Source organism: Streptomyces sp. CNH189 (assembly GCF_000527195.1).
This window is the reverse complement of record NZ_AZUS01000004.1, coordinates 1-57,671: the sequence shown is the minus strand read 5'-3', so window position 1 is coordinate 57,671 and position 57,671 is coordinate 1. Positions and strand designations below refer to the sequence as shown.

General features: G+C 71.3%; 39 protein-coding genes and 1 tRNA gene (1 of these 40 running past the window's edge). 24 read left to right on the top strand and 16 right to left on the bottom strand.

Annotated elements, in window-relative coordinates:
* From B100_RS0107330 to B100_RS0107300, 7 genes are all read left to right on the top strand, one after another.
* Positions 1–304: the end of an SCO3242 family prenyltransferase gene (locus B100_RS0107330; RefSeq protein ID WP_024883789.1), read on the top strand. 755 nt of this gene lie to the left of the window's left edge; the window shows 304 of its 1,059 coding nt (coding positions 756–1,059); its start codon lies beyond the left edge, outside the window; it ends in the stop codon at positions 302–304.
* Positions 301–1,248, top strand: a complete 948-nt coding sequence (locus B100_RS0107325) for a sugar phosphate isomerase/epimerase family protein (protein ID WP_024883788.1) — start codon at positions 301–303, stop codon at positions 1,246–1,248. Before B100_RS0107330 ends, B100_RS0107325 begins: the two co-directional genes overlap by 4 nt.
* On the top strand, positions 1,245–1,982 hold the full coding sequence (locus B100_RS0107320) for an EboA domain-containing protein (protein WP_024883787.1): 738 nt from the start codon (positions 1,245–1,247) through the stop codon (positions 1,980–1,982). The genes B100_RS0107325 and B100_RS0107320 overlap by 4 nt, the downstream gene beginning before the upstream one ends.
* Positions 1,982–2,872, top strand: a complete 891-nt coding sequence (locus B100_RS0107315) for a TatD family hydrolase (protein ID WP_024883786.1) — start codon at positions 1,982–1,984, stop codon at positions 2,870–2,872. The genes B100_RS0107320 and B100_RS0107315 overlap by 1 nt, the downstream gene beginning before the upstream one ends.
* 3 nt (positions 2,873–2,875) lie before the next feature.
* A complete protein-coding gene (gene eboE / locus B100_RS0107310; RefSeq protein WP_024883785.1) occupies positions 2,876–4,045 on the top strand; it encodes a metabolite traffic protein EboE in 1,170 nt (389 codons plus the stop codon).
* Positions 4,042–5,421: an alkaline phosphatase family protein gene (locus tag B100_RS0107305; protein ID WP_024883784.1), complete on the top strand. Its 1,380-nt coding sequence runs from the start codon at positions 4,042–4,044 to the stop codon at positions 5,419–5,421. The genes eboE and B100_RS0107305 overlap by 4 nt, the downstream gene beginning before the upstream one ends.
* Before the next feature lie 114 nt (positions 5,422–5,535).
* Positions 5,536–6,750, top strand: a complete 1,215-nt coding sequence (locus tag B100_RS0107300; RefSeq protein ID WP_024883783.1) for a sugar phosphate isomerase/epimerase family protein — start codon at positions 5,536–5,538, stop codon at positions 6,748–6,750.
* An 81-nt stretch (positions 6,751–6,831) separates the two neighbouring features.
* Here the strand turns inward: B100_RS0107300 and B100_RS0107295 are convergent, their stop codons facing one another.
* The 4 genes from B100_RS0107295 to B100_RS0107280 form a co-directional block, all read right to left on the bottom strand.
* The gene (locus B100_RS0107295) at positions 6,832–8,211 is read right to left on the bottom strand and encodes an OFA family MFS transporter (RefSeq protein ID WP_024883782.1); all 1,380 of its coding nucleotides are present in this window, start codon (positions 8,209–8,211) and stop codon (positions 6,832–6,834) included.
* Between the two features lie 123 nt (positions 8,212–8,334).
* A complete protein-coding gene (locus B100_RS0107290; RefSeq protein WP_024883781.1) occupies positions 8,335–10,479 on the bottom strand; it encodes an acetate--CoA ligase family protein in 2,145 nt (714 codons plus the stop codon).
* A 4-nt stretch (positions 10,480–10,483) separates the two neighbouring features.
* The gene (frc, locus tag B100_RS0107285; RefSeq protein ID WP_024883780.1) at positions 10,484–11,716 is read right to left on the bottom strand and encodes a formyl-CoA transferase; all 1,233 of its coding nucleotides are present in this window, start codon (positions 11,714–11,716) and stop codon (positions 10,484–10,486) included.
* An 11-nt stretch (positions 11,717–11,727) separates the two neighbouring features.
* Positions 11,728–13,410 carry a thiamine pyrophosphate-binding protein gene (locus tag B100_RS0107280; protein ID WP_024883779.1) on the bottom strand — a complete coding sequence of 561 codons (1,683 nt, stop codon included), beginning with the start codon at positions 13,408–13,410 and terminating at the stop codon, positions 11,728–11,730.
* Positions 13,411–13,601: 191 nt separating this feature from the next.
* Here B100_RS0107280 and sucC point away from each other — a divergent pair, with 191 nt between their 5' ends.
* The 4 genes from sucC (at position 13,602) to B100_RS0107260 (ending at position 17,492) form a co-directional block, all read left to right on the top strand.
* Positions 13,602–14,732, top strand: coding sequence for an ADP-forming succinate--CoA ligase subunit beta (gene sucC / locus B100_RS0107275; RefSeq protein ID WP_024883778.1), 1,131 nt, complete (start codon positions 13,602–13,604; stop codon positions 14,730–14,732).
* Between the two features lie 14 nt (positions 14,733–14,746).
* Complete coding sequence (gene sucD / locus B100_RS0107270; RefSeq protein ID WP_024883777.1) at positions 14,747–15,631, top strand: succinate--CoA ligase subunit alpha; 885 nt, start codon at positions 14,747–14,749, stop codon at positions 15,629–15,631.
* A 97-nt stretch (positions 15,632–15,728) separates the two neighbouring features.
* The gene (locus B100_RS0107265; protein ID WP_024883776.1) at positions 15,729–17,270 is read left to right on the top strand and encodes an aldehyde dehydrogenase family protein; all 1,542 of its coding nucleotides are present in this window, start codon (positions 15,729–15,731) and stop codon (positions 17,268–17,270) included.
* Positions 17,271–17,407: 137 nt separating this feature from the next.
* Positions 17,408–17,492 (top strand) — tRNA-Leu (locus B100_RS0107260).
* A gap of 161 nt (positions 17,493–17,653) precedes the next feature.
* On the opposite strand, the gene B100_RS0107255 is transcribed toward B100_RS0107260, so the two are convergent.
* A complete protein-coding gene (locus tag B100_RS0107255) occupies positions 17,654–19,855 on the bottom strand; it encodes a trypsin-like serine protease (RefSeq protein ID WP_024883775.1) in 2,202 nt (733 codons plus the stop codon).
* Positions 19,856–19,935: 80 nt separating this feature from the next.
* Positions 19,936–20,460, bottom strand: coding sequence for a hypothetical protein (locus B100_RS33745; protein ID WP_024883774.1), 525 nt, complete (start codon positions 20,458–20,460; stop codon positions 19,936–19,938).
* Positions 20,461–20,882: 422 nt separating this feature from the next.
* On the opposite strand from B100_RS33745, the gene B100_RS0107245 reads away from it, so the two are divergent.
* The 4 genes from B100_RS0107245 (at position 20,883) to B100_RS0107230 (ending at position 28,213) form a co-directional block, all read left to right on the top strand.
* Positions 20,883–24,266 carry an ALF repeat-containing protein gene (locus tag B100_RS0107245; RefSeq protein ID WP_024883773.1) on the top strand — a complete coding sequence of 1,128 codons (3,384 nt, stop codon included), beginning with the start codon at positions 20,883–20,885 and terminating at the stop codon, positions 24,264–24,266.
* A gap of 69 nt (positions 24,267–24,335) precedes the next feature.
* Positions 24,336–26,288 (top strand): DNA/RNA non-specific endonuclease, encoded by a 1,953-nt coding sequence (locus B100_RS0107240; RefSeq protein ID WP_024883772.1) that lies wholly within the window; start codon positions 24,336–24,338, stop codon positions 26,286–26,288.
* Positions 26,289–26,325: 37 nt separating this feature from the next.
* Entirely contained in the window at positions 26,326–27,369 is a 1,044-nt protein-coding gene (locus tag B100_RS0107235) for a hypothetical protein (protein WP_024883771.1), read from the top strand.
* 220 nt (positions 27,370–27,589) lie between these two features.
* The gene (locus B100_RS0107230) at positions 27,590–28,213 is read left to right on the top strand and encodes a DUF6461 domain-containing protein (protein WP_037722509.1); all 624 of its coding nucleotides are present in this window, start codon (positions 27,590–27,592) and stop codon (positions 28,211–28,213) included.
* Between the two features lie 31 nt (positions 28,214–28,244).
* On the opposite strand, the gene B100_RS0107225 is transcribed toward B100_RS0107230, so the two are convergent.
* Both B100_RS0107225 and B100_RS0107220 read right to left on the bottom strand, forming a co-directional pair.
* A complete protein-coding gene (locus B100_RS0107225; RefSeq protein WP_024883769.1) occupies positions 28,245–29,615 on the bottom strand; it encodes an SMI1/KNR4 family protein in 1,371 nt (456 codons plus the stop codon).
* A gap of 33 nt (positions 29,616–29,648) precedes the next feature.
* A complete protein-coding gene (locus B100_RS0107220) occupies positions 29,649–30,755 on the bottom strand; it encodes a vWA domain-containing protein (protein WP_078540753.1) in 1,107 nt (368 codons plus the stop codon).
* A 340-nt stretch (positions 30,756–31,095) separates the two neighbouring features.
* On the opposite strand from B100_RS0107220, the gene B100_RS0107215 reads away from it, so the two are divergent.
* Positions 31,096–32,367, top strand: a complete 1,272-nt coding sequence (locus B100_RS0107215) for a PQQ-binding-like beta-propeller repeat protein (protein WP_024883767.1) — start codon at positions 31,096–31,098, stop codon at positions 32,365–32,367.
* A 326-nt stretch (positions 32,368–32,693) separates the two neighbouring features.
* The gene (locus B100_RS0107210) at positions 32,694–33,047 is read left to right on the top strand and encodes a hypothetical protein (RefSeq protein ID WP_024883766.1); all 354 of its coding nucleotides are present in this window, start codon (positions 32,694–32,696) and stop codon (positions 33,045–33,047) included.
* Between the two features lie 177 nt (positions 33,048–33,224).
* Here B100_RS0107210 and B100_RS0107205 read toward each other — a convergent pair whose 3' ends face one another.
* Complete coding sequence (locus B100_RS0107205) at positions 33,225–34,637, bottom strand: MFS transporter (protein ID WP_024883765.1); 1,413 nt, start codon at positions 34,635–34,637, stop codon at positions 33,225–33,227.
* Positions 34,638–35,055: 418 nt separating this feature from the next.
* Here B100_RS0107205 and fusA point away from each other — a divergent pair, with 418 nt between their 5' ends.
* The 5 genes from fusA to B100_RS0107180 all read left to right on the top strand — a co-directional run bounded on the left by fusA (position 35,056) and on the right by B100_RS0107180 (position 41,856).
* Positions 35,056–37,104 (top strand): elongation factor G, encoded by a 2,049-nt coding sequence (gene fusA, locus B100_RS0107200; RefSeq protein ID WP_024883764.1) that lies wholly within the window; start codon positions 35,056–35,058, stop codon positions 37,102–37,104.
* Positions 37,105–37,299: 195 nt separating this feature from the next.
* Positions 37,300–38,616 (top strand): ABC transporter substrate-binding protein, encoded by a 1,317-nt coding sequence (locus B100_RS0107195; protein ID WP_024883763.1) that lies wholly within the window; start codon positions 37,300–37,302, stop codon positions 38,614–38,616.
* 14 nt (positions 38,617–38,630) lie between these two features.
* On the top strand, positions 38,631–39,620 hold the full coding sequence (locus tag B100_RS0107190) for a carbohydrate ABC transporter permease (protein WP_024883762.1): 990 nt from the start codon (positions 38,631–38,633) through the stop codon (positions 39,618–39,620).
* Positions 39,621–39,637: 17 nt separating this feature from the next.
* Complete coding sequence (locus tag B100_RS0107185) at positions 39,638–40,477, top strand: carbohydrate ABC transporter permease (RefSeq protein ID WP_024883761.1); 840 nt, start codon at positions 39,638–39,640, stop codon at positions 40,475–40,477.
* A gap of 20 nt (positions 40,478–40,497) precedes the next feature.
* Positions 40,498–41,856, top strand: a complete 1,359-nt coding sequence (locus B100_RS0107180; RefSeq protein ID WP_024883760.1) for a GH1 family beta-glucosidase — start codon at positions 40,498–40,500, stop codon at positions 41,854–41,856.
* 95 nt (positions 41,857–41,951) lie between these two features.
* On the opposite strand, the gene B100_RS0107175 is transcribed toward B100_RS0107180, so the two are convergent.
* The 5 genes from B100_RS0107175 to B100_RS0107155 all read right to left on the bottom strand — a co-directional run bounded on the left by B100_RS0107175 (position 41,952) and on the right by B100_RS0107155 (position 49,517).
* The gene (locus tag B100_RS0107175) at positions 41,952–44,876 is read right to left on the bottom strand and encodes a DUF5682 family protein (RefSeq protein ID WP_024883759.1); all 2,925 of its coding nucleotides are present in this window, start codon (positions 44,874–44,876) and stop codon (positions 41,952–41,954) included.
* Entirely contained in the window at positions 44,873–45,997 is a 1,125-nt protein-coding gene (locus B100_RS0107170) for an ATP-binding protein (protein ID WP_024883758.1), read from the bottom strand. Before B100_RS0107170 ends, B100_RS0107175 begins: the two co-directional genes overlap by 4 nt.
* Positions 45,998–46,090: 93 nt before the next feature.
* Positions 46,091–47,611, bottom strand: coding sequence for a VWA domain-containing protein (locus B100_RS0107165; protein ID WP_024883757.1), 1,521 nt, complete (start codon positions 47,609–47,611; stop codon positions 46,091–46,093).
* On the bottom strand, positions 47,608–48,999 hold the full coding sequence (locus tag B100_RS0107160; RefSeq protein WP_037722507.1) for a hypothetical protein: 1,392 nt from the start codon (positions 48,997–48,999) through the stop codon (positions 47,608–47,610). The genes B100_RS0107165 and B100_RS0107160 overlap by 4 nt, the downstream gene beginning before the upstream one ends.
* A complete protein-coding gene (locus B100_RS0107155; protein ID WP_199785219.1) occupies positions 48,999–49,517 on the bottom strand; it encodes a hypothetical protein in 519 nt (172 codons plus the stop codon). The genes B100_RS0107160 and B100_RS0107155 overlap by 1 nt, the downstream gene beginning before the upstream one ends.
* Positions 49,518–49,846: 329 nt before the next feature.
* Here B100_RS0107155 and B100_RS0107150 point away from each other — a divergent pair, with 329 nt between their 5' ends.
* Both B100_RS0107150 and B100_RS0107145 read left to right on the top strand, forming a co-directional pair.
* Positions 49,847–51,466 (top strand): phosphodiester glycosidase family protein, encoded by a 1,620-nt coding sequence (locus B100_RS0107150; RefSeq protein WP_024883754.1) that lies wholly within the window; start codon positions 49,847–49,849, stop codon positions 51,464–51,466.
* Positions 51,467–51,741: 275 nt separating this feature from the next.
* Complete coding sequence (locus tag B100_RS0107145; protein WP_024883753.1) at positions 51,742–52,776, top strand: alpha/beta hydrolase; 1,035 nt, start codon at positions 51,742–51,744, stop codon at positions 52,774–52,776.
* Positions 52,777–52,998: 222 nt separating this feature from the next.
* Here the strand turns inward: B100_RS0107145 and B100_RS0107140 are convergent, their stop codons facing one another.
* A complete protein-coding gene (locus B100_RS0107140) occupies positions 52,999–53,598 on the bottom strand; it encodes a hypothetical protein (protein ID WP_024883752.1) in 600 nt (199 codons plus the stop codon).
* A 47-nt stretch (positions 53,599–53,645) separates the two neighbouring features.
* The coding region (locus tag B100_RS0107135; protein ID WP_024883751.1) for a DUF6531 domain-containing protein at positions 53,646–57,671 on the bottom strand (4,026 nt) is incomplete at its 5' end.

Genomic DNA, 57,671 nt, shown 5'->3' with positions numbered 1-57,671 from the left:
CCCCGGCCTGCCGGGTTCCACCCCGGGCGGAGCCCGGCCCACACCCGCCGGCGCCGCCACCGCCGCGCTGGCCGCCGCGTACGCCGCCACGGCCGCGCGGCCGTACTTCCACGCCGCGCTCAACCCCTCACCCCCGCTCACCCAGCGCGCCGTCGGAGGCGGCATCCGCGCCACCGTCCCGCTGCAGGCCGCGCTCGCCGCCCGGTCCGGCGCGCCCGTCACGTCCCTGATGATCGCCGCCCTGGCCCCGGCGGGCCGGGCGTTCGCCCGCAGGCGCGCCATGAGGAGGGTGAGCATCACATGACCCCGCACGAGCCCCCGGCGCTGCCGCTGCGCTTCGGGTACGGCACCAACGGCCTCGCCGACCTCCGCCTCGACGACGCCCTCGCCCTGCTGGCCGACCTCGGCTATGAGGGCGTGGGACTGACCCTCGACCACATGCACCTCGACCCGCTCGCCCCGGACCTCGCCGCCCGCACCCGGCAGGTCGCCCGTCGGCTGGACGAGCTGGGGCTCGGCGTCACCGTGGAGACCGGCGCCCGCTACGTCCTCGACCCCCGGCGCAAACACGGCCCGTCCCTGCTCGACCCCGACCCCGACGACCGGGCGCGCCGCGTCGACCTGCTGCTGCGTGCCGTGCGGGTGGCGGCCGACCTCGGGGCGCACGCCGTGCACTGCTTCAGCGGCACCGTCCCCGACGGCACCGACGAGGACACCGCCTGGAAACGCCTCGCCGAGTCCTTCGCCCCGGTGCTGGACGCAGCGTCCGCCGCCGGCGTCCCGCTCGCCGTCGAACCGGAACCCGGCCACCTCCTCGCCACCCTCGCCGACTTCCACCAGCTGCGCCGCACCCTCGGCGACCCCGAGCCGCTCGGCCTCACCCTGGACATCGGCCACTGCCAGTGCCTCGAACCCCTCGCACCCGCCGACTGCGTCCGCGAGGCAGCCCCCTGGCTGCGCCACGTGCAGATCGAGGACATGCGGCGCGGCATCCACGAACACCTGCCGTTCGGGGACGGCGAGATCGACTTCCCGCCTGTCCTCGCGGCCCTCGCCGCCACCGGGTACCAGGGCCTGACGGTCGTCGAACTGCCGCGCCACTCCCACGCCGGCCCCCGCTTCGCCGCCCACTCCCTGCCGTACCTCCGCCGCGCCGCCCGGCTCGCGGCACGGACCTCCACCGGTCCCTCCACCGTCCCCTCCCACGGCGATCCCTCCGCCACCCCCGAAGGGAGCACCACCCCATGACCCGCCCGCACGCGACCCCGGCCGGCCCGGAGGCAGACACCACCGGCAGACCGGCCAGCCCCGGTGACGGCACCACCCCCGCCCTCACCCCGCCCGCCGACCTGCGCCGCCACCTCGCGGCACGGCTCGACGGCGCCGCCCGCGCGTGGTTCGACCAGGCCCTGGACGAGGCCACCGCCCACCCCGGCACCCACGGACCGATCTCGGTGTGGGAACTGCGCCTCGCCGAGGCGGGCCGCCGCTGCGGCCCCGAGCACGCCGAGGCCGCCCGCGTCCTCATCCTGCACGCGGCCCGCGCCGACGCCGACGCCCTGACCCGGGTCTACTTCCAGGGCACCGCCGACGAACGCCGCGCCGTCCTGCACGCCCTGCCCCACCTGGTGCCCGGGCCGGAGGCACTCCCGCTCGTCGAGGACGCCCTGCGCACCAACGACACCCGGCTGGTCGCCGCCGCCCTCGGCCCCTACGGCGCCCGCCACCTCGACGCCCACGCCTGGCGGCACGCCGTACTGAAGTGCCTGTTCACCGGCGTCGGCGTGGACCTGGTCTCCGACCTCGCCGGGCGCGCCCGGGGCGACGGTGAACTCGCCCGCATGCTCGGCGACTACGCCGCCGAGCGCACCGCCGCCGGCCGCACCGTCCCGGAGGACCTGCACCGCGTCCTCACCCTGACCGAAGCCGCCCCGACGCGGGGCGCGGACGGCCCGGACGTCCCCCACGGCAAGGAGTCCTGATGCGCATCTTCGACCCCCACATCCACATGACGTCGCGCACCACCGACGACTACGAGGCCATGTACGCCGCGGGCGTCCGCGCCGTCGTCGAACCCTCCTTCTGGCTCGGCCAGCCCCGCACCTCCCCGGCCTCCTTCTTCGACTACTTCGACTCCCTCCTCGGCTGGGAACCCTTCCGCGCCGCCCAGTACGGCATCGCCCACCACTGCACCCTCGCCCTCAACCCCAAGGAGGCGGGCGACCCGCGCTGCGCCCCCGTCCTGGACGCGCTGCCCCGCTATCTGGTCAAGGACAACGTCGTGGCCGTCGGTGAGATCGGCTACGACTCCATGACCCCCGCCGAGGACACCGCCCTCGCCGCCCAGCTGCAGATGGCCGCCGACCACGGCCTGCCCGCGCTGGTGCACACCCCGCACCGCGACAAGCTCGCCGGGCTGCGCCGCACCCTCGACGTGGTCCGAGAGTCCGCGCTGCCGGTGGAGCGGGTGCTGATCGACCACCTCAACGAGACCACCGTCAAGGAGGCCAAGGACAGCGGCGCCTGGCTCGGCTTCTCCGTCTATCCCGACACCAAGATGGACGAGGAGCGGATGGTCGCCATCCTGCGCGCCCACGGCCCCGAGCAGGTGCTGGTGAACTCCGCCGCCGACTGGGGGAGGAGCGACCCGCTGAAGACCCGCAAGGTCGCCGACCTGATGCTCGCCGAGGGCTTCACCGAGGACGACGTCGACCGCGTGCTGTGGCGCAACCCGGTCGCCTTCTACGGCCTCAGCGGCCGCCTGAACCTCGACGTCACCGCCTCCGGCGCCACCCACGAGGGCAACTCCATCCTGCGCGGCGCCCCCAGAGACGAGCCACGGCCGGACGCCGCCTCCGCCACGGGGGCGTGAGCCATGCGCTTCCGCCACCCGGACGGCTCCACCGTCCACCTCGCCTACTGCACCAACGTCCACCCGGCCGAGACCCTCGACGGCGTCCTCGCCCAGCTCCGCGACCACTGCGAGCCCGTCCGCCGGCGCCTCGGCCGGGACCGGCTCGGCATCGGGCTGTGGCTGGCCAAGGACGCAGCCCGCGCCCTGGTCACCGACCCCGCCGCCCTGCGCGGCCTGCGCTGCGAACTGGAACGGCGCGGCCTGGAGGTCGTCACCCTCAACGGCTTCCCCTACGAGGGCTTCGGCGCCGAGGAGGTCAAGTACCGGGTCTACACACCGGACTGGGCCGACCCCGAGCGCCTGGAGCACACCACCGCCCTCGCCCGCGTGCTCGCCGGACTGCTCCCCGACGACGTCACCGAGGGCAGCATCTCCACCCTGCCGCTGGCCTGGCGCACCGCCTACGACGACGAGCGGGCGGAAACCGCCCGCTCCGCCCTGCGCACCCTCGCCGAACGCCTCGACGCGCTCCAGGAGTTGACCGGACGCTCCATCCGCGTCGCCCTGGAACCCGAACCGGGCTGCGTCGTCGAGACCACCCGCGACGCCGTCGCGCCCCTCACCGCGGTGGGCCACGACCGCGTCGGCATCTGCGTCGACACCTGCCACCTCGCCACCTCCTTCGAAGACCCGCACACCGCCCTGGACGACCTCGGCCACGCCGGCGTCCGCGTGGTCAAGTGCCAGCTGTCCGCCGCCCTGCACGCCGAACAGCCGCACCTCCCCGAGGTCCGCGAGGCCCTGGCCGCCTTCGCCGAACCCCGCTTCCTGCACCAGACCCGCACGGCCACGGCCGCGGGCCTGCGCGGCACCGACGACCTGGACGAGGCGCTGGCCGGCGACGCCCTGCCCGACGCGGGCCCCTGGCGCTCCCATTTCCACGTCCCGCTGCACGCGGCCCCCGCCGCGCCCCTCACCTCCACGCTCCCCGTCCTGACCTCCGTACTGACCCGGCTGGTCGGTGGCGCGCACCCGCTCACCCACCACCTCGAGGTGGAGACCTACACCTGGCAGGCCCTCCCGCCCGAGCTGCGCCCCCGCGGCCGCACCCAGCTCGCCGACGGCATCGCCGCCGAACTCACCCTGGCCCGCGACCTGCTGACGGACCTCGGCCTGAAGGAACTCCCATGAGCGACCCCACCCCCCTGCTCGTCCTCGACGTCGTCGGTCTCACCCCGCGCCTGCTCGACCACATGCCGCACCTGAAGTCCCTCGGGCAGTCCGGCTCCCGCGCCCCGCTCGGCACCGTCCTGCCCGCCGTCACCTGCGCCGCCCAGTCCACCTTCCTCACCGGCACCATGCCCTCCGAGCACGGCATCGTCGGCAACGGCTGGTACTTCCGCGAGCTCGGCGACGTCCTGCTGTGGCGGCAGCACAACGGCCTCGTCTCCGGCGACAAGCTCTGGGACGCCGCCCGCCGCGCCCACCCCGGCTACACCGTCGCCAACATCTGCTGGTGGTACGCCATGGGCGCGGACACCGACATCACCGTCACCCCCCGCCCCGTCTACTACGCCGACGGCCGCAAGGAACCCGACTGCTACACCCGGCCGCCCGCCCTGCACGACGAACTCACCGAGAAGTTCGGCACCTTTCCCCTGTTCCACTTCTGGGGACCCGGCGCCGACCTGGTGTCCAGCCGGTGGATCATCGACGCCACCCGCCACATCATGCACACCCGCCACCCCGACCTGACGCTCTGCTACCTCCCTCACCTCGACTACGACCTGCAGCGCTACGGCCCCGACGACCCGCGCTCCCTGAAGGCCGCCACCGACCTCGACACGGCCCTCGCCCCGCTCCTCGACGACGCCCGCGCCGAGGGCCGCACCGTCGTCGCCCTGTCCGAGTACGGCATCACCCGCGTGAACCGGCCGGTCGACATCAACCGCGCCCTGCGCCGCGCCGGCCTGCTCGAGGTGCACACCCAGGACGGCATGGAGTACCTCGACCCGATGGCCTCCCGCGCCTTCGCGGTCGCCGACCACCAGATCGCCCACGTGTACGTGCGCCGCCCCGAGGACCTGGACGCGGCCAGGGAAGCCCTGGACGGACTGCCCGGTATCGAGCAGCTCCTCGACGACGAGGGCAAGAAGGCCCACCACCTCGACCACCCGCGGGCCGGCGAGCTCGTCGCCGTCGCCGAACCCGACGCCTGGTTCACGTACTACTACTGGCTCGACGACGACCGCGCGCCCGACTTCGCGCAGCTGGTCGAGATCCACCGCAAACCCGGCTACGACCCGGTCGAGCTCTTCATGGACCCCCACGACCCCTACGTCAAGGTCAAGGCGGCCGGCGCGCTGGCCCGCAAGAAGCTCGGCATGCGCTACCGCATGGCGGTCGTGCCCCTCGACGCCTCACCTGTTCGCGGCAGCCACGGCCGCCTCCCCGCAAGCGACGACGACGGTCCGCTCCTCATCTGCTCCACCCCCCGCGCTGTCGGAGACCGCGTCGCGGCCACCGACGTGAAACAACTCCTGCTCCGGCTCGCCGGGCTCGGCTGACACCGCACCACGCACGGCCGCCGAGATCCGACTACCGAGAGTGAAACACACGGCACTGACAACGGCCGTTCCCGCAGCCGCCGGGACCGGCCACGACCGAGAAGGCAGGCACCCGTGACCCCGTACTCCGATCCCTCGCGCAGCGACGCCGCCCCTCTGACCGACACCCCTGACGAGGCGCTGCGCCGCAGCCTCGGCGTCGGCCGGCGCCGCTTCCTGAGCACCTGCACCGCCGTGGCGGCCGGCGCCGTCGCCGCCCCGGTCTTCGCCGCCGCCCCCGCCCTCGCCCACGGCAGAGACCACGGCCACGGGCACGGACATGGCCACGGGCACGACCACGGCCGCGGTCAGGTGCTGGTCCCGCCCCACAAGCGCGGCATCATCCTCTACACCGTCCGGGACGCCACCGCCCGCGACCCGCTCGCCAGTGACCTGCCGTCCGGCTTCCGCGAGGTGTTCAAGCAGCTCGCCCGGCACGGCTACCGGCAGGTCGAGTTCGCCGGCTACAACCAGCACGCGAACGCCCCCGGCGGCGCCAGCCTGGAGTCGGTCGAGGGCGCCCGGCTGCTGCGCTCCTGGCTCGACGAGTACGGTCTGCGGGCCCAGGGCAACCACGGCTTCATCCCGTCGTCCTGGCCGCTGACCACCGCCGACAAGGACACCTTCAAGAAGCACCTGGAGATCGCCGACATCCTCGGCATGGACCACATGGGCACCGGCGGCGACCCCACCGGCAGCTCCTACCGCGCCGACTGGGACGTGGCCGCCGACAAGTGGAACGCCCTCGGTGAGATCGCCCGCCGTGCGGGCATCAAGCTCTACACCCACAACCACGACAGCGCGTACGGCTTCCTGCTCGACCGGGGCCCGCTGGACGACCAGGGCCGGCCGACCCGCAGCTCGGGCATCCGGAAGCTGGAGTACTTCCTGAAGGTCACCGACCCGAAGACGGTCTGGCTGGAGATGGACGTCTTCTGGGCGCACGTCGCCCAGTACAAGTTCCACACCTACACCGCCCCCGACGGCTCCACCCGCAGGAACGTCTTCGACCCGGCGGGCCTGGTCACCCGGTACAACAAGCGCTACCCGCTGTTCCACGCCAAGGACGGCGTCGTCGACACCACCAACGGCATGGGCTGGGACATGGTGCCGTTCGGCACCGGGGACATCGACTACACGACGTTCTTCTCCCGGGTGGGCCTGACCACCTACCGCAACCCGATGGTGGAGGACGACAACTCACCGAGCGACACCGACCCCGCGCAGTCGCTGCGCGAGGCGAAGATCAGCTACGACAACATGGCGGCCCTGCGCAAGCGCCGCCACTGACCGGATGGCGACGGACCGGGCGGCCCCTCCCGCACCCGGGAGGGGCCGCCCGGTCCGTCGCCCGGCCGCGGGTGCCGCGCGTCAACCCTCCCCGAGGGGACGGGGGTTGGGCGTCACCTGCTTCTTCCTCGTCCGTCCCGGCGGGGTCAGGAACAGCGCGACGAACCCGGCGAACAGCGAGATGCCGCCCGCCAGCCCGAAGGCGCCGTTGTAGCCCCAGGCGGCCACGACCATGGACCCCATCCCCGCGCCGAGCCCGGAGACGAGCTTGGAGCTGTACACCATGCCGTAGTTGGTGGCGTTGTTGTTCTCCCCGAAGTAGTCCGCCGTCAGCGCGGCGAACATCGGGAAGATGGCACCGCCGCCGAAGCCGGAGATCGCGGAGAAGATCAGGAACAGCGGCAGGTTCCTGATCTCCGCCGACCAGATGATGCCGAACTGGGCCAGTCCCAGGATCACGCACACGTACAGCAGACACTGTTTGCGGCCGTAGAGGTCGGAGAGCCAGCCGATCACGCCGCGCCCGGTGCCGTTGACGATCGCCTTCAGTGACATCGCGGTGGCCACGATGCCGGCCGCGAAGCCCGCGTCCTCACCGATGTCGACCTGGAAGGCGATGCCGAAGATGTTCACGCCGGAGGTACAGGCGAGACAGAACCACATCAGCGCCACCCGGCCGGTCCGCCACGCCTCCAGGGGCGAGTACTGCTTGACGGCCGGGGGGTTCCTCTCGAGAGAACGCCGGGCCCGCGGGTCGTCCGGCGGGTTCAGCGGGTCGATGGAGTCCGGCCACCAGTTCTTCGGCGGGTCGCGGAAGTAGAAGCCGGCGACGGCCACCACCCCGGCGAGGAAGACACCGGAGGAGACCAGCACCCAGCGGAAGTTGGAGCCGTCCATGTAGCCGTGGAAGATGAAGACGAACGGCACCGAGCCGTAGGCGAAACCGCCGTTGACGAAGCCGGTCTTGCCGCCCTTGCGTTCCGGGTACCATTTGCCGACCATGTTGACGCAGGTCGCGTACACCATGCCCGCGCCCATGCCGCTGAACACGCCGAACCCGATGAAGGCGAGCGCGACATGCGGAGCGAACGCCAGCGAGAGATAGCCGAGCAGCGTGCCGACCGCGCCGAGCATCATCGCCCACCGCGCGGGCAGCTTGCCGTTCTCCCGCAGCCGCCCCGCCGGGAAGGCCACCGCGGCCTGGCAGAACACCCAGGCGGTCATCATCCAGTAGATGCTGCCGCTCGACCAGCTGTGGGCCTCGTGGAGCGTGTCCTCCGCCGACGCGAACGCGTACTCGGCGGAGGAGATGCCCATCATGCCGACCCAGGGCAGGATCACCATCCACTTGCGTTTGCGGCCCATGATGTCGATGTCGGTCTCACCGACGCGGTAGACCCGCCCGTTTCTGTCGGTCACCTCCCGATAGGGGACGACCCGTGTGACATCCGTGGTTGTCATGTAGTTTGCACCCCTTGCGTCGAAAGAACTGGCCAGCGCCCCCTGTCCCGTGCCTTTCGTGCGCGCCCGGGTCCGGGACCGGCCGGCGCGCACCCGCCGGCCGGCCACCCGGCTGCGTTCACCTCATGAACCGCCTCCCAGCAGTCCGGCCGCCCGCGCCCAGCGGTACTTGGCGCCGAGGACGGCCACCGGCATCTCCGTCGTGTACGGGTAGGCCACGACGCCGTGCTCGAAGAGGTACTGGCACGCCTCCTCGACCTCCACGTCACCGGCGAGCGAGGCCACGACGGGCTTGGAGACGCCCCGCTCGCGGAACTCCGCCACCACACGCGCGGTGAGTTCGGCGAACACCATGGGCGGCGTGACGATCGTGTGCCAGTAACCGAGCACCAACGCGTGGATGCGCGGGTCCTCGAGCCCCAGCCGGATCGTCGCCTCGTACGTCGACGGCGGCTCGCCCCCGGTGATGTCCACCGGGTTGCCGGCCGCCCCGAACGGCGGGATGAACTCCCGGAAGGCCGCGTCCAGATCGGGCGGGATCTCCATCAGCGACAGCCCGTTGTCCGTCACCGCGTCCGACAGCAGCACCCCGCTGCCGCCCGCCCCGGTGATGATCACGACGTTGTCGCCCTGCGGAGCGGGCAGCACGGGCAGCGCCCGCGCGTACTCCAGCATGTCGTTGAGACCCGGCGCCCGGATCACGCCGGCCTGCCGCAGGATGTCGTCGTACACGGCGTCGTCGCCGGCGAGCGCCCCGGTGTGCGAGCCGGCGGCCTTCGCGCCCGCCGCCGTACGCCCCGCCTTGAGCACCACCACCGGCTTCTTCGGCACGGTCGCCCGAGCGGCCTCGACGAACGCGCGCCCGTCCTTGAGGTCCTCCAGGTGCATCGCGATGCACTCGGTGTGCGGGTCCTCCCCGAACCAGGTCAGCAGGTCGTCCTCGTCGAGGTCCGACTTGTTGCCGAGGCCGACGATCGCCGAGACGCCCGTCTTCGTGGTCCTCGCGAAGCCCAGGATCGCCATCCCGATGCCGCCCGACTGGCTGGTCAGCGCCACCCCGCCCTTGACGTCGTACGGCGTGCAGAACGTGGCGCAGAGGTCCTGCCAGGTGGAGTAGTAGCCGTAGATGTTGGGCCCGAGCAGCCGGACGCCCAGCCGCTCGGCGATCGCCACGATCTCGTCCTGCAGCGCCTGCTCACCGGTCTCGGCGAAGCCGGACGGGATGAGGACGGCGTTCGGGATCCCCTTGCGCCCCACCTCCTCCAGCGCCGAGGCCACGAACCGGGCGGGAATCGCGAAGACCGCCACATCCACCTCGCCGGGAACGTCGGTGACACTCTTGTACGCCTTGCGGCCCACGATGTCATCGGCCTTGGGGTTCACCGGATGGATCTCCCCGGCGAAGCCGCCGTCGACGAGGTTGCGCATCACCGAGTTGCCGATCTTGCCGGACTCGTTGGACGCGCCGATCACCGCCACCGACCGCGGCTGCATCAGCCGCCGCATGGAGGTGAGGATCTCCTCCCTGGAGTACCGGCGCCGCTCCTTGGGCGCCCCCTCCGCGAGGATCACCCGGATGTCGGCCGCGACCGCGCCGGCCGGCGTGGCGATCACCGGGTTGAGGTCCACCTCGGCGATCTCCGGGAAGTCCGTGACCAGTTCGGACACCCGCCGGATCTGCTCGGCCACCGCCCACCGGTCCACGCCCTCCTGACCGCGCACGCCGGTGAGGATCTCCGCCGACCGGATCGAGTCGAGCATCGACAGCGCCTCGTCGGCGTCCACCGGCGCCAGCCGGAACGTGACGTCCTTCAGCACCTCGACGAGCACCCCGCCGAGCCCGAACGCCACCACCTTCCCGAACGTCGGGTCGGTGACTGCGCCGACGATGACCTCCTGGCCCCGCGGCAGCAGCTCCTGCACCTGCACGCCCTCGATGCGCGCCCTCGCGTCGTACACCCGGGCGTTCTCCACGATGCGGCAGAACGCCGCCCGGACGTCCGCCGCGCCCTCGACGCCCACGACCACACCGCCGGCGTCGGTCTTGTGCAGGATGTCCGGCGACACGATCTTCATCACCACGGGCCCGCCCAGCCGCGCCGCGCACGCCACCGCCTCGTCGACGTCCCGCGCCAGCTCCTCCCCGGGCACCGCGATGCCGTACGCGTCGGCGATCACCTTGCCCTCGGGCGCGGTGAGCGCGGTCCGTCCCTCGGCACGCACCGCTTCCAGCAGCGCGCGCACCTTCGACGCCCGGTCCTCGGCCATCACGTCAGATCACCCCGTTCGACTTGAGCAGGCGCACTTCCCCGTCGCCGAGGCCGAGTTCGCCGACGTAGACCTCTTCGTTGTGCTCGCCGAGCAGCGGGGAGGCGACCACGTCCACGGGGGAGTCGGACAGCTTCAGCGGGCTGCCCACGGTGACGAACTCGCCGCGCTCGGGATGCGGGACGGTCACCACCATCTCGTTGGCGACCAGCGAGCGGTCCTCGATGATCTCCTTGGTGGACAGGATCGGCCCGCACGGGATGTTGTGCGCGTTGAGCCTCTCCAGCACCTCCCACTTGGGGAGCGTCGAGGACCACTCCTCGATCAGCTGGAACATCTTGTTCAGCTTCGGCAGCCGGGCTTCCGGCGTCGCCCACTCGGGGTCGTCCGCCAGCTCCGGCCGGCCGATGAGCTCGCTGATCGGCTTCCAGCCGACGGGCTGCACGATGACGTACACGTAGTCGTTCGGGCCGCCCGGCGCGCACTTCACCGCCCAGCCGGGCTGCCCGCCGCCGGACGCGTTGCCGGAGCGGGGGACCTCGTCGCCGAAGTCCTCGTTGGGGTACTCGGCGAGCGGCCCGTGCGCCAGGCGCTGCTGGTCGCGCAGCTTCACCCGGCAGAGGTTGAGCACCGCGTGCTGCATGGCCACGTTCACCCGCTGCCCGCGCCCGGTGCGCTCCCGCTGGAACAGCGCGGCGAGGATGCCGGCCACCGCGTGCACGCCCGTGCCCGAGTCACCGATCTGGGCGCCCGTGGCGAGCGGCGGACCGTCCTCGAAACCGGTGGTCGACATCGACCCGCCCATCGCCTGCGCGACGACCTCGTAGGCCTTGAAGGCGGTGTAGGGGCCGTCCCCGAAGCCCTTGATGGAGGCGTAGACGATGCGCGGGTTGATCTCCCGGATGCGGTCCCAGGTGAACCCCATCCGGTCGACCGCGCCCGGCCCGAAGTTCTCGACCATGACGTCCGAGCGCCGGATCAGCTCGGTGAGGATCTCCTTGCCGCGCGCGGTCTTGGTGTTGAGGGTGATGCTCCGCTTGTTGCAGTTGAGCATCGTGAAGTAGAGGGAGTCGACGTCCGGCAGGTCACGCAGCTGCTTGCGCGTGATGTCGCCGGTGGGCGCCTCCAGTTTGACGACGTCCGCGCCGAGCCAGGCCAGCAGCTGGGTCGCGGAGGGCCCGGACTGGACGTGGGTCATGTCGAGGACGCGGATGCCCTCAAGTGCCTTGGGGGTCATGGGCGTTCACCTCACTTGTACATGGTCTGGTTCATGGTTCCGGGGGCGTACGCGTCGGGATCCACCCAGACGTTGATCAGCGACGGCTTGCCCGACTCCCGGGCGCGGCGCAGTGCGGGGCCGATGTCGGCGGGGTCGCGGACCTCCTCGCCGTACCCGCCGAGCATCCGCGCGAACTCGTCGTAGCGGACGTCCCCGAGGGTGTTGCCGACCCGTTCGCGGTCCTTGCCGTACTTGGCGGCCTGGCCGTAACGGATCTGGTTCATCGAGGAGTTGTTGCCGACGATGCCGACGAACGGCAGGTCGTAGCGGACCAGCGTCTCGAAGTCCCAGCCGGTGAGGGAGAACGCGCCGTCACCGAACAGCGCGACGACCTCCTTGTCGGGCCGCGCCTGCTTGGCGGCGAGCACGAACGGCACGCCGACACCGAGCGTCCCGAGCGGCCCCGGATCCATCCAGTGACCGGGTGACTTGGGCTGCACGACCTGCCCGGAGAAGGTGACGATGTCACCGCCGTCGCCGATGTAGATCGAGTCCTCGGTGAGGAAGTCGTTGATCTCGCTCACCAGCCGGTACGGGTGGATCGGGGAGGCGTCCGACCGCAGCTGCGGCAGCCGCTTGTCGAGCGCGGTCTGCTCTGCGGCCCGCAGCTCGTCCAGCCACTCCTTGCGCTTGGACGCACCGCCGTTGACCCGCCCCGAGGCCGCCTCCGTCACCGCCTTCAGCACCAGCCCCGCGTCCCCGACGATGCCGAGGTCGATGTCGCGGTTCTTGCCGACCGTGCGGTAGTCGAGGTCGATCTGCACGACCGTCGCGGCGGGGGAGAGCCGCTTGCCGTAGCCCATGCGGAAGTCGAAGGGCGTGCCGACGATGACGATGACGTCGGCGTTGGAGAACGCGTACCGGCGCGACAGCTGGAAGTGGTGCGGGTCCCCGGGCGGCAGGGTGCCGCGGCCCGCCCCGTTCATGTAGGCGGGGACGTTGAGGGTGCGCACGAGCTCGGTCGCGGCCTCGGTGGCGCGGGTCGTCCACACCTGGCTGCCGAGCAGGATCGCCGGCTTCTCGGCGTGCACTAGCAGGTCGGCCAGCTTCTCGACCGCCTCCGGGTCGCCGGGCGAACGGGTGGAGGCCCGGTAGGCGCCCTCCCGCGGCACCCGCGCCTTGTCGGCGGGCACCTTCGCGTCCAGCACGTCGCGTGGGATCTCCAGGAAGGAGGGACCGGGCGCGCCGTGGTAGCACTCGCGGAAGGCCATCGACACCATGTCGGCCGCGCGGGCCGTGTCCGGCACGGTCGCCGCGAACTTGGTGACGGGGTTCATCATGTCGACGTGCGGCAGGTCCTGCAGCGACCCCATCTTGTGCTGGGTCAGGGCCCCTTGGCCGCCGATCAGCAGCATGGGCGACTCCGCGCGGAAGGCGTTGGCGACCCCGGTGACCGCGTCGGTGGTGCCCGGTCCGGCCGTGACCACCGCGCAGCCGGGCTTCCCGGTGATGCGCGCGTAGCCGTCGGCGGCGTGCGCGGCGACCTGCTCGTGCCGTACGTCGACGACCTCGATGCCCTCGTCGACGCAGCCGTCGTAGATGTCGATGATGTGGCCGCCGCACAGTGTGTAGATGCGGTCGACGCCCTCGGCCTTGAGGGCCTTGGCGACGAGATGACCGCCGGAGATGACGTCCTGGGTGTCGTCGGGCATGGCGAAGTCCTGTCCCTTTCCTAGGGGGCGGGGAACGCTGTCGCGGTACATTGCATACAGTCGACGAATACTGTATGAAGCTTGTTATCCCGCATCCGATGGGTGGTGTCCAGGGGGTGCGCGGCACTTTTCGGTCGCCGGCCCCCGGCCCCCACCGGACCCTCCGGCGGTCTTCGCAGACAGGAGCCGAGATGGACCTGTACGAACACCAGGCAAGGGAACTCTTCGCAGAACACGGCATCGTGGTGCCGCGGGCCGAGGTCACCGGCTCGCCCAAACAGGCCCGCGAGATCGCCCGCAGGCTCGGCGGCCGCGTGGTCGTCAAGGCGCAGGTGAAGACCGGCGGACGCGGCAAGGCGGGCGGCGTCAAGCTCGCCGCCGACCCCGCCGCCGCCGAACTCACCGCACGCCAGATCCTCGGCATGGACATCAAGGGGCACACCGTCGGCACCGTGATGCTGGCCCAACCCGTCGACATCGAGAGCGAGTTCTACGTCTCCTACGTTCTCGACCGCGCCGCAGGCCGCTTCCTCGCCATCGCCTCCGCCGAAGGGGGTATGGACATCGAAGAGGTCGCCGCCACCCGCCCCGAAGCCGTGGCGCGCGTCCCCGTCGACCCCGCCGAGGGCGTCACCCCGGCGGTCGCGGCCCGCATCGCCGACGCGGCGGGCCTGCCCGCGCGCACCGTCGACGTCCTGGTCCGTCTTTGGGACGTCCTGGTCGGTGAGGACGCCCTCCTCGTCGAGGTCAACCCGCTGGTCCGCACCCGCGACGGACAGATCATGGCGCTCGACGGCAAGGTCACCCTCGACGACAACGCCCGCTTCCGGCAGGGACGTTGGGGCGACGAGGCCGACACGGGCCATGACCCGCTGGAAGCGGCGGCGGCCGCCAAGGGCCTCAACTACGTCAAGCTCGACGGCGAGGTCGGCGTCATCGGCAACGGCGCCGGACTCGTGATGTCCACCCTCGACGTGGTCGCCGGCTGCGGCGCCCGCCCCGCCAACTTCCTCGACATCGGGGGCGGCGCCTCCGCCCAGGTCATGGCCGACGGACTGTCCGTCGTCCTCTCCGACCCGTCGGTGAAGTCCGTCTTCGTCAACGTCTTCGGCGGCATCACCGCCTGCGACGCGGTCGCCGACGGCATCGTCCGCGCGCTGGACACCGTACGGCTCACCAAGCCGCTCGTCGTGCGCCTGGACGGCAACAACGCGGAACGCGGACGGGCCGTGCTCGAGGAGCGCGCGCATCCGCTCGTCGAGCAGGTCACCACCATGGACGGCGCCGCGAGCCGGGCCGCCCACCTCGCCACCACACCCTGAGGAGACCGGACGACATGGCGATCCACCTCACCAAGGAGAGCAAGATCCTCGTCCAGGGCATGACCGGCGGCGAGGGCATGAAGCACACCCGGCGGATGCTCGCCGCCGGCACGAACGTCGTCGGCGGCGTGAACCCGCGCAAGGCGGGCCGCACCGTGGACTTCCATGACCGGCCGGTCCCCGTCTTCGGCTCCGTCGCCGAGGGCATGGACGCGACGGGTGCCGACGTCACCGTGGTCTTCGTACCGCCCGCCTTCACCAAGGCCGCGGTGACCGAGGCCGCCGACGCCGGCATCGGCCTCGCCGTCGTCATCACCGAGGGCGTCCCCCTCCACGACTCCGTCGCCTTCCTCGACCGTGCGCGAAAGCGCGGCACCCGGGTCATCGGCCCCAACTGCCCCGGCCTGATCAGCCCCGGCCAGTCGGGCGCGGGCATCATCCCCGCCGACATCACCAAACCCGGCCGCATCGGCCTCGTCTCCAAGTCCGGCACCCTCACCTACCAGCTGATGTACGAGCTGCGCGACATCGGCTTCTCCACCTGCGTCGGCATCGGCGGCGACCCCGTCGTCGGCACCACCCACATCGACTGCCTCACGGCCTTCCAGGACGACCCCGAGACCGACCTGATCGTCCTCATCGGCGAGATCGGCGGTGACGCGGAGGAACGCGCGGCGGCCTACATCCGCGACCACGTCACCAAGCCCGTCGTCGGCTACATCGCCGGCTTCACCGCCCCCGAGGGCCGCACGATGGGCCACGCCGGCGCGATCGTCTCCGGATCCTCCGGTACGGCACGGGCGAAGCAGCAGGCACTGGAGGCGGCCGGCGTGCGGGTCGGCCGCACGCCCACGGAGACGGCCCGGCAGGTGCTGGCCGTCCTGGACGCCGGCAGCTGAACCCCCGCGGGGCCGGGCAGCCGTACCTCTTCCTCGCCCGAGCCCCCGGGGCCACCCCCTTATCTCTCGACCGTGCACCGAGAGCGGAGCGAACCGTATGACACCCACCCTCACCCTCAAGTCCGGCACCGCCTGGGCCGACGCCTGGCAGCGCTGCCTGACCGTCGCCCCCGAAGCCTTCCGGGACGACCGCGTCCTCAACCTCTGGAACTCCACGTGGCAGGCCGACGGACGGTCCCTGCCCGCCGTCAGCCCCGTCGACGGCAGCCCCGTCGCGGGCCCGCCCCGCCTGGACGGGGCCACCGCCCGGCAGGCCGTACGCGCGGCCCTGGACCAGCACCGCGCCTGGCGGCACGTCCCGCTGACGGAACGCCGGGCCCGCGTCGCCGCTACCCTGGACGCGCTCGCCGAGCACCGCGACCTGCTCGCCCTGCTGCTCGTCTGGGAGATCGGCAAGCCCTGGCGACTGGCCCGCGCCGACGTCGACCGGGCCATCGACGGCGTCCGCTGGTACGTCGACGGCATCGACACCATGCTCGACGGCCGCACCCCGCTCGACGGACCCGTCTCCAACATCGCCAGCTGGAACTACCCGATGAGCGTGCTGGTCCACGCCCTGCTGGTGCAGGCGCTGACCGGCAACGCGGTCGTCGCCAAGACCCCGACCGACGGCGGCGTCGCCTGCCTCACCCTGGCCACGGCACTCGCCGCCCGCGAGGGGATCCCGGTCACCCTCGTCAGCGGCAGCGGGAGCGAGCTGTCCGAGGCGCTGGTACGGGCGCCGGAGATCGGCTGCGTGTCCTTCGTCGGGGGACGCGACACCGGCGCGGCGGTCGCCACGGCAGTCGCCGACCTGGGCAAACGCCACATCCTCGAACAGGAGGGACTGAACACCTGGGGCATCTGGAACTACTCCGGCTGGGACGCCCTGAGCGCGGTGATCCCCAAGCTGTTCGACTACGGGAAGCAGCGCTGCACGGCCTACCCGCGCTTCGTCGTCCAGCGCAGCCTCTTCGACGAGTTCCTCGCCGCCTACCTCCCGGCCGTCCGCACCCTGCGGATCGGCCACCCCCTCGCCGTCGAGCACCCCGGCGACCCGTACCCGACGCTCGACTTCGGTCCGGTGATCAACGCGGCGAAGGCGAAGGAGCTGCACGACCAGGTCGCCGAGGCGATCGACCGGGGCGCCGTCCCGCTGCACCGGGGCACCCCGGCCGGCGCCCGCTTCCTGCCCGGCCAGGACACGTCGGCGTACGTCCGGCCCGTCACGCTGCTCAACCCGCCACGCTCCTCCCCGCTGCACCACGCGGAGCCGTTCGGCCCGGTCGACACGATCGTCCTGGTCGACACGGAGGCGGAGCTGCTGGCCGCCATGAACGCGTCCAACGGCGCCCTGGTGGCCACCCTCTCCACGGACGAGCGGTCCACCTTCGACCGGCTCGCCCCGCACATCCGCGCCTTCAAGATCGGCCACGGGGTGCCGCGCTCACGCGGTGACCGGGACGAGCTGTTCGGCGGCTTCGGCGCGTCCTGGAGCGGCGCCTTCGTCGGCGGCGAGCTCCTCGTCCGCGCGGTCACCCAGGGCCCGGCGGGGGAGAGGCTGCCGGGCAACTTCCCGGACCACCATCTGATGCCCTGAGCCCGTCGCGGCCCGGCCGCGCACGCTGCCGTCCGCACCGCCTCCCGGGCGACGGAAACGCAGGTGAAAGGCACTCCGAAACCTTGGTATGGTTGTCCATGTCGCCGCGGGGACCACCCGCATGCGACAGACACCTTGTCCGGGTGGCGGAATGGCAGACGCGCTAGCTTGAGGTGCTAGTGCCCTTTATCGGGCGTGGGGGTTCAAGTCCCCCCTCGGACACTTGGTTCCCACGAGGGCCCCGACCACACGGTCGGGGCCCTCGAGGCGTTCCCGGGGGTGCTGGTGGATCCGGACACGCCACGGAACAGGGCGGAGCCCCGAGGACCGAAAGACCCCCGGGGCTCCGCCTTGTTCTGGCCGATCTGTGCCGCGTACGACGCCTACCGTGCCTGCGCGCCGAATCGTATGCCGACGTTGGGCAGACCGCCCGTGCCGGGCTTGTAGGCGGTCACCGGGGCGACCGCGCCGCCGACGACGGTGTTCGACATGGGCAGGGCGTACAGGGCGCCGAGGCCGGGGCCGTACGGCATGCCCACGTACAGGTGCGTACCGGTGTAGTGGATGTTGCGGCCCAGGTACTGGTTGGCGCCGGGAGCGCCGGGGATGCCGTCGCCGTCACCCGCTTCGATCCACCTGTCGTTGGCGCCGGCCGCGGCGACCAGGGAGAAGGTGTGAACGGCACCCGCGTTGTCGGCGGTGCCGAGGGCCTCACCGGGGGCACCGACGGCGAGGCGCATGGTGGCCGCGGTGGAGACGGCGCGCGGGTCGGTGTTCACGGCGGTCAGGCTCTCGCCCATACGGTCGCCGGCCTCGGCGGTGCCGGAGACGTCGTCGTCGGCGGTGCCCTGCCACAGCTGGCGGGACTCCTGCCAGGCGCCGGCGGCGGTGACGCGGCCGACGACCACACGGCCGGCAGCCGCCTTGGAGGCGGTGCCGACGATCATGGCCTCACCGGGTGAACCGATCGCGAGCATCGACTCGTTGGCCGTCGCGGCCCCGGAAGGCCGGTAGTCGGTAAGGGTCAGCGCGTAGCCGAATTCGTCGCCGGCTTCGGCACCCCCGGAGACGTTGTCGAGGTCCTGGTCGAGGCCGAACAGCGGCTTGGGGTGGCCTTCGGCGTGGAGGGTGTGGGAGAAGACGGCCAGGTTGCCGGCCGCGTCGTCACCGCCGATGTTCTCGTTGGGCGCGCCGACGGCGATGTGGTTGGCGTCGCCCGCCACGGCCGCGCCGAAGCCGTCATCGGCCTCGACGGCGCCGGGCACGTCGGTCGAGTCCTGGTGGACGGCGACATTGGTGCCGCCGCGCAGGTAGAAGGCCATACCGGCCTTGGCCTTCCCGTTCACGGTCTCACCAGGCACACCGATCAGCAGGTACGGCTCGCCTGCGGCGGTGGTGCTCGCGGCGATGGAGTCGCCCATCCGTTCACCGGCCCCGGGGGCCGACGCCTTGATCGCGCCGGTGCCCGCGCCCTGTTCGAGGTGGGTGTTCTTCAGCGGCCCGGTGCCCAGGCCGCCGGCGGCACCGTAGAGCACGTCGACGAAACCCGCGTCGGCGGCACTGCCGACGTCCTCCAGGGTGCTGCCGACGACGAGGTCGGTGTAGCCGTCCTCGTTGTAGTCGACGGTGTCGATCGCGTCACCGAACCAGTCGCCCTGCTCGGCCGCGCCGGCCACCCAGTCGAGGTCCTGGTTGATCTCGGCGGTACCCTTGCCGCCGCCGTACACGATCCGCACGAGACCCGCGTTGGTGTCGCCGCCGACCGTGGCCGCCGGGTCGGCGATGGCGATGTCCTCGATCCCGTCACCGTTGAAGTCGGTGATGCGGGGGGCGCGGACTTTGGAGCTCACCCAGGAGGCCAGGTCGTCCACCCGGGAGATCACACCGCCGGTGCCGGTCTGCGCGGCGTCCGTGCCGTAGCAACCACCCTGGTGCGACTGGCTGCTGAGGCCGATGAGCGTGCCCGCGACGACGACCGGGCCTCCGGCGTCGCCCATGCAGGCGGCCGCGCCGTTCACGCCGGTCACGTTCGCGGAGGTGGCGGCCACCGAGTCGACGGTGTACGACCCGGTGTGCAGACGGAGCGGGGCCCACTCGTCGGCGGTACGGCCGTACCCGGCGAATGTCACTTCCTGGCCGGCCGCGGGCGCGGTGGTCGCGAGGGCGGCGGGCGCCACGTTGGTGACCGGCCGGTTCAGCCTGGCCAGGACCAGGTCACGGTCCGTGCGCGGCACGAGCTCGACGACACGGCGCTCGGCGCCCTGGGAGTTGGAGAGGTCGCTGCGTCCGATGACGGCGGTGACCGCCTTCGACGGGGCGCCGGGAGTGACCGCGAGCGAGACGGCCGGGTCTGCGGCGAAGCAGCTGGCGGCCGTGAGCAGCCATTCGGTGTCCACGAGGACCGCGGAACAGCCGCGGTCGTGCCCGCCGACGATGACCTGGGCGGTGTAGGCGTAGGTGGTGTCCGCGTCGGCGACCGGAGTACCACCGGTGACGGCGGCCGCGGGCACCGCGGACAACGCCAGCGACCCGGTGGCCAGGACGGCACCGAGCGCGGCGACGCGGGAGAGTCTGCTGGGATGCATGGGAGTGGTTACCTCAATCACAAGGCTGAGCAGGGTGGTCGGGGGAGCGGGTCCGGGCCGGGACGGCGCGCTGGACTCGGCTACTTGACCGTCCGGATCTCCACGAGCATGTGGTCGCGGCCCTGCGGGTCCGCGGACTCGCCCACCGGGGTCCAGGCGTTCTTGCGGACCTCGACGGTCTTCTCCTCGGTGCCGACGGTCATGTCGACGGTGGTGGCGTAGTCGTTGCCCTTGATGGAGTAGACGGCGGGGATCTCCAAGGTCAGCCAGCCCTCGTCGCCGACGGTGTCGAAGCAGAGGTTGTCTTCGCTGATCCGGGTCGAGATCTCGATCTGGCCGGTGCCGACCGCGCAGTCGGCCAGCGTGATGTGGCCGTCGCCGCGCTTCAGGACAATGTTCTTTTCAGCCAGAATCTCGTCGGCAAACGGGTAGTTGAAATCCTCAACGGCATAGCCGGGGGCTTCGTCCACGACAAGTTCCGGCGACGTCCCATGGGTGGACGATTCAGGGAGACCGGTGGTTACCGCGAGGATCGCGAGGGTGCCGGCCGCCGCAGCGCCGAGAATCCTCGCTGCAAGCCGATTTCTGCGCTTCCGCAGGGTCATTGTGCTGTTTCTCCTCATCGCTTCCTCAGTCCGGAACGGCATCACGGGCATGCGAAACAGGCCCCGCATTCGAGGGGCGCTTCGGTGGCTTGAAATGGCTCATCTACCGCCGTGAGCCATGGGTGTGACGGGTGATCAATCCCGTGGACCTCGTCAAGTCAACACGAACCGGGGGGATGATCCAGCACCTCATTTGTGAAGATTCCGTGAGTGACGCACGGTGACTGGGGTGAATTGTCCGGACACTGATGAATAAAGGTTTGCATTGCAGTCGAGTCCAACGGACGGTTAATAACTCGGCCGACGATTCAGTGAGTTGCTAAGGTCGGCGCAATCCAGTGACGACTATCCGCCGCATTCCGTGGTCAGCCCGGCCCGCAGGATCGCTGTGGGCCTTATCCAGCTTTCGCGAGGAATTCCCCATGCAGACAATGTTCTGGAGCAGACGCCGCGTGCTCGGCGCGCTCGCGGCCGCGACCGCCGTCGCCGCCACCCCCTCGGTCCTGCGGCCGGCCACCGCCGCGGCCGCCGACGGCACCGCGCCCGAGCCGGTACCGTTGCCGGACACCGACCGGGCCAAGGTCGTCCGCGCGTGGCTGACCGGTGGCAGGGGGGTCAAGGCCGCCGCCGCCACGGCCCTCTACGGCTCGGACACCGACATCTCGACCTTCCTCGCCGAGACGCTGCCGAAGCAGACCGTGCAGGACAACCGGGTCGCGATCATCAGCAGCCTGGACCGCGCGGGCAAGGGCCTGCGCCGTGAGGCCGTCGCCGCCCTGGAGTCCGGCGACGAAGCGATCGCCGCGTTCCTGACCAACGGTTTCCAGCCCGCCATGCGGGAGGACTTCAAGGTCGCCACCAACATCGTCGCGTCCACCGGCGGCAGGGGCGTGAACCGGGAGGCCGGTGCCGCCCTGGACGCCGGCACCGAAGCGGCGCTCGTCACCTTCCTTACCGACAAGCAGTACGACGCGCGACTGGAGGACACCCGGGTACAGGTCAGCACCATGCTGATGACCGGTGGTCCGGAGGTGCAGAAGTACGCGGACCGCGCGCTGAGCGGTACCGCGGCCGACATCGAGTGGTTCATCGAAACCGGTCAGCACATCGCCCGAGCCCGTGACCAGGAAGCGGCGACCATCGAGGAACTGGTGGCCGTCGTCGAGCGTGAGGGCAAGCGCGCCGAGAAGGAGACCAACCTGGCGGTGGAGGCCGGGGCCCGCGCCGAGACCGCCGCCGCCAAGGCCAAGGAGGCCGCGGAGAAGGCCGCCGCCGAGGCCTCCGCCGCCCAGAACGACGTGCAGAAGGCAGGGGCCGCCGCCCGCAAGGCGGCGAGCGCGGCGAAGGGCGCGGCGGACGCCGCCCGCAACGCCATCAACGCCTCCAACGCGGCGGTGCAGGCGTCCCGCCGTGCTTCCTGGGCGGCCGCCGGTGCCGCGCAGGCCGCCTCGAAGGCGGGCAGCGCCGCGACCGCCGCCTACAACGCCGCGATAGCCGCGTCCAAGGACGCGAAGAAGACGGAGGCCGCCAAGAACGCGGCGGTCGCCGCCAAGAACGCCGCCGCCAAGGCCCGCAGCGCCGCCGCCGCGGCCGACAAGGCCGCCATCGCCGGCGAGGCGGCCAGCTCGGCGGGTGCTTCCGCCGCTTCCGCCGCCCGCAACTCGGCCGCGGCCGCCGCGGCCGCGGCCCAGGCCGCGGTGTCGGCCGGTGTCGCCAAGGCCGAGGCCGACGAGGCCAAGCGTCAGGCCGCCATCGCCAACAGCGCCGCCAACCGTGCCACCAATGCCGCCTCCTCCGCCCAGGCGCTGGCGAGCGCCGCGGCCAAGGCGGCACGCACCGCGCGGGACGCCGCGAACTCCGCCGCGGAGCACGCGGACAAGGCCGCCGCCGCGGCCGAGGAGGCCGTCCTCAACGCGGGCAAGGCCATCGACTACGCCAACAAGTCGACCGCCCACGCCGACGCGGCCGTGAAGGCCGCCAACATCGCCTCCCAGGCCGTCGCCGACGCCCTCGAGGTGGAGAAGAACGCGCGCGCCGCCGAGGCGCAGACCCTGGAGCAGGACAAGCAGCAGGCCATCGAGGAGGCCCAGCAGCTCGCCGCCATCGAGGCGAACGAGCTGTCCGACGTCCGCGACAAGCGGCTCATGTCGGAGCGCACCGCTCAGGACACCCTGGACACCATCGCGAAGGCCGAACAGGCCCTGTACTCGGGTGACATGGCATTGGCGGCCACCCTGGGCCGCAAGGCCGCGGTCGTCCTGATCGACTCCCGCGGGGCCCACACCCGGCAGGCCGCCCAGCACGCCCTCGCCGGTTCCGACGACGACGTCTACGCCTGGATCGACCTCGACCGGGCCCTCGCCCAGGAACAGGACGACCGCGAGACCACCCTCCACGTGGCGGCGATCGCCGGCCCGAAGGTCGCCGCCGCCGCCGCTGCCGCGCTGGAGAGTAACGAGTCCAAGGCCGTCGGCGACTTCCTCACCATCGGCATGAAGCGGGCATCCAACGAGGATCTGCGCGTCGCCATCAACAAGATCCTCGCCGAAGGCGCGGGCAGAGCCGTCACCGAGGCCGCCAACAAGGCGCTCGACGAGAACACCACCGAGTCGCTCAACTACTTCTTCGACGAGGCCTACCCGCGGGCGCAGAAGCAGGACGACAAGGTCCTGGCCAACCAGCTCATCACCACCGCGGGCCCCTACACCGAGGCGTACGCGGAGGTCGCGCTCGAGGGACCGGCGTGGATGCTGCGCAACTTCATCACCGTCATCCAGTACCGCACGGCCCAGCTCGACCATGACACCGCCACCCACGTGGCCGCGATCCGCGGGGCAATCTCCGCCGCCGCGAAGATCGCGGAGAAGGCGCAGGAGAACGCGGCCCTCGCCTCGAAGGCCGCCGCCGACGCACGGAAGGCCGCCGCCGAGGCCCAGCAGTGGGCGCAGAAGGCACTCGACTCCGCGGCCAAGGCCGAGGACTACGCCCAGCAGGCCCGGGACCACGCCGCGGCTGCCGACCAGTCGGCCGCCGCCGCCCAGGCCTCCGCCAACACCGCCAAGAACGCCGCCGCCAAGGCCCGCACCGCCGCCCGCTCGGCCAACTACTCCGCCAACAAGGCCGTCGACTCCGCGCGCGCGGCCGTCGCGTCGTCCGCCGCCGCCCAGCGCTCCGCCGCCGCGGCCCGCGCCGCCGAACTCGCCGCCTCCGCCGACGCGAAGGCCGCCGCCCAGGCGTACGCCCAGGCCAAGAGGATCGTCGCCGAGAAGAAGCGGGCCGAGGAGATCGCCGCGGCCAAGGAACGCGCCCGCATTGCCGAGGAACAGCGCGCGAAGAAGCAGAACCCGGCCGACAACGGCAAGAACGACCAGGTCAATCCGCACGGCACCGGCGACGGCGACGCCGACGAGTGGTGGAACGACGCGCAGTTCTACGCGGACGCCGCCGACGTGATCAGCATCGGCGCCGGTCTGCTCGCGGCAGGCTGCGGCCTCGCCGCCTTCGTCTTCCCGCCGGCCCTCGCCGCGGCCGGCTTCTTCGCCGCGGTCTCCGCGGGCGCGGGCGCCCTCGGCACCCTCTTCACCGGCATCGAGCACGGCTTCACCAGCGGCGCCTTCTGGGAGTCCGCCGTCGGCACCGGCCTGAGCCTGGTCACGTTCGGCGCCTACAAGTGGGTGGGCGCGGCCGACAAGGCGCTCGGCGGCGCTCTCGTCAAGCCCGTCGTGGGCAAGATCACGGAGGTCGGCGAGGACCTGGTCTCGCCCATCACCAAGGGCCTCAGCAAGCTCTACGACTTGGCGGCCTGATTCCCTTCCGCTTCCCCGGGGGCGCCGCGATCGGGCGGCGCCCCCTCCCTCCTACGGAAAGTTCCGCCCATGCCCGGAATACGCCGCGGGCGCGTCCCTCGAAGACGTGCCCGTTCGACGGCCCTGACCGTCGTCACCGCCCTGGCCCTCGTCCTCCCCACGGCCGCGACGAGCCGGGCGGCCGAGCCGCCCGCGACGGCGAAGGCCGTGACCACCTCCACGTCCCCGGCACCCGACGCGAAGACCCACAGGAGCAGCGGGTTCGCGGACGGCTCCGGTGAGGAGTGCACCGCCACCGCGCCCGGCTCCGAGGAACGCCGCGCCGGTGCCGTCGAGTCATGCGTGACGGTCACCCCGGCCCCCGTCACCGCGAAGGCGAGGACCCGCACCGGTCCCGCCGCCACCCTCGCGGCCGCGGACGCCCCTGTGGGCAGCTGCGACATCACCAGCCCCGGCACCTACAGCTACGGGCGCTTCTCGTACTGCGTGAGCGGCATCCACGTCACCTACATCCTCCGCGACTCCAGCGGTGTGGAACTGGGCCGCGGCGTCCTGCAGGTCTCGACCAGCGCCACCCTGTCCGCCCAGGCCACGACCTGGAGCGAGCAGGTCGACGTCACCATGATCAGTGGCAGTCCCGCGGTGCCGGCCCTCGACGCCAAGTTCCGTGCCTCCTGCACGGCCGGCTGCAGGGCCACGACGACAGCCCCCTGGTACAAGAGCGACATCGTCGTCGGCGGGAACCTGAGCGGAGCCGTCAAGTACAGCTCGTCCCCGGCGGCGGGTACCGCCGTGTCGTTCACCACCGGGTACAAGATGTACGTGACGTCCCCGGGCGCCACCGCCGTGGACCCGAACGCCTCGTGGGACAACCCGCGCACCATCCGCTGCGACGACGCCGTCGGCGGCACCTCGGTGGCGGGCTGTGCGGTTCCGTCGGTCATGCCCGAGCTGTCGATGAAGGCGACCGCTGCGGACGCGGGCGGCGCCGTCGCCTCCTACGCGTGGGCCCAGAAGAACCTCAGCGGAGCCTGGGGGAAGAAGGGCAGCCCGCTGACCCGGTCGACAAGCGGCGTGGCCGGCCGCACCGCCACCACCTGCGGCGGCTTCACGGCCGAACCGGAGCTCGTCGACGCCGACTCCTGCGCCGACTTCCCCTTCGGAGAGGCGAAGGAGGGCGGTGCCCCCGGCGACCGGTGCGTCGAGGTGATCCCCAACCTCGGCAATGGTGAGTGGGACACCTACATCCTCAACGACGCCCGTGTCGTGGACCCCGCATCACCTTGCGTGCAGGCCCACGTCACCCCCGCCGAGAAGCAGTTCGCCGACGCCCAGCTCGCCGACGGCTTCAGGGACTGGCGGGTGATCGACGCCGACGAGTTCCAGCTGACGTTCTCGACGCCGGACACAGGACCGCAGGCCAGCTGCCTGAACGACCCCCCGCCGTCCGGCTCGCTTCCCAACGGTGACGGCTGGTTCAAGAACACCACCGAGCCGGTTCCGCTTGTCAACAAGACCGCCCCGGCGGACGGGCCCGGACTGCGGCCGACCGAGGCGCAGGCATGCCTGGGGAGGAAGACCACCAAGGGAAGTGGAACCAGCGATCCCATCACCGGGTGGAAGGACGCGGAGGAGTTCAAGAAGGCGAGCGGAGTCACCAACGGCCTGGCCCGGTGCCATCTCATCGCGAGGATCCTCGGCGGCAAGGGCACGAGTGAGCTCACTCGGTTCAACCTCGTCCCCTGCTGGCAGTCCGGGATGAACACGGGCACGCCCAGCATGCGGACCTACGAGGACATCGCGCAGAAGATGATCCAGGACTCCAGCTCCGGTCTCGGAGCGAACGATGCGATCCTCTACCAGGTGACACCTGTCTACAAGGACGCGAGCAGCACCATCCCGGTGGGTGTCACGATGCGCGCCGACATCCAACGGGCGAGCGGGACGACCGAGGAACTCTTCCCCAACGTCTACGTCACCAACACGCTCATGAACACCGGGACGCTCAACCTCGGTAACTGACCGACACATCGCACCAGTTCACGCCTCGGGAGCCGGCATGAGTTTCACCACCCCACCACGGCCGTTCGACGTGACGGCCCTCTTCCCTCAGCTGGCCCCGTTGGCGCGCACGGCGACCCGGCTGCACCCGCGGCCGGGATCGCCGACCGTGCACGACAGTTCCGTCGGCGGGCCGCTGCTGTGGCCCGCCCACGAGCCGTGGCCTCACTGTGACGAGCCGCACGACAGTGGCGCGGCGTCGGCGGTGCGTTCACCGGACGACATCCGGCTCCTGCGCCGCATCCGCGCCGCGTCGGCCGAGCGGCTGCACCTCGATTCTGAGGCACCCGAGTGGACCTCAGAGGAACTGGAGACCCTGCAGCGGCTCAAGGCGGACCGTCCGTGGTTCGACGGACGGATCCCCCTCCTCCCCGTCGCCCAGCTCTACGCCCGCGACATCCCCTTTCCGCGCCCGCCCGGCGTGGACCTCCTCCAAGTCCTGTGGTGCCCCTTCGACCACGCGGAACACCCCCATCCCAGGACCGCACTCTTCTGGCGATCCTCCGCAACCGTCGTCGATGTCCTCGACGCACCGCCCGAGCCGCCGATCGTCCAGGACGGCAGCTACCTCCCGGAACCGTGCCTGTTCTCGCCGGAACAGGTCACCGACTTCCCCCACCCCAGGGAGCTGGACGAAGAGCTCCGGGACCAGCTGGACGACATGAGCCGCTGGGAGTCGATCGCCCCTGCGCAGTACATCAGTTACGCGGACGACCCGGGCGAGCTCTACCTGGGCAGCCTGTCCACCGCCCCCGGCTGGAAGACCGGCGGCTGGACCAGTTGGGGCGACATCGACCCCGTCGACCGCCCGTGCCCCGAGTGCGGCACCGAGGAGGTCCCACTCCTCACCATCGCCTCCTCGGAGTGGGACGGCATCAGCGAGTCCTGGATCGCCGAGCAGGACCGGACGACTCCGGCCCCGCCTCCCCTGGGCGCCCGGGACGGCAACTTCACCCTGATCGACATCGTCGGCGGCTACAACCTCCAGCTCCATGTCTGCCCGGCCGACCCGTCCCACCCCCACATCGAACTGGTCCAGTGAGCCACTCCGGCGTCACCGCTCCGGAGAGGCCCTCTCCGGAGCGGTGACGCCGTGCGGTCGGGCGGCGCCGGGAGTCGCGGTAGAGGTTCGCAGGAACTCCAGTCACGCGAATGCGCGTTCGCCCCCGGCGGCGGAGCGGCGAGCGGCAGGGAATCCTCACGAGCAGGCGCAGGCCCTTGCCCTGCCCGAAATCCACCGACACCAGAGAGACGCGGGCAACATGACGACGGACGCGTTCGACTGGGCGGGTGACCAGATGTGCGTCACCTTCAGCCGGGACCTGGACCCCGCCGAGGTGTTCACCCGCTACGGCGCCGCCCCGGCCCGTTCCCGCCTGCTCGACGCGGACGCCGCGGCCGACCTGCCCACAGGTCGGTTCGCCGACGGAGCGGTGTCTCTCCTGCGGTCCGGAAGGCTCGGCGACTGGACGTTCTGCGTCGAGGAGGACGGCGTCATCGGCTCATGGCCCGAACTCCTCACCGCGCTGTCCCGCGGCACGGAGACTTACAGCGTCCTGTCCACCGAGGGCCTCGTCGTCTTCCAGTACTGGCGCGACGGCCGGTGCGTGGAGAACTTCGAACCGGACCTGGACCAACCCCCGTCCGTGGGTCCCGGTCCCTGGTGGGACAGGGTTCGGGAAGCCCTGGCCGAGCGTGAGGGCTCCGGAATGGCCCCCGTGGTGACCCTCGTCCTCGACCACCTGGGCCTCACCCTGGACGACGCGACCCTGGCCGCCCCCTGGCCCACCGTGACCGTCGCGGAGGACGACGCCCCGACCGCACCGCGCGGCGACTCCTACGCGGGCGAGGGCCCGGTCCCGCCGGGCGCCGTCGAGATCTTGTAGGCCCCGGGCCGTCCCTCGTCGGCGAGGTGACTCAAGAGGCCGTCCCCTCCAGCACCGTGATCTCGCTGATCGGCGGCCGGCCGTAGAGGGCGAGGATCTCGTTGGCGAGGGCGATGATCCGCAACGGGTTGTCCCGCTGCCGGCGGGCCTCGATGCCCGCGGCGAGGAGCCCGGTGGGCACGGCTCCCGCGTCGAGGAGGACACGCCACTCCGCGGGCGGGAGGCTCAGGTACTCGAGATGGATGAGCCGGGATATCTCGCACGGATCGGCGAGTGTCCCCTCGTACGCACAGAGGGTCCGCAAGCGCGGCAGGCCGAACACGGGGGCGAGGCTGAGGGGCTCCTCCTTCCACACTCCGATGCTGAGGACCTCCAGACCAGGGTGGGCGGCCGCCTCGATGCTGGGAACGGAGACGTGATTGACGTGGGCGACGAGCGGGGGTCGTTCGACCCTCGGCACCGGTCTGCCGCCGAAGTGACGGTGGACGACCATGTCGGTGAGGGACTCGGCGACCAGCCCGGCACCGATGTTCCCCTCGTGACCGATGATGATCACTTGTCCCACGTGCCCGTCCGGCCCTGGGGTGACGTCGACGGCGATACGGTCCCCGCCCCCGTTGTCACCGAAGACGATCCAGCCCGGCGAACCGACGAGTTGCTGCACGGAGTCCTCAGGCCCCGTCTCGACCGCCTCCTTGGCGCCGAACCGCCACAACACGTCCCGGGACGCCGCGTCGGCGACGTACACCTCGCCGAGGGGGAACAGCTCGCAGCCGATGATGTCGTACGGGTCCCGGGAGTCGTCCCAGTCCTCGTACCGGCCCCGGACGACCTGGTACAGGGCCCTCAGCTCGGGGGGAAGCGGCACGCCGAGGCGCGCCTCGGCCGCCGCGATCTCCTCCTCGGTGGCGCCCACCGCGTCCGGAAGCCGTTCGCGAAGAGTGCGCCGTAGCAGTTCCACGTCCGCGGACGCGGCCGGCACCGCGTCCGGCACCGGATCGGGCAGGCGGCGCACCGGCTCGGGCAGCGCCCCGTCCGCGAGGAGGAGCGTGCCGGGGTGCGCGGTCGCGATGCCCGGCTCGGCGGAGGCGCTCGGTTCGATCAGGTGCAGCCGGACTCCACCGGGCGTGGATGAGGCCTCCACCACGAAAGAGACACCGTCGCTCCCGTCCTCCTTGAGCGCCTCGACGACCAGGCCCACGGCGTCGAACTCGTCCTGGTTGTCCGAGACCAGTGAGGCACGCCCCGGCCGCGGGGGCCGGTACGGGAGGGGAACACTCCACGCACCGGGACTGATCTGCCCCGAAACGTGCCCGTCGGGCGCGGAGAGCGTGTCCGCGTGCGCGGCGTGCAACAGGCGCAGCAGGGGCTGCCAGGTGGTGACGTCATGGAGCGAGGGCACGGGAGGTCTCCGAGGTGTGATGGATGGTGACGGCTACAGCAGGACGAGCAGCTTGGTCTGCGGGACCAGCTTCCGGTTGACCGAGGTCGACTGGACGAACACCGTGTAGGCGTCGTTGCTCCCCGGCGTCACCGTGACCTCCGTCGACGGCAGGCCGAGGAGCTGACGGGCGGCGGGACCGGTGAACACCTTCCCGGTCATGCGGCCGGTGGCCGGGTCCTTCTCCGCCACCGCTATCTGCTTGCGGGCCTGGATCTTCTCGCGCTTGGACAGCTCGTAGAAGGCGCAGCCGGTCCGGTACGGATGGCCGGCGCTGGTGACGAAGTCGCGGATCGACGTCGGCTGGTCCACCGGGATCAGCACGTACTTGCCGGCGCCCAGGGCCTGGAGGCTGGACTTCACGTCCGCCGCGCTGAGGTCCTGGCCCATCGCGAAGAGGTTCCTGGTGCCGCGCACGCCCTGCTCGCGGTCCCGCAGGAACCTCGTGGCCGCCGACTTGACGGCACCGATGGCCTCCTCGACGCCCTGGTCGGAGTCCGCGTCCCAGATCGAGATGTTGCCCGTCGGGAAGCCGTACTGCTGGGCGGTGCGCTTGGCCAGGGAGTTCGGCACCATGATGGCCGAGGTCCAGTGGTCGGGAAGGCCGTTCAGCTTGTCGGCGATCCTCTCGCGCCACTCGTCCAGCACGGCGCGGCCGTCGGGCATGAGGTCGTGGCGCGAACCGGTCGTGTCGGCGCCGGAGGCGTTCTCCTCGCCGTCGGTGACGACGACCTGGAGGAAGCTGTGCTCGCCGTACTCCTCCCAGATGTGACCGAGGTCGTCGAGCGCCTTCACCGACGCCTGGATCAGCGCGGTCGCGCCGTTCTCGACGGTGTACAGACCCCGCATGGACGGCAGATGCTTCACGTCCATGTCCCACACCAGGTTCTCGACGAGGTGGTCGAAGGCGTAGAGGCTGATCCGCGTCTCGTGCCCGAGCCGGTCCGACTCCTCCGCGAGCCCCTTCACGAACTCGTCGACGACGCGCACCAGTTGCTCCGAGTGGCCCTGCATCGACCCGGACTTGTCGATGACGAGAGCGACGTGGTTCACGAAGTGCTTCTTCAGCCGGTCCTTCACCGTGGCGCTCATCGCGTCCATCCCTTTCCCCCTCGGCCGCCGGGGAGTTCCCCAACGCCCTTTTCCGCGGGCGGACGTGTCCGTCCGAGGCGTGAACCCCGGACGGATCCTGGTCCGTCCAGATGATGGCTTCACCTTACGGAGGGGCACTGACAACGGGGCTGAGCTGCGGTTCCCCGTGGTTTCGGGGGTGTGCCCGACACGTCTCGATTACTTCACGGTGCTGTCCCGGTTGCGATCCCGCCGTGGGGACATCGCAGAAGCCTCGCTAACGTTCCAGGTCACAGGGGCCACGTCCGTATGTGAGGTACGGCATGGCCCGCACGTTCATGTTCCTGACGCTTCACGGGGGTACGGCGAAATGGCCGAGCGAAACAGCACGTCGGACGACGGAACGGCGGGGGAGCCGGGGTTCTCTTCCCGCCGGCGTCTGCTGCGGTTGGCCGCCGGGGGTCTCACGCTTGCCGCCCTGACCACCGGCGCCGTCGGCTGCGACGACGGTGCGGTGGAGGCCGAGGACCCGGAAACCGCCGGCGGCGAGCAGCCGAAGGGTGACGACAAGAAGCCCGGCGACGACGCCACGGGCGGGGACGGCAAGGCACCGAAGCCACTGTGGACGAAGACGACGTCCGCGGAGACGTACGGGGACAACGACGAACTCGTGGTCGCCGCCGGTGTCGTGCTCGCCAGCGGCAGCCCGCTGGCCGCCCTCGACACCGCGACCGGCAAGCAGAAGTGGTCCCTGCCGGACGGCGTGGTCCCCGGAGCGCCCCTGCTGCTCGGCAAGGACACGCTGTACCTGGCGAGCAGTCAGTACGACGGTGCCGTCACCGGATACGATCCGGCCTCGGGCAAGGAGACCTGGCGCAGCCGCCTGGGCACGGGCTACCGGCAGCCGCGGCCCGTCGCGGTGGACGAAACACAGGTGTACGTCATCGCCGAGATCCTCGAGGAGGACGGGTCGTCGAAGACCAACGTCATCGCGGCCCTCGACAGCGGCACCGGCAGGATCGCCTGGAAGGAACAGCGCGACCTGGGCACCATGCAGAACGGCATCCACGCCGCCGTCCGCGGCCGCCACCTCGTCTACACCGACTTCAGGAAGAACCTCACCGTCCGCGACACCGCCACCGGCGGACAGGTGTGGACACGGAAGACGACGAAGACGAACTACGGCTTCTTCGCCGTGCACGAAAATCTGGTCATCGTCCCGCAGGGGAACGTCCTTCAGGCCTTCGACCTCTCCTACGGCACCGAGAAGTGGACTCTGAAGTCCTCGGAGTTCGACCTCTTCAAGGAACCGGCCGTACTGGAGGACGTGCTGTACATCGCCGACAGTGCACGGACGTTGCGGGCGGTCGACCCCCGAACGGGCAGGATCCTCTGGCAGTCGACGTCCCTCGCCGACGCGGGACTCCAGGTGCCGCGCCAGTACGTCAAGGTGGGGGACACCCTCTTCGGTGCCACGGACCTGGACGCGAAGGGCGGCATCATCGCCATGGACGCGAAGACCGGTGACGTGCGCTGGACGTTCAACGACGGCAGCGGTGACCACCACGCCTGGTTGGCGGCCACCGACGGCGAGCGCCTCTTCGCCCTGCACGGCACCGCACTGCACGCACTGCCGGTGTGAGGCACGGGCCGGCCGTGTGGCCGGTTCGCCCGTCCGCGGGGTGCGTGACCGGTGTGTCGCACAAGCCGGTCCCGCCCTCCGCGCCCTGGTCTCGGCGTCACCGCCCCGTCGGCCCCGCCCGGCGGGGCGCCGCGCCGACGGGTGAGGTGCGCTCAGGGGCGGCCCGATCATCACAGTGTCCGGTGTTCCGGTCCGTGGTACCGGCATGCACCATTGTCGGCCGACTTGCGGAGACTTCTCGCCGCACCGTTGAGTGACGCTGTTCATGGTTGATGGTTCATCTAAAACTGGGCTCCATCGAGCTCCGACCGGAAGGAACCACGACTATGAAGAGCCGACCCAGGAAGCTGGCGCTGGGTGCCGTGGCGGCCGTCGCCATGAGCCTCGCGCTCCCGGCGGCCCCCGCCTTGGCGACCGAGGAGATCGACTGTGGCGCGGGCACGGATGCCGTGCGGGTGACGTACCTGGAGAACGGCACGGAGCACAGCCGGTGCTGGACCGGACCCGGTGACGTCTCGCTCGGACAGGGCGGGGTCACTTCCTTCTCCTCGGGCGCCCACGAGGTGGTCGTCTTCTGGAGGACGAACCTGGGATGGGACGTCTCAGTACTCCCGCCCCACACTTTGGCTCCCTTCACCGGGGCCGGCACCCACCACGTCTACGGATTCCACGTCAGGTGACCGCCGACGGCGGCAGGCCGGTCCGCGTCGGGAGTGGCGACCGGGGGGGCTCCGGCCGGGTCCGGTCACGGCTGACGTTCTTGATGCCGACGCGCCGCGGGTGAACGGTACGCAGAAGCCCTCCGCGTCCGGTTGTCGGACGCGGAGGGCCTCTGTGGATCAGAGGGATCAGGGGGCTCAGGAAGCCGCCGCGGTGACAGCGGCCTCCTCGCGGGCCGTTGCCTCGACGGCCTCGCCCTCCTCCAGCCCCACGTCCTTCGTCTCCCGTCCGAGCACCAGCGCCACGAGCGTCAGCAGGGCCATCGAGGACAGGTAGACGCCGACCAGCCAGGGCGAGCCGTCGCCGGCCTCCCACAGGGCCACCGCTATGAACGGGGCGACGGCCGCGCCGAGGATCGAGCTGACGTTGTAGGAGATGCCGGAGCCCGTGTAGCGCACGCTCGTCGGGAACAGTTCCGGCAGCAGCGCGCCCATCGGGCCGAACGTCATGCCCATCAGCGTGAAGCCGAACACCAGCCACAGCACCACGCCGACCGTGCCCAGGCCGATCAGCGGCACCCAGACCAGCCCGAACACCAGGATCCCGGCGGTGACCGCGATCAGTGTGGCGCGCCGGCCGTACCGGTCCGCGAGCGGGCCGGAGATCAGGGTGAACGCCGCGAAGAACAGCACACCGAAGATCATCATCAGCACGAACGTCGTGTAGCCGTAGCCCAGTCCCGGCACGTCGGCGTCCTTGGCCGTACGGCCGTAGCTCAGCGAGAACGTCGTCATCAGGTAGAAGAGCACGTACGTCGCCAGCATGAAGAACGTGCCGAGCACCAGATGCTTCCAGTGGCTGCGGAACACGGTGGCCAGCGGCAGCTTCCGCACCAGCCCCGCCTCACGCGTCTTGGCGAACACCGGCGCTTCGACCAGGCGCATCCGCACCCACAGGCCGATCGCGACCATCACCGCGGAGAACAGGAACGGGATGCGCCAGCCCCAGTTCAGGAAGGCCTCGGACGGCTTGGAGGGGTCGGCGCCGGCCGCGGACGGCAGCAGCGCGCCGATGGCCAGGAACAGACCGTTGCCGATGATGAACCCGAGCGGGGCGCCCAGTTGCGGGAAGGTGCCGTAGAGGGCGCGTTTGCCCTTCGGGGCGTTCTCGGTGGCGACCAGGGCCGCGCCGCTCCACTCGCCGCCGAGCGCGAAGCCCTGCGCCAGCCGCATCAGCACCAGCAGCGCGGTCGCCACCCAGCCGGCCTGCGCGTAGGTGGGCAGGACGCCGATGAGGAAGGTGGCGATGCCCATGGTGAGCAGGGACGCCACGAGCGTTCCCTTGCGGCCGAGCCGGTCACCGAGGTGTCCGAAGACCACCGCGCCGATCGGGCGGGCGACCATCGCGGCACCGAACACGGCGAACGACGACAGCAGCGCGGTGGTGGGGTCGCTGCTGGGGAAGAAGAGCGTGGGGAAGACCAGTACGGCGGCGGTCGCGTAGATGTAGAAGTCGTAGAACTCGATCGTCGTGCCGATGAGGCTGGCGATGAGTACGCGTGAACGCGAGTTGACGGGAGCCGGGGCCGGACTGGTGGTTGGTGCGGGCATTTCACGGTCTTTCCACGGGGAACGATCACTCCACATTCTCAGAAGGTCTCACGTCTCAGGAACAGCGTTCCAGCATGTGAGACGAATGCGGTCTGACCTGGACGCGGAAAATACGTGGCCGCGCGGGGACCCGTATCCGTACACTCAGCGGGCAGACGCCGCCCGCTTCCGGGCCGCGCACCGACCAGGGGGGAGTCAGGGCCATGCGTGACCACACCGCTGCCGCCGCTCCCCGTTCCCGGTCCCGCCGGGCCGTGGTGATCCTGGTGTCTCCGGCCGCCCGGTGCCCGCTGCGCGGCCGGCACCGGATGCCCTGACGCACGTCCGACCCGACCCCTCCGGCGAGGGATGCTCGGCGCCGTGCGTCCGGGGGAGATCGCGCTGCCCTTTTCCGGTTCCCTCCGAAAGGCCACGGGCCATGCGCACCACCGACCCTCTCGCCGTCGTCCGCAACCTCGGCATCCTCGCCCACGTCGACGCCGGCAAGACCACCGTCACCGAGCGGATCCTCTACGCCACCGGCACCACCCACAAGCGCGGCGAGGTGCACGACGGCACCACCGTCACCGACTTCGACCCGCAGGAGCGCGACCGCGGCATCACCATCTTCTCCGCCGCCGTGAGCTGCTCCTGGAACGGTCACCGGATCAACCTCATCGACACCCCGGGCCACGTCGACTTCGCCGACGAGGTCGAGCGCTCCCTGCGCGTCCTCGACGGCGCCGTCGCCGTGTTCGACGCGGTCGCCGGGGTGGAGCCGCAGAGCGAGTCGGTGTGGCGGCAGGCGGACCGGCACGGCGTCCCGCGCATCGCGTTCGTCAACAAGATGGACCGGGCCGGCGCCGACCTCGACGCCGCCGTCGCCTCCATCCGGGACCGGCTGCACCCGCTGCCGCTGGCCGTGCAACTGCCGGTCGGGGCCGAGGACGCCTTCACCGGGGTCGTCGACCTGCTCGGCATGCGCATCCTGACCTGGACCGACGACGGGGAGGCCCGCGACCCGTCGCCGGTGCCGCACGCACTGCGCGAGGAAGCGCTGCGCAGGCGACGGCTGCTGGAGGAGGCCGTGGCGGAACTGCACCCGGCCGCGCTGGAGGAGTTCTGCGACACCGGCGCGCTCGGCACCGGGACGCTCACGGCGGCCCTGCGGGACCTGACCGCCCGCGGTGAGGCCGTGGTCGTCCTGTGCGGCTCGGCCTACCGCAACCGCGGGGTCGAACCGCTGCTGGACGCCGTACTCGCCTACCTGCCGTCACCGCTGGACGTGCCGGCGGTACGCGGCACGTACGACGGCACCGAGCAGAAGCGGGCCGCCGACCCGGAGGCGCCCCTGGCCGCCCTCGCGTTCAAGGTGAACGCCACCGCCACCGGGCGCCTCACCTACCTGCGCGTCTATTCCGGCACCATCGAACAGGGGGACACCGTGCGGAACGCCACCACCGGACGCTCGGAGCGCGTCGGGCGCATCCTGCGCGTCCGGGCCGACCGGCACGCGCGGCTGGACCGTGCCGTCGCCGGTGACATCGTCGCCGTGGTCGGGCTGAAGTCCGCCCGCGCCGGTGCCACGCTGTGCGCGCCGGACGCGCCGCTGGTGCTGGAGCCGCCCGGTGTCGCCGAACCCGTCGTCTCGGTCGCGGTCGAGGCGCTGCGGAGCACCGACACCGGCCGACTGGCGCAGGCGCTGGCCCGGCTCGCCGAGGAGGACCCCTCGCTGGTCGTGCGCACGGACGCCGAGACGGGACAGACGGTGCTGTCCGGCATGGGCGAACTGCACCTGGAGGTCGCGGTGGAGCGCGTCCGGAGCGACCACGGACTGGGTGTCGCCGTCGGCCGGCCGCGCGTCAGCCACCGGGAGACCGTGGGCCGTGGTGTGTCGGGGTTCGTGTACCGGCACGTCAAGCAGGACGGCGGCGCGGGCCAGTTCGCGCACGTCGTGCTCGACGTCGAGCCGCTGGACGACGCGGAGCGCGGCTTCGAGTTCCGTTCGACGGTCGTCGGGGGCCGGGTGCCGCAGGAGTACGTCCGTGCCGTCGAGGCCGGCTGCCGGGACGCGCTCGCCGAGGGGCCGCTGGGCGGTCACCCGGTGACGGGTCTGCGGGTGACGCTGACCGACGGGTCGACGCACGTCAAGGACTCCTCGGACACCGCCTTCCGCACCGCGGGCCGGCTCGGGCTGCGGGACGCCCTGCGGGTGTGCACGATGGTGCTCCTTGAGCCGGTCGCCGAGGTCACGGTCACCGTGCCGCAGGACGCGGTGGGCTCGGTGCTCGGGGACCTGGCCGCGCGCCGCGGCCGGGTCGGCGGCTCGGCCACCCGGGCGGGCGCGGCGGTCGTCACCGCGACCGTGCCGCTGGCCGAACTCTTCGGCTACGCGACCCGGTTGCGCAGCCGCACCCAGGGCCGCGGCACCTTCACCAGCCGTCCCACCGGCTACGCGCCGGCGCCGGCGCCCGCCACCGCGCGGTAGCGCGAGAGCCCCGCGGCCCCTCCCCGTCACCCCGACGGGGAGGGGCCGCGGGGCGGCCGGTACCGCGCACTGTCCAAACCCTTGACGCCACGCTCCGGGAGGGTTTAACTCACGTCCTAAATTAAGCCGTGAGGCGGTGTCGTGCGCGTCCAGGGACGCGCCGCCTCACGCCCCCGGAAAGGGACAACTGGAGCCATGCGCAGTATCCGAGCCGCGGCCACAGGCGCCGTCATGCTGTCTCTCGCACTCGCCGCCTCGGCCTGCGGAGGCGGTTCGAGCACGGGCGGCGGGTCCAACGACTCGCCGAAGGAACTGACCTACTGGGCCTCCAACCAGGGCGCCAGCATCGAGGTCGACAAGAAGGTCCTCCAGCCCGAACTCGACAAGTTCGAGAAGCAGACCGGCATCAAGGTCAAGCTGGAGGTCGTGCCCTGGTCCGATCTGCTGAACCGCATCCTCACCGCCACCACCTCCGGCCAGGGCCCGGACGTGCTGAACATCGGCAACACCTGGTCCGCCTCGCTCCAGGCAACCGGCGGCCTCCTGCCCTGGGACGACAAGCAGTTCGACAAGATCGGCGGCAAGGACCGCTTCGTCGACTCCGCGCTCGGCTCCACCGGCGCCGAGGGCCAGGCCCCGGCCGCCGTCCCGCTCTACTCCATGGCCTACGCTCTCTACTACAACAAGCAGATGTTCGCCGACGCGGGCATCGACGCCCCGCCCGCCACCTGGGACGAACTGGTCGCCGCCGGCAAGAAGCTGTCCAAGGACGGCACATGGGGCATAGGCATGGAGGGCTCCAACCCCTCCGAGAACATCCACCACGCCTTCGTCTTCGCCAAGCAGCACGGCGCCGACTTCTTCACCGCCGACGGCAAGCCCGACTTCACCAGCGACGGTGCCGTCGCCGCAGTCAAGCAGTACGTCGACCTCATGGCGAAGGACAAGATCATCGCCCCGGGCAACGCCGAGTACGCGCAGAACCAGTCGGTCAGCGACTTCGCCAAGGGCAAGACAGGCATGCTGCTGTGGCAGTCCGCGTCCGCCAACCTGAAGTCCCAGGGCATGAGCGAGGACGCCTACGGCATCGCCCCGGTGCCCGTGCAGTCCGGCACCCCCGGCGCCGGCAAGCAGGTCAACTCCATGGTCGCCGGCATCAACCTCGCTGTCTTCAAGAACACCGACAACCTCGACGGCGCCACCGAGTTCGTGAAGTTCATGACCAGCGACGCCGAGCAGAAGATCCTCAACACCGCCTACAGCTCCATCCCGCCGGTCAAGGCCGCCCAGGACGACCCCGCCTTCAACTCCCCGTCCAACGCCGTCCTCAAGGACACCCTCGCCAAGAGCGCCGTCGCCCTGCCGCAGGTGCCCGACGAGTCCCAGTTCGAGACCGCCGTCGGCACCGCCGTCAAGGACCTGTTCGCCGACGCCGCCGCCGGCCGGCCCGTGACCACCGACTCGGTGAAGGCCGCGCTCACCAAGGCGCAGCAGCAGATGCCCACGAAGTGAGCCCCGACACCGCCATGACTGCCACTGCCCCCACAGCTCAGGCCGCCGTGAGCAAGAGCCCTCCAGGTGCGGCGCGCGGCCCCCGCCGCCGCACCGGGCGGCTCCGCCGCATCGGACTGCCCTACCTGCTGCTTCTGCCCGCCCTGCTCCTCGAACTCCTCGTCCACCTGGTGCCGATGGTCATCGGCATCGTGATGAGCTTCAAGGAACTCACCCAGTTCTACATCCGCGACTGGAGCACCGCCCCCTGGGCCGGCCTCGACAACTACACGGTGTCGGTCGACTTCGACGCCCCCGTCGGCAAGGCCCTGCTCCACTCGTTCCTCGTCACGATCGCCTTCACCCTGCTGTCCGTCGGCCTGTGCTGGCTGATCGGTACGGCCGCCGCCGTGTACATGCAGGACACCTTCCGCGGCCGTGGCCTGCTGCGCGCCCTGTTCCTGGTGCCGTACGCCCTGCCGGTCTACGCGGCCGTCATCACCTGGGTGTTCATGTTCCAGCACGACAACGGCCTGGTGAACCACGTCCTGCACGACCAGCTCGGCATCACCGACAAGCCCTCCTTCTGGCTCATCGGCGACAACAGCTTCGTCGCGCTGCTGACCGTGTCGGTGTGGAAGGGGTGGCCGTTCGCCTTCCTCATCGTGATGGCCGGCCTGCAGAACATCCCGCGCGAACTGTACGAGGCAGCCGCCCTCGACGGCGCCGGCATGATCCAGCAGATCCGCCGCATCACCCTGCCGTCGCTCCGCCCGGTCAACCAGGTGCTGGTGCTCGTCCTGTTCCTGTGGACGTTCAACGACTTCAACACCCCCTACGTCCTCTTCGGCAAGAGCGCGCCCGAAGCCGCCGACCTCATCTCCGTGCACATCTACCAGGCGTCCTTCGTCACCTGGAACTTCGGCACCGGATCCGCGATGTCCGTGCTGCTCCTGCTGTTCCTGCTCGTCGTCACGGGCGTCTACCTCGCCCTCACCTCACGCGGACGGAGGACCGCCTCATGAGCCTGCCCCGGTCCCCGATGGCCCCGCCCCGCTCGTTCCTCTGGTCCCGGCGGATCTTCCTCACCCTGCTCACCGGCTTCGTACTGGTCCCCGTCTACGTCATGGTGTCCAGCTCGCTGAAGCCGCTCGCCGACGTCACCGGCGCGTTCCGCTGGCTGCCGACCGAGCTGACCATCCGCCCGTACATCGACATCTGGTCCACCGTCCCGCTCGGCCGCTACTTCGTGAACTCGCTGGTCGTGGCGGGCGCGGCGACCGTCTGCTCGGTGGTGATCGCGGTGTTCTCCGCGTACGCCGTCAGCCGCTACTCCTTCCGCGGCAAGCGCGTCTTCACGGTGACCGTGCTGTCGACGCAGATGTTCCCCGGGATCCTGTTCCTGCTCCCGCTGTTCCTCATCTACGTCAACATCGGCAACGCCACCGGCATCGCCCTGTTCGGCTCCCGCGGCGGCCTGATCCTGACGTATCTGACCTTCTCCCTGCCGTTCTCCATCTGGATGCTGATCGGCTACTTCGACTCCGTCCCGCGCGACCTGGACGAGGCCGCCCTCGTGGACGGCTGCGGCCCGCTCGGCGCGCTGTTCCGCGTCGTCGTCCCCGCGGCCGTACCCGGCATCGTCGCGGTCGCCGTCTACGCCTTCATGACCGCCTGGGGCGAGGTCCTCTTCGCGTCCGTGATGACCAACGACACCACCCGCACCCTGGCGGTCGGCCTCCAGGGTTACTCCACCCTCAACGACGTGTACTGGAACCAGATCATGGCCGCCTCGCTCGTGGTGAGCGTCCCCGTGGTCGCCGGCTTCCTGCTCCTCCAGCGTTACCTCGTCGCCGGCCTGACGGCGGGAGCCGTCAAGTGACTCACCCCGAAAGGACTTTCGTGACCATCGACTACGCCGCCCTCCCCGACGACTTCCTGTGGGGCACGGCCACCTCGGCCTACCAGATCGAGGGCGCCGTGGCGGAGGACGGCCGTTCTCCGTCGATCTGGGACACCTTCTCGCACACCCCCGGCCGGATCGACAACGACGACCACGGAGACACCGCCTGCGACCACTACCACCGCTGGCGCGAGGACATCGGCCTGATGCGCCGCCTCGGCACCAACGCCTACCGGCTGTCCGTCGCCTGGCCGCGCGTGGTGCCCGGCGGCGACGGCCCGGTCAACACCAAGGGCCTGGCCTTCTACGACCGGCTCGTCGACGGTCTGCTCGACGCCGGCATCACCCCGTCGGTCACCCTCTACCACTGGGACCTGCCGCAGAGCCTCCAGGACCGCGGCGGCTGGCCCGAGCGCGACACCGCCGATCACTTCGCCGCGTACGCCTCCGCCGTCGCCGAACGCCTCGGCGACCGCGTCCACCACTGGGCCACCCTCAACGAGCCCCTGTGCTCCGCATGGATCGGCCACCTCGAGGGCAAGATGGCCCCCGGCTGGACCGACCTGACGGCCGCCGTCCGCGCCTCCTACCACCTGCTGCTCGGCCACGGCCTGGCCGCCCGCGCCATCCGCGCCGCGGCCCCCGCCGCCCAGGTCGGTATCGTCAACAACCTCTCCACCATCCACGCGGCGAGCGACAGCCCCGAGGACCGCGCCGCCGCCGTCCGCATGGACGGCCACACCAACCGCTGGTGGCTCGACCCGGTCCACGGCCGCGGCTTCCCCGAGGACATGCGCGAGGTCTACGGCGTCGACCTCCCCGAACGCCCCGGCGACCTGGAGACCATCGCGGCCCCGCTCGACTGGCTCGGCCTGAACTACTACTTTCCGCAGGTGGTCGCCGACGACCCCGAGGGCCCGGCCCCCCGCGCCGCCTTCGTGCGCCGCGACGGCGTCCCCCGCACCGGCATGGACTGGGAGATCGACGCGAACGGCATCGAGGCCCTGCTCCTGCGGCTCACCGAGGAGTACGGCGCCCGCAAGCTCTACGTCACCGAGAACGGCTCCGCCTTCCCGGACGTCGTCCGCCCCGACGGCACCGTCGACGACCCCGAGCGCCAGGACTACCTCACCCGGCACATCGCCGCCTGCGCGTCCGCCGCCCGCAAGGGAGCGCCGTTGGCCGGCTACTTCGCCTGGTCCCTGCTGGACAACTTCGAGTGGGCGTACGGCTACGACAAGCGCTTCGGCCTGGTCCACGTCGACTACGCCACCCAGGCCCGCACGGTCAAGGGCTCGGGACACCGGTACGCGGACATCATCCGCGGGCATGGGGAGCGGGTACGCCGGGCGGCGTGACGGCGTCAGGCTCGGGCGGGCCTTGGGCGCCTGGCTCGGGGCGGACGTGACGGTGGCCGGAGCCCTGGGACCAAGGGCCCGGCCACCGTCGTGGGTCACGGGGTGGTGAGGAGGGACTCGAGGGCCCTCGCCGTCGCCGGGTGGCGGCTCGGCAGGACCGCTCCTGCCGGCGCCGTACCGGCGGACGCGGGGGTCCAGCCGTCGTCGCACCCGAGCAGCCCCGCCACCGCGTCGCATGCCGCCGGGTACGCGGCCAGCAGGCCCACGCCGGGTGAGGCGGGCCCGTCGTGCCGCTCCCAGCCGTCCACGCACCCCAGCAGCTCCGCCACCGCGTCGACCGTCGCCGGATGCGCGGCGAGCAGCGCGGCGCCCCGGGGCGCCGTGGTCGCGCGCTGGGCCCGGGAGGCCGCGAACGGGTCCTCCTGCGGTGTCCGCCACGGAGGCACCCACGCGTCCAGTACCGGCAGCCGGCCCGGGAAGATCCGTCCCGCCTCGCGGATCAGCAGCGGGGCCAGATCGGCGGCCCCCTTGCGCAGGGTGGTGATCAGCAACGGCAGCCACGGGAGCAGCACCGTGTCCGGCAGGCGCCCGAAGGCGTTCGACACCGCCTCCACCACCACGTCCGCCAGCCCCGGCACCGGCTCCAGCGCGTGCACGAAGCCGTTGAGGTAGCGCGGGTAGGAGGGCACCACCAGCGGGTTGTCCAGCAACGCGTCGCACCGCGCGCGCAGTTCGGCGCGCGACAGGGTGCCGAGCTGCACCTGTGCCGCCCACAGCAGTGCCGTCTTCGACGGATCGTCCGGGTGCGACTGGGCGACCGCCAGCTCCAGTTGCGTACGGTCGCAGCCCAGCGACAGCGCGAGGCTCTCCATGCTGAACAGGAAGCCCAGCATCGCCGCGACCTGCCCCACCGTCGCGTCCTCGTCCCGGAACGCGGTCGGCAGCAGCGTGCAGTAGTGCGCGTAGCCCGTCTTGACGAACGACTCGATCCACGCGGGAAGAGCCGGCCTGCTCGTCCGGTAGTACGCCAGCAGCGCCCGAGCCCGGCGCAGCACCTCCGGCGCCCCGTCTACACTGCGCTCCGCCGCCAGCACCTTCAACGCGTGCGTGCCCAGCTCGTCCGCCAGGCGCCCGCTGCGCAGATACAGCAGCGTGTCCTCGACGGCCGCCAGCACCCCCGCCGTCGTCGCCCGCGGCCCGTACGCCTCGCGCCGCAGCCGCTGCTCCAGCACCTGTTCGAGGCTGACGCCCTCGTAGCCGAGCTCGATGAGCGCCCGCTGATGGGTACCGAGGGCCAGGTCCCAGGACTCCTGGATCGACCGCTCACCGAGCCGCCGCTCACCCATGATCGGCCGCGCCGCGCCCTGCGGCATCAGCCGCCGCAGCATCCAGAGCACGTCGGAACACGCCTCGAGCTCCGGCCGGCCCGCGATGTCCAGCAACGCCCGCTGCACCCCGCGCTGTTGCAGCTTCAGCCCCAGCGGCTCCAGCCGGTCGTACACGTCCCGGGCGAGCGGCGGCAGCGCCTCGTAACCCACCTGCCCGATCCGGTCGCCGCCCATCATGATCTCGACGAGCCGGCGCACGTCCCGCCGCCCGGGCACCCTGTCCTTCTCGATGCAGGTGACCGCCGCGTCCTGGAAGTCGTACGGCGTCGGCTTCGCCCGGTCCCGCATCCCCGCGAGCAGGATCGACGTCTCGAAGACGGCGATGGCGTCGGCGGTGGACGCGAGGTACCCGTTGCGCCGGGCCGCCCGCACGATGTCCACGGACCAGCCGAGCAGCTCCGCCTCGTCCAGACCGTCCAGGACGGGCGGCTGGTGCAGGAACCCGGACAGCCGGTCCGTGGCCGGCGCCTCGGCAGCGGACACGGCGGCGGGCAGCGCCTTCTTCGCGCGGGACTTCCGCGCCCCCGCCTGTCCCTCCAGCCGGTACGGCCGCACCTTCGTCCGCGTGAGGCTCTTCTGCCACTGCGTCGCCGCTATCGACACCGAGCCGGCCGCCAGGCCGAACTGCGCCTCGATCGCCGCGTGACTCGACGGGATCAGGCCGTACTGCCAGGTGGTCGCCGTGCGCGGGGAGATCGTGAACGCGCCCGAGCGGCCGTGCACGCCGAACTCCTCCACCCGGCTGGCCGCGTGGAACGCCCCGCACACGTACAGGCAGTCCTGCGGGTCCGCGCCCGTCGCCGCCAGGTGCTCACGCATCCGCGTCCACATGTACCGCTCGCGGTCCTCGTCCACCCGGACCCGGTCGCCGTCGCCCGGCGCGAGCCGCCGGAACAGGCTGCCGATCAGGAACATGACCTGCCGGTAGGTGTCGTGGTCGCTGTCCCCGAGCGGCACCTCGACGTACTGGTGCCACCACTCCGACCAGTGCCGCACCTTGCCGTGGCGGAGCAGGTGCTCCTCCAGCTCCGCGAAGCGCGGGCGCAGGTCGCCGATCTCGACGCCGACCGCCTCGCCGTGCAGCGCGGCCTCCTCGGCCTTCGGCGCGTCCTCCTCCGCCGAAGCGCCCCAGGCGTCGGCGGTGTCCGCGCGGTCCCACTGGAAGACGTGGTCGGAGGAGCGGTCGACCAGGACCAGCTCCACGCCCGGGGTGTCCAGGGCATAGGCGATGGCCTGGTACTCGGCGGACGCCTCGGTGATCGGCGCGACGACCGACAGCGGCGCCCACTCCTGGGGGAAGCCGTCGATCTCGCCCGCGAACGCCTGGACCGCCACCGGCAGTCGGCAGTTGCGCAGTTCGGACAGCAGCGGAGCCATGTCCTCGCACAGCTCCAGGTACACGACCTTGGGCTGCTTCTCCCGCAGCCGGCGGGCCATGGCGAGGGCGGAGGCGGGGGAGTGGTGGCAGACCGGGAAGATCTCCAGCGGTTCGCGTACCGCCCGGTCGACGTCGTCCACCAGGCCCAGGAGGATGCCCTCGAGGGCGTCGGGCCCGCCGGCGAACTCGGTGGCCGCCTCCTGCAGTTGCGTACGCAGAGCGGTGAACACGCCAATCTCCTGGGGCCCGCTCACGACAGGGTGGCGATCGCGTCGCGGCCGCCCTCGAGGAACTCGGGCCAGGCCCCGCCCTCGTCCTTGCTGCGGGGCTCGACGACCCCGTGCAGGTACTTGTTGAGTATGGCCAGGTCCTCCGGCTCGCGCCGGGTCAGCGACCCGACCAGCGAGGACGCCAGGGTGCGCGCGGTGAGGGCGCGCTCACCGAAGAAGTTGCTGTGCAGCACCGCGTCCTCCAGCACACCGATCTGCTCGGCCGTGGAGAGCGCGGACTCCAGCTTCTCGTCGTCGCTGCCGGCCGACGCGGCGGAGGCCCGCAGGTCGGCGAAGCTCTGCAGCAGCACGTCGAGCAGCGTCGGAGGCACGTCCAGGTCGATCGAGTGGCGGCGCAGCAGTTCCTCGGTGCGGAAACGGACGATCTCCGCCTCGCTCTTCTTGTTCGTCACCACCGGAATGCGGACGAAGTTGAAACGGCGCTTCAGCGCGGACGACAGGTCGTTGACGCCCCGGTCGCGGCTGTTGGCGGTGGCGATGATCGAGAAGCCGGGCTTGGCGAACACGATGTTGTCGTCGCCGCCACCGCTCTCCAGCTCGGGAACGGAGATGTACTTCTCGGAGAGGATCGAGATCAGCGCGTCCTGCACGTCACTGGTGGACCGGGTCAGCTCCTCGAAGCGGCCGATCGCGCCGGCCTCCATCGCGGTCATGATCGGCGAGGGAATCATCGACTCACGCGACTGGCCCTTGGCGATCACCATCGACACGTTCCACGAGTACTTGATGTGGTCCTCGGTCGTCCCCGCCGTGCCCTGCACCACCAGCGTGGAGTTGCGGCAGATCGCGGCGGACAGCAGCTCGGCGAGCCAGCTCTTGCCGGTGCCGGGGTCGCCGATGAGCAGCAGGCCGCGGTCGGAGGCGAGGGTGACGATCGACCGTTCCACGAAGCTGCGGTCGCCGAACCACTTCTGCGAGATCTCGCGGTCCAGTCCGTCGGCCCGCTCGGAGCCGAGGATGAACAGCCGCACCATCTTCGGCGACAGACGCCACGAGAACGGCTTGGGGCTGTCGTCGATCGACTCCAGCCAGTCGAGTTCCTCGGCGTACTTGATCTCGGAGGGGGCGCGCAGCAGTTCGGACATGAGGAATGAGCCTTTCGAGGTGAGGGGGAGTCGAGAAGTCGAGGGGATGAGAAGTTGAGGCGTCGAGAGGTCGAGACGTCGAGACGTCGACGGTCAGGTGAGGAACGTCTTCAGCTCGTGCACGAGCTTCTTGATGTGCCCGGATATCACCGGCGTACCGAGGTCCTTGAACTTCTCCCGGAACCAGGGGTTGACGCTGCCGCGGCCGGAGCTGGTCACCGACCCCACCGGGATGAACTTCGCCCCGGAACGGTGGATGGCGGCCATGCTCTCGAACAGCTCGTCCGTGCGCCATTCGTAGAAGTCGGAGATCCACACCACGACGGTGTTGCGCGGCTCGGCGATCTTCGGCTGGGCGAGCGTCATGGCGACGGTGCCGTCGGTGCCGCCGCCGAGCTGGGTGCGCAGCAGCGTCTCGAACGGGTCGTGCGCCCAGGGCGTCAGGTCCAGCGCCTGCGTGTCGTACGCGATCAGGTGCACGTCGACCTTCGGCAGGCCGGCGAAGATCGACGCCAGGATGGTGCAGTTGACCATCGAGTCGACCATGGACCCCGACTGGTCCACCACGACGACGAGCCGCTGCGGGGTCGTCTTACGGCTGGTGTGCCGGTAGTAGAGGCGGTCGACGTAGAGTCGCTGCTCCTCGGGGTCCCAGTTGGTGAGGTTTTTCCAGATGGTGCGGTCCATGTCGAGGTTGCGGAAGACCCGCTTGGGCGGCACGGACCGGTCCAGCTCACCGACTGTGGCCTTCTCCACCTGCGTGCGCAGCACCTCGGTGACCTCGTCCACGTAGCGCTTGATCAGCGCCTTGGCGTTGGCGAGGGCGACCCCGGAGAGGTTGTTCTTGTCCCGCAGCAGCTGCTCGATGAGCGACATGCTCGGCGTCAGCCGTGAGGCGAGCGCGGGGTCGGCCAGCACCTCCCGCAGATGCATCCGCCGCACGAGTCCGGCCTCGATCGACCCCAGTTCCGGACCGATCTCCGGGATCAGCCTGCTCAGATCGGGCGCGGGCATGCCGACACCGGTGCCCGTCGGGCTGATGCCCCCGCCGGCGCCCGCGCCGTTGCCCCGGCCGCCACCGCGCAGGTCACCGGGCCGGCAGCCCAGCGCCCGCTCCAGCCAGCCGGCGTCGGACTGCCAGCGGGCCAGCTGTTCGGCGGTGACCGTGCCGCTGCCGGTCGCGAAGACGTTGAGCAGCACCTTCGATGCCAGCGCCGCCCGCCGGACCTCGGCGGCCCGGTCACGGGCACCGTCCGCATCCGGCTCGGGCGTCATCAGCCCGTCGAACTCGGCGGCCAGATCCGGGTGCCGCTGCACGACGGAGTCGACGGACGCGGCCGGGTCGAGCAGCGCCGTCGGGAGACCGATGTCCTCCACCACCGCGACACTCGCCGACTCCAGGGACGCCTGCTCCTCCGGGTCGAAGAGGCGGGCCAGCAGCCGCCAGTACAGGACCTGCCGCCGGCTTTCGTCCGGGTCGGGGGCGGGAGCGGGGGCGGAGCCTGGGCCTGGAGCGGAGGTGGGGTCAGAGCCGAAGCCGGGAGCATGAGTGGGGTCGGGGCCGTGCCCCGGAGTCCCCTCAGTCCCATCGCCGTCGATGGTCACCTCGCTCATTTCCGCAGCAGCCTTCCCGCGCGCTCGCGCAGCACGTTCACGGCATCGGTGGCCGCCTTCTCGGCCCGTACGCCCGCCTTGTCGGCGGTGCCTCCGGCCCAGGCCCCCGCGTGCACCGCGACGGGCTTCTTCCGCACCGTCCGCTCCACGGCCAGCGGCTGGAGCAGGAACTCCCCGGCGTCCCAGCGCAGCAGGCCCAGGCACGCGCCGGACGCGGCCACCGCCTCCGGGGTCAGCGGGCCGGCGGCAGGCACCCGCCCGGCGTCGACGGTGAGACGCTCCCCGGCTACCCGGAAGACGACCCGGTCGTCCTCCTGCGCGACGGCGTACCCCTCGAGCAGCACGGGCACGGCGATCCGCGCCGGATGCCGGTCCACCGGCGCCAGGGGGGCGGCGGTCGCGGTGGGCAGCGCCACCCGCGCGGTGGCGAAGACGTCGGCGGGCTCGCCCGGGGTGGCGCGGGCGTCGTCCCAGATCAGGTCACCCTCCGCGGTGACGGGCATGGCGTCGAGCTCCATGGCACGCCCCTCGCTCACGGCGGCCAGCAGGGACATGTGCGGCCGCAGCAGCTGCCACAGTCCGGCTCCGACGACGGTCTCCGGCTTGGGCGCCGACACACCGGCCCGCACCAGCCGCGGCGTCGTGCCGTCCGCCGGCTCGAACACCGCGTGCACCTGCGCCTGCACGGCGGTGGCGTGTTCGTGCAGGTCGACACCGAGCGGCAGCAGACGACCGGTGACCTCCGTGACGGCGGTCGCCTGGTCCGCACCCGGCAGCGTCAGCAGCATCGCCCGCGACCACAGGTCGGCCCACCGGCGCACCGGCACCCGCTCCAGAGTGGCGCCGGGGCAGGAGGCCGCGAGTTCCGCGGCGAAGCCGTCGAGCAGCGTGGCGAGCCGCCGCAGCGCCGGCTCGGGCAGCATCGCGGTCACGACGGGAGCGGCACCACCGACCAGTTCGTGGTCGATGCCCTGCCAGCCGGCCCGCGCCAGGTCGCACAGCCAGCCGCGCGCCGCCGTCAGCAGGTTCACCGGATGCTCCGCGCCCACGGCCGGGGCGGAACCCTCCTCGGAGCGCGGCCGCCCGACCGCCCCCTCGACCCGCTCGACGAGCGCGTCGTGCACGGAGCCCAGCAGCGCGGTGCGGGCGGCGGCGAGCACCATGAAGTGGTCTTCGTCCGCGGCGCCCGCCGCGGACTTCTCGGCCGCCTCGGCGACCCGCCCGGCCAGCGGAGACCCGGCGACGGCGTCCGCGAGCCCGGCCAGACCGGCGGCCTGGGCCGGCTGCGGACGGAGCAGCCCGCCGACGAGCACCTGGTCGAATCCGTCCACGGCGGCCAGGGCCTCGTCCAGCCCGTCGACTGTGTCGGTCAGCAGATCCACACGCATCACGCCACCGCCCCGGCCGTCGGGAACCAGTGCATCTCGGGCAAGGGAGCGGTCGTCGGCGTGAACTCCAGATAGGCCAGATGGCGCAGGAAGCGGCTGAACACCTGAGCCGCGGCCGACTTGTCGCCCTGGGACGGACGCGTGGACGTCATGGCGACGGTGAGGGCGTGCGCGTCGGCCTCCTCACCGGAGACCTCCACCTTCAGGTACCGGGCGACGCGCTCCGCGCCGTACTGCAGCACGGCCTCGCCGATCAGCGCCCGTATGTGGTTGCAGAACGCTCCGCGCGCCCCGCCACAGGGCCGGTTGTTGTTGGTGCTGCACGAGAACGCGTACGTCCCCGCCTCCACCGACGACACATACACCCGTCCGATGTCGGAGCCGCTGGACACCACCCCCTGCAACCGCCCGTCCGCCAGCTCGACGAACGGCACCTTGGCCAGCTTCCGCGGCCGTGCGGACGGCACCACCCGCACTGTGCTCGACCTCTCCCAGACCGACAACGCGCCATCTCCCATGCATGCGAAAGGGGATGTCCTCGCCAGATCGGCGGGACGCGGAGGAATCTATCGACGGCCACTGACAACGGCCCAGGGCTGTGGACAAGTGGGAGAAACCGCCCGAGGCTGCCCCTCCCGTCGTAGGCCGATCGGCCCAGTGTCCGACCAACTGTTCGTCCGACAGGCCTTCTTGACGTGCGTTCCCACAGGTCGATACTTGTCCAGCGTGCGTTAAGTGACTGTTCGTGACGCCGTCAGCGCAAGGCGAGAAAGTGACGCATGTTCCCACCGGGTCGTCGCTCGACGGGCGACGCGGGCAGGCTCGACGCGCGAGAGGTCGGTCAAGGATGAAGAGAAGACTGTGCGGGGCGGCCGCCGCCCTCGGCATCGCCCTGGCCGTGACCGGGCCGCCTGGCCATGCGTCCGCGGACACGCGTCCCGGCAGCAGCCGCGCGACCCTTCCACTGGGCTCGTCCGACCTCGCGGAGACCCGCACCACGCAGACCTTGCAGCCCGGCCTGACCCTGACCCGCATCGTGCGCGGCGCCGTGGACCCGGCGCACCACTGGACCGTCGAGGCGACGATTCCCGGCGGCGACACCTCGCCCGACCCGGACGCCCCGGCGACCACCCTCAAGGACAGGGCCAGCGCCGACGAGCTCGCCGCCGACCTGCGCGGTGACGGCTTCGACGCGCGGTCCGAGCAGGTGACGACGCCGAGCACGACCGACTACGCGGGCGGCACGCTCGGCTGGCGCGTCCGCATCGGCGGCTTCCCGTCCCAGTCCGCGGCGACAGCGGAACGCACCCGGATGATCAGGGCCGGCTACACGGGCTCGGTCACCTACACGGGCTGGGACGGCGCGGCCACGGACCACGGCCCGTGGCGCCTGGACGTCCTCACCATCGACCCGCGCACGTTCCGGGGCACCCTCGACGCCACCCACGGCCCCGACATCGAGAACCGCGAGACCGTCAGCACCCTCGCGAACGACGCCGGCGCCGTGGCGGCGGTCAACGCGGGCTTCTTCGTCCTCGACCCCCGGTCGGGCGCGCCGGGGGACCCGGCGGGCGTCGGCGTGTACGACGGACGCCTGCTGAGCGAACCGGTGAGCGGGCGGCCCGGGTTCGTCGTCCAGGACAACGGCCGGCGTACGCGGATCACCCGTCTCACCTGGGAGGGCAGGGTCTCGGCGCGCGGCACCTCCCTGGCCCTCAACGGCGTCAACCGGGTCCCGGGCCTGATCCGGAACTGCGGCGGCAGCGAGGACGACAGCCCCACCTCGCTGCCCCTGCACGACGTGACATGCACCAACCTCGACCAACTGGTCGCGTTCACACCGGAGTACGGCGCGAGTACTCCGGTGGGTGAGGGCGTGGAAGCCGTCCTGGACAGCAGGGGCCGTGTGATGGAGCTGCGCCCGTTCCGCGGCGGCCCGTTGCCGTCGGGTGGCAGCTCGATCCAGGCGACCGGCCGACACATGGCCGCGCTGACGGCTCTGGCCCGCCCCGGTGAGCGCCTGCGCGTCGAGACGAGCCTCCGCGACGACCGGGGCCGCCGCGTGACGCCGGGGCGCGGCACGGACATTGTCAACGCGGGCCCCGAACTGGTCCGCGACGGACGCCTCCACGTCACCCCGGCCACCGACGGCATGGTGCACCCCGGAGACCCCAGCTGGTACTACGGCTGGGTCCACAAGCGCAATCCCCGCACTCTCGCCGGCACCGACGCGTCCGGCCGCACCGTCCTGGTCACGGCCGACGGCCGCAGCACGGACTCGCTCGGGCTGAGCATCACCGAGAGCGCGAAGGTGGCCCGTTCCCTCGGCCTGCGGGACGCCGTCAACCTCGACGGCGGCGGATCGACGACGATGGTGGCGAAGGGCCAGGTCGTCAACGCTCCGTCCGACGCGGCGGGCGAACGGCCGGTGGGCGACGCCCTGCTGCTTCTTCCCCGCAAGCGCTGACGCCTGGACGTCGGCTTCTGACAGGGCCAGGCTCCAGTGGCCGAGCGGCGAGGCGGACGACCCGGAGCACGACGACTCTGCCGCTTGGCCGCGGCCTCACGCGGTGGGCATCAGCGAAGGCCGAATATCACCGCCGGCACCGGCGTCTGCCTGGTACGCGAGACCTGCGGACTGTCGCCGATCGCCTCCTGTGGTGGATGCTGCCTCAGGGCACTTCCGCCCGCGCCCTGCCGAACTAGTTGCTGCAGCCACGAACAGCACCCAAGGGAGCCGCCGTGACCGCCGTCGTGACCCTCCGAGCCCGTGTCCGTCTCGTCCTGGCCGTCCTGATTCTCGCGCTGGTACCGGCCACACCGACACTCGTCGCCCCGACCCCGGCAGACGCTTCCGAGGAGCGTGCCCTGGTGCAGGGTGAGGCGGGACGGCGTGGTGCCGAAGTGGTGTCGGTCACGCAGGTCGCGGACCGGCAGGTCGACCTGTCGGTCCGCTCGACGGCACTGGGCGGCCGCACCGTCAAGGTCCGCCTGTTGACCCCGGACGGCTGGGATCCGTCCGACCGACGGCAGCATTGGCCCACCTTCTGGCTGTTGCACGGCTGCTGTGGCGACTACACCTCCTGGACCTCGCTGACGGACGTCGCGGAGACCGAAAGCCTGCGCAACGTGCTCGTGGTCATGCCGGAGGCGGGCTGGAACGGCTGGTACAGCGACTGGTGGAACTACGGCGAGGGCGGTGACCCCGCCTGGGAGACCTTCCACACCGTCGAACTGCGCCACCTCCTCGAACGCGACTGGGGCGCCGGTCGCAATCGCGTCGTCGCCGGCCTGTCGATGGGCGGCCAGGGCGCTCTCCTGTACGCCGCGCGCCACCCCGGGATGTTCAAGGCCACCGCCGCCTACTCGGGTTCCGCGCACCCGCTGCTCAACGACGAGTCGGTCAACCGCATCCTGGGCCTCTTCGCGGGTCAGGGCAACGACCCCCTCCGGGTGTGGGGCGACCCGGTCGCGCAGCGCCGCATCTGGCAGGCCCACGACCCGTTCCACCTGGCGAAGCGGCTCAAGTCCCTGCCCGTCTACCTGTCCTGCGGCGACGGCACCGCGGGCCCGCTGGACGCACCGGGTGCCTCCAGCGCCCTCGAGGCGGACTTCAACCGCCAGAACCACGCCCTGGCAGCCGAGTTGCAGCGGGTGGGCGCCAAGCACCTGACCACGAACTTCTACGGCCCCGGCACCCACACCTGGCGCTACTGGGAACGCGAACTGCACGCCTCGCTGCCGATGCTGCTGGGCGCGCTGGGTGTGAAGGGCTGACGGGACACCCGGCGGCGCCACTCGCGCTCACGCAGACAGGCAATTCAGCGCGGCGGCCCGCGCCGGATCGCCCGTCCGCTGCCGGGGAGTTGACCATGCCGGTCAGCCGCCCTTGCCCTGACCGCTGCACCGCTGGTGACCGGCGTGCGCCACCGGACGGAGCCGCGCGCCCGGATGTCGGCGGTGCGCTGACGACCCCGGCATCAGGGTGGGCGTACCCGACTAGAAGCCCCACGGGTCGGGGTGCGGGACCGCCGTCGGATCGCCGGACCAGCACAGGCGCGCTTCGATCTGGTCGCCTGTCAGTTCGACCAGCCTCTCGGCTGCCCAGCCGGTCCACTGCACGGCCCCGGGGAACTGCGGCAGGCGGAATGCCGGGAGGTGGGAAGGGAGGGCGTCCGCGCGGTACACCGCCTTGGTGACCTCCCCGTTCAGCTTTTTCGGTTTCGACGACCTCCGTAGGTCCAGGCAGTCGATCACCTGGTCGACCAGGAGCAGGCAGTACTCGTCCTTCGTCGCGTCGTCGATCTCGACCGGCATCAGGCTGCCCGCCGTCCGCAGCGCATCGGCTCCGAACCGGTCGACGAGGCGCCGGCTCAGGATCGGGGCACCGGGATAGCCCGAAGGAAAGTCTCCCTTGGACCACTTCCGCTCTCCGGCCCATTCGGTCCGGAACAGGACGGGCCGGTCCTCCTCCGCGCCCAGCCGCTGCCAGCGTTTGAGCCGGCGAAGGTCCCCTCCGTCCGGGGTGAGCTGCTGGTACTCGGCCAGCTTCGGAAGCAGCCGGTACACCGCCGGGCTCGTCTCCGGCGTTTCGGTCATCGGGTCACCCTTCATGTTCGTCGTCGGGGCGGAACCGGCCTGTCGTCCTACGCCGTCCAGACCGCTCCCGAACCTGGCTGCCCTCCCGCCAGTTCCTTCTCGACCTGTTGCCCGATGGAGCGTAGTTCCCGGCGCAGCGCGCTGCGAATGGCGCGCGCACCGTGCCCGGCCTCCGTCATCGTCTCCGTGAGGTCGGTGAGATGTGAGTTGAGGCGCAGCAGGAAGTCCTTGCGGTGGGTGAAGTTGTGCGGCCGGGGATGCCCCAGCGGGATGCCGTTGACCGCATCGTTGATGTCGACGCCGTACTTCTCCAGCAGGGCCCGGGTGTCCGCCGCCTTGTTGCGTTTCATGCCGGACGGTACGAGGTGGGCGGCGGCCTGTCCCGGCCCCTTGCCGCGTCCTTCTCGCGCGAGGTTCTTGGCCAGCTGTGCGGCGTTCTCCGCACAGGTCAGCAGGCCCAGGTAGTCGAACCACGTCAGTGGGTTCGGCGCATAGGTACGAGGGTGGGGACCCGCGTCGAGGCCCAGCGGGTCCGCGCTGACGTAGGTGGCGGCGACCGGGTCGTAGTAGCGCAAGAAGTTGTAGTGCAGCTGCGACTCGGCGTCGGCGTACTGGCCGGGGAAGCGCAGCGGGGTCGAGGTGCCGGAGCCTTCGTCCGGCGTGAGCCCCCAGAGCGTCGCTCTCGCGCGCCACGCCACCTCACCCTCCTCGGAGACGAGTTCCGTGGGGGTGCCGATGAGGTCCGTGACGATCGCGTGGAACTGCTCGTCGACGACGTCCTGCGGCGCGTCGGCGAGGGCGGAGCGCCGGACCTGGGCGATGGGCCGGACGCCGTCCCGTTCCCAGGTCAGCGTGGACACCTCGGACGAATCCGCGCGCGCCGTGACCTGCTCCACCAGATGCGGCCCGTCCCAGGTGAACCGGGTCTCCTCGGCCACCGTGCGCCCGTCGACGGCCAGGCGCTGCTTTGCGACGCGCCTGCCCAGCGGGTCGTAGAGGTAGCGCCACATGGTGCCGTCCGGTGTCACGACCGACGCGAGCCGGTCGTCACCGTCCCAGGCGTACCGCCAGATGTCGGCCTTGCGGGACAGCCGCACCCGGCGGCGCAGCACCACCCGGCCGGCCGCGTCGTACTCGTAGTGGACGCGGCCCGCGCGCACGACGCGGTTGCCCTGATGGACGCGGTCACCCTGGGCTTCCGGTGCGGGACACCGGTCGGGCCAGGATGCCCGGGTCTGATTGCCGTACGCGTCGTAGGCGTAGGTTTCGGTCCACCCTTCCGCGCGCACGCCGAGTACGCGGCCGGAGGGGTCGAGGTCGAACGCGCGGCGCCCGCTTCCGCTCTCGGCGAGTGCGGTGACATGACCGTCCGGCCGGTAGGCGTACGTCCGCTGCGTCACCGGGGCCGCTCGTCCGGCAGCGGTCATCTCCTGGCTGGTCAGACGGCCCCGGGCGTCCCACGTCGAGGCGAGGGCGAGACCGGTGTCGTAGCTCCTGGCGGTCTCCCGGCCGAGGAGGTCGTGCGCGAACGTGAGCGTGCGGCCGGCGGTGGTGAGGTGGGTGCGCCGGCCGGCCCGGTCGTAGGCGTACCTGGTGACGGCCCCGCTCGGCGTGGTCCGGGCGATGGGACGGCCCAGGGGGTCGTGGACGGTCGTGAGCGTCCGGCCGTCGACGGTTTCCGCGGTCACCCGCCCCGCGGCGTCGTAGGTGTACGAGAGGGTGGCGTCGGGCCCCACCGCGTGGACGAGACGGCCGGCCCGGTCGTGGCGGTAGGTCGTGACACGGCCCTCGAGGGTCGACGCTGTCAGCGCTCCCACCTCGTCGTACGCGTGGACGACTGTCTGACCGACGGCGTTCGTCCGGCTCATGAGCTGACGGGCGGCATCGTAGGTGTAGGTGAGCGTACGGTCGTCGAAGTCCGTCTCCGAGACCAGGTTGCCCACCGGGTCGTAGCGGTAGTCCCAGGTCAGTCCGCGCGCATCGGTGACCCGCAGCAGCCGGAGCTCGGAGTCGTGGGTGAAGGTGTGCCGGACGCCGTCCGGGGTCGTGCGGGAGGTGAGCACGTCGAACGGACCGTAGGTGAAGCGGGTGACGCGGCCCATCTGGTCCGTGTGGCTGATCAGATTGCCTTCGCCGTCGTACGTCCAGCGCTCCGACGTGCCGTCCGTGTCCGTGACCGAAGTGAGCAGGCCCTCCACGGACCAGGTCCGGCGTATCTCGCCGCCCAGGGAGTCCGTGACGAGGCCGGTGCGCCCGAAGGGGTCGTACGTGTACGTGATCACGGCGCCGACGGGGTCGACCGCCGCGGTCGGCTGCCCGGCCGCGTTGTTGAGGAAGCGGTACTCGGAGCCCTCGGCGTCGGTGAGGGTTGCCAGGGCGCCCGAGGGCTCGCGGGTGAATCTGGTCGTGGAGCCGTCGGCAGTGGTCAGTGCGACGCAGTTGCCGCGTTCGTCCCACTCCTGTCGCAGGGTCGCGCCGTCGTACTCGGTGATCTCGACCGGCAGTCCCAGGTCGTTGTAGCGGGCCGTCGACTCGGAGCCGTCGGGCAGCCGCACGGACGTCAGCCGTCCCGCGTCGTCCCACTCCAGGCGCAGAGCTCGTCCGAGCTGGTCGGTGCGCCGGATCAGACGGTCGTGGTCGTCCCACTCGTGAAGCACCGTGTGACCGAGTGCGTCGGTCTCCTCGACGAGTTGGAAGGAGTCGTTGAACCGGTAATGGGTGGCGTGGCCCAGCGAGTCGACGGCCACGGTACGACGGGCATCGTCGTCGTACGTGAACGTGTAGTCGAGGAAGCCTTCCTTGCCGTGGCCGGCCGTGCAGCGGCCGGTTGCGTCGTAGAGGAAGCGGTACCAGACGCCGTTGCGGTCCTCCCAGCGGGTGACACGCCTGCCGTCGTCGTAGTCGAACCGAAGAGGCAGGCCGGAGGAGTTGTACACGGCGGAGAGATTGCCGCGGTGGTCGTACCCGTACCGGACCAGCGTCGGCCGGTCGGGATGGCTGAGCAGCGCGAGCTCGGTGATCCGGCCGTCCTCGCAGGCCACGCCGATGCGGTAGCCGCCGTGGTGGACGACCTCCCGAGGCATGCCGTCCTCGCCGTAGGTCACGTCGACGGAGTTGCCGTTGCGGTCGCGGATCGCGGCCAGCGGCAGCTCCGCGGCCGGCCGCCCGGGGAGAGGGCGGAAATGCATACGCTGCCCCGTCTCGCTCCGCGCCACGACCATCTCCCCCTCGGCCGTGCCGTCCCAGCTCAACGGCCATCGGGGGCCGGTGACGGGCAGAACGGTGAGGTCCGGCTCAGGGACGGGGTAATGCAGCACCATGCCGTCGTCGACCACGAGACGTACGCCGTCGGAGTCCAGAACCAGTCGCTGGTCGAGCGTGCTGGTCCAGCTGGGTCCCAGAAGGCGACCGCCGCGTGTGCGACTCCGATGGTGGCGTTCCAACGTCAGGGGCAGGACTCCCTCCAGCGTCACGTCCGTGGCGGACATGACCATCTCCCCGGTGGCGAGATCGACCGGGTCGCCCCGGGTGATGAGCTGCTTCATCTGCCGGCCGAGGCCGCTCGTGCTTCTGCCCAGTCCCCGGACCCCGAGGGCCATGCCCTTGAGCCCGGTCTTGCCGAAGGCCTTCATGCCTTTGGCGAGGCCGCCGAGGGTGGTCAAGCCCTTCATGCCGGGTATGCAGTCCAGCGCGGCCAGTCCCACGTCCCAGAGGGACGCCTGCCCCTTGGAGTATTTGTAGAGCGTGTCGGCGAGGACGACGAGCGCGGCGATGAGCACGATCGCGCCGAGGATCGGCCCTCCGATGATCATGGCGACGATGCCGACAACCGCCACCACGATCTTGCAGGCGGCGACGATGTTGTCCCAGTTGTCGGTGAACCAGTCGCCGATCTCCTCCCACCACGACCGGTTCTGGATCCCCGCGTCCGACGCCTCGTCGATCTTCGACTTCGCGTCCCGCGCCGCCTCCTCACGCATCTTCCGCGCGTCCGCGGCCATCTTCTTCGCCGCGTCCAGCGCGCCCTGTGCGGACGTGACGTCCGACTGCGCCTTCGTGTGCGCGCTCTTGGC

Bases quoted from the DNA above. Each gene is read 5' to 3' on its own strand.
- B100_RS0107230 (WP_037722509.1), top strand. From the start codon at position 27,590: ATGACGACGGACGCGTTCGACTGGGCGGGTGACCAGATGTGCGTCACC.
- B100_RS0107315 (WP_024883786.1), top strand. From the start codon at position 1,982: ATGCGCATCTTCGACCCCCACATCCACATGACGTCGCGCACCACCGAC.
- B100_RS0107305 (WP_024883784.1), top strand. From the start codon at position 4,042: ATGAGCGACCCCACCCCCCTGCTCGTCCTCGACGTCGTCGGTCTCACC.
- B100_RS0107165 (WP_024883757.1), bottom strand. From the start codon at position 47,611: ATGAGCGAGGTGACCATCGACGGCGATGGGACTGAGGGGACTCCGGGG.
- B100_RS0107185 (WP_024883761.1), top strand. From the start codon at position 39,638: ATGGCCCCGCCCCGCTCGTTCCTCTGGTCCCGGCGGATCTTCCTCACC.
- B100_RS0107235 (WP_024883771.1), top strand. From the start codon at position 26,326: ATGAGTTTCACCACCCCACCACGGCCGTTCGACGTGACGGCCCTCTTC.
- B100_RS0107245 (WP_024883773.1), top strand. From the start codon at position 20,883: ATGCAGACAATGTTCTGGAGCAGACGCCGCGTGCTCGGCGCGCTCGCG.
- B100_RS0107240 (WP_024883772.1), top strand. From the start codon at position 24,336: ATGCCCGGAATACGCCGCGGGCGCGTCCCTCGAAGACGTGCCCGTTCG.
- B100_RS0107195 (WP_024883763.1), top strand. From the start codon at position 37,300: ATGCGCAGTATCCGAGCCGCGGCCACAGGCGCCGTCATGCTGTCTCTC.
- B100_RS0107170 (WP_024883758.1), bottom strand. From the start codon at position 45,997: ATGTCCGAACTGCTGCGCGCCCCCTCCGAGATCAAGTACGCCGAGGAA.
- eboE (WP_024883785.1), top strand. From the start codon at position 2,876: ATGCGCTTCCGCCACCCGGACGGCTCCACCGTCCACCTCGCCTACTGC.
- B100_RS33745 (WP_024883774.1), bottom strand. From the start codon at position 20,460: ATGACCCTGCGGAAGCGCAGAAATCGGCTTGCAGCGAGGATTCTCGGC.
- B100_RS0107280 (WP_024883779.1), bottom strand. From the start codon at position 13,410: ATGCCCGACGACACCCAGGACGTCATCTCCGGCGGTCATCTCGTCGCC.
- B100_RS0107325 (WP_024883788.1), top strand. From the start codon at position 301: ATGACCCCGCACGAGCCCCCGGCGCTGCCGCTGCGCTTCGGGTACGGC.
- B100_RS0107205 (WP_024883765.1), bottom strand. From the start codon at position 34,637: ATGCCCGCACCAACCACCAGTCCGGCCCCGGCTCCCGTCAACTCGCGT.
- B100_RS0107290 (WP_024883781.1), bottom strand. From the start codon at position 10,479: ATGGCCGAGGACCGGGCGTCGAAGGTGCGCGCGCTGCTGGAAGCGGTG.
- B100_RS0107155 (WP_199785219.1), bottom strand. From the start codon at position 49,517: ATGGGAGATGGCGCGTTGTCGGTCTGGGAGAGGTCGAGCACAGTGCGG.
- B100_RS0107190 (WP_024883762.1), top strand. From the start codon at position 38,631: ATGACTGCCACTGCCCCCACAGCTCAGGCCGCCGTGAGCAAGAGCCCT.
- B100_RS0107140 (WP_024883752.1), bottom strand. From the start codon at position 53,598: ATGACCGAAACGCCGGAGACGAGCCCGGCGGTGTACCGGCTGCTTCCG.
- B100_RS0107160 (WP_037722507.1), bottom strand. From the start codon at position 48,999: ATGCGTGTGGATCTGCTGACCGACACAGTCGACGGGCTGGACGAGGCC.
- B100_RS0107210 (WP_024883766.1), top strand. From the start codon at position 32,694: ATGAAGAGCCGACCCAGGAAGCTGGCGCTGGGTGCCGTGGCGGCCGTC.
- frc (WP_024883780.1), bottom strand. From the start codon at position 11,716: ATGACCCCCAAGGCACTTGAGGGCATCCGCGTCCTCGACATGACCCAC.
- B100_RS0107295 (WP_024883782.1), bottom strand. From the start codon at position 8,211: ATGACAACCACGGATGTCACACGGGTCGTCCCCTATCGGGAGGTGACC.
- B100_RS0107150 (WP_024883754.1), top strand. From the start codon at position 49,847: ATGAAGAGAAGACTGTGCGGGGCGGCCGCCGCCCTCGGCATCGCCCTG.
- B100_RS0107255 (WP_024883775.1), bottom strand. From the start codon at position 19,855: ATGCATCCCAGCAGACTCTCCCGCGTCGCCGCGCTCGGTGCCGTCCTG.
- fusA (WP_024883764.1), top strand. From the start codon at position 35,056: ATGCGCACCACCGACCCTCTCGCCGTCGTCCGCAACCTCGGCATCCTC.
- B100_RS0107215 (WP_024883767.1), top strand. From the start codon at position 31,096: ATGGCCGAGCGAAACAGCACGTCGGACGACGGAACGGCGGGGGAGCCG.
- sucC (WP_024883778.1), top strand. From the start codon at position 13,602: ATGGACCTGTACGAACACCAGGCAAGGGAACTCTTCGCAGAACACGGC.
- sucD (WP_024883777.1), top strand. From the start codon at position 14,747: ATGGCGATCCACCTCACCAAGGAGAGCAAGATCCTCGTCCAGGGCATG.
- B100_RS0107265 (WP_024883776.1), top strand. From the start codon at position 15,729: ATGACACCCACCCTCACCCTCAAGTCCGGCACCGCCTGGGCCGACGCC.
- B100_RS0107320 (WP_024883787.1), top strand. From the start codon at position 1,245: ATGACCCGCCCGCACGCGACCCCGGCCGGCCCGGAGGCAGACACCACC.
- B100_RS0107220 (WP_078540753.1), bottom strand. From the start codon at position 30,755: ATGGACGCGATGAGCGCCACGGTGAAGGACCGGCTGAAGAAGCACTTC.